Annotated in this window: 46 protein-coding genes, 2 tRNA genes and 1 rRNA gene (1 of these 49 running past the window's edge); 31 read left to right on the top strand and 18 right to left on the bottom strand. The window is 61.3% G+C overall.

The features are described 5' to 3' along the window. The 3 genes in view from H3T92_RS07850 to H3T92_RS07840 are tightly spaced (at most 36 nt apart) and all read left to right on the top strand, a layout consistent with a single transcriptional unit that may run on beyond the window. On the top strand, positions 1–1,239 hold the 3' end of the coding sequence (locus tag H3T92_RS07850; RefSeq protein ID WP_198189811.1) for a YhgE/Pip family protein. The gene continues 1,398 nt to the left of window position 1, outside the view; the window shows 1,239 of its 2,637 coding nt (coding positions 1,399–2,637); its start codon lies off the left edge, out of view; it ends in the stop codon at positions 1,237–1,239. Further along, positions 1,236–3,566, top strand: a complete 2,331-nt coding sequence (locus H3T92_RS07845; protein ID WP_198189809.1) for a YhgE/Pip domain-containing protein — start codon at positions 1,236–1,238, stop codon at positions 3,564–3,566. The genes H3T92_RS07850 and H3T92_RS07845 overlap by 4 nt, the downstream gene beginning before the upstream one ends. A gap of 36 nt (positions 3,567–3,602) precedes the next feature. Then, positions 3,603–4,694 (top strand): alpha/beta fold hydrolase, encoded by a 1,092-nt coding sequence (locus H3T92_RS07840; protein WP_198189807.1) that lies wholly within the window; start codon positions 3,603–3,605, stop codon positions 4,692–4,694. Here H3T92_RS07840 and H3T92_RS07835 read toward each other — a convergent pair whose 3' ends face one another. From H3T92_RS07835 to H3T92_RS07825, 3 genes are all read right to left on the bottom strand, one after another. Then, the gene (locus H3T92_RS07835; RefSeq protein ID WP_198189805.1) at positions 4,695–5,315 is read right to left on the bottom strand and encodes a hypothetical protein; all 621 of its coding nucleotides are present in this window, start codon (positions 5,313–5,315) and stop codon (positions 4,695–4,697) included. After that, positions 5,308–6,576 carry an AAA family ATPase gene (locus H3T92_RS07830; protein ID WP_198189803.1) on the bottom strand — a complete coding sequence of 423 codons (1,269 nt, stop codon included), beginning with the start codon at positions 6,574–6,576 and terminating at the stop codon, positions 5,308–5,310. Before H3T92_RS07830 ends, H3T92_RS07835 begins: the two co-directional genes overlap by 8 nt. Before the next feature lie 63 nt (positions 6,577–6,639). Further along, the gene (locus H3T92_RS07825; RefSeq protein WP_198189801.1) at positions 6,640–9,498 is read right to left on the bottom strand and encodes a heavy metal translocating P-type ATPase; all 2,859 of its coding nucleotides are present in this window, start codon (positions 9,496–9,498) and stop codon (positions 6,640–6,642) included. Between the two features lie 119 nt (positions 9,499–9,617). Between H3T92_RS07825 and H3T92_RS07820 the strand changes: the two genes are divergently transcribed. Next, the gene (locus H3T92_RS07820; RefSeq protein WP_024627554.1) at positions 9,618–9,899 is read left to right on the top strand and encodes a metal-sensitive transcriptional regulator; all 282 of its coding nucleotides are present in this window, start codon (positions 9,618–9,620) and stop codon (positions 9,897–9,899) included. Positions 9,900–10,048: 149 nt separating this feature from the next. On the opposite strand, the gene H3T92_RS07815 is transcribed toward H3T92_RS07820, so the two are convergent. Together H3T92_RS07815 and tgt are read right to left on the bottom strand one after the other, a co-directional pair. Then, positions 10,049–10,131 (bottom strand) — tRNA-Leu (locus tag H3T92_RS07815). Between the two features lie 56 nt (positions 10,132–10,187). Further along, entirely contained in the window at positions 10,188–11,486 is a 1,299-nt protein-coding gene (gene tgt / locus H3T92_RS07810; protein WP_198189799.1) for a tRNA guanosine(34) transglycosylase Tgt, read from the bottom strand. A 232-nt stretch (positions 11,487–11,718) separates the two neighbouring features. On the opposite strand from tgt, the gene H3T92_RS07805 reads away from it, so the two are divergent. From H3T92_RS07805 to htpX, 6 genes are all read left to right on the top strand, one after another. Beyond that, positions 11,719–13,578: a trypsin-like peptidase domain-containing protein gene (locus H3T92_RS07805; protein ID WP_198189797.1), complete on the top strand. Its 1,860-nt coding sequence runs from the start codon at positions 11,719–11,721 to the stop codon at positions 13,576–13,578. Positions 13,579–13,751: 173 nt separating this feature from the next. Next, complete coding sequence (locus tag H3T92_RS07800; RefSeq protein ID WP_198189795.1) at positions 13,752–15,719, top strand: heavy metal translocating P-type ATPase; 1,968 nt, start codon at positions 13,752–13,754, stop codon at positions 15,717–15,719. 118 nt (positions 15,720–15,837) lie between these two features. Next, the gene (locus H3T92_RS07795) at positions 15,838–17,304 is read left to right on the top strand and encodes an FAD-dependent oxidoreductase (protein WP_198189845.1); all 1,467 of its coding nucleotides are present in this window, start codon (positions 15,838–15,840) and stop codon (positions 17,302–17,304) included. 171 nt (positions 17,305–17,475) lie between these two features. Continuing rightward, positions 17,476–18,657 (top strand): ImmA/IrrE family metallo-endopeptidase, encoded by a 1,182-nt coding sequence (locus H3T92_RS07790; protein WP_198189793.1) that lies wholly within the window; start codon positions 17,476–17,478, stop codon positions 18,655–18,657. Continuing rightward, positions 18,654–19,247, top strand: a complete 594-nt coding sequence (locus tag H3T92_RS07785; protein ID WP_198189791.1) for a DUF4411 family protein — start codon at positions 18,654–18,656, stop codon at positions 19,245–19,247. Before H3T92_RS07790 ends, H3T92_RS07785 begins: the two co-directional genes overlap by 4 nt. An 81-nt stretch (positions 19,248–19,328) precedes the next feature. Beyond that, on the top strand, positions 19,329–20,267 hold the full coding sequence (htpX, locus tag H3T92_RS07780) for a zinc metalloprotease HtpX (RefSeq protein WP_198189789.1): 939 nt from the start codon (positions 19,329–19,331) through the stop codon (positions 20,265–20,267). A 198-nt stretch (positions 20,268–20,465) separates the two neighbouring features. Here the strand turns inward: htpX and nagA are convergent, their stop codons facing one another. Genes nagA through H3T92_RS07760 form a run of 4 tightly spaced genes read right to left on the bottom strand, consistent with a single transcriptional unit; the run spans position 20,466 to position 24,990 of the window. Next, positions 20,466–21,773 carry an N-acetylglucosamine-6-phosphate deacetylase gene (gene nagA, locus H3T92_RS07775; protein WP_198189787.1) on the bottom strand — a complete coding sequence of 436 codons (1,308 nt, stop codon included), beginning with the start codon at positions 21,771–21,773 and terminating at the stop codon, positions 20,466–20,468. Between the two features lie 14 nt (positions 21,774–21,787). Further along, the gene (nagB, locus tag H3T92_RS07770) at positions 21,788–22,576 is read right to left on the bottom strand and encodes a glucosamine-6-phosphate deaminase (RefSeq protein ID WP_198189785.1); all 789 of its coding nucleotides are present in this window, start codon (positions 22,574–22,576) and stop codon (positions 21,788–21,790) included. Beyond that, positions 22,573–23,679: an ROK family protein gene (locus H3T92_RS07765; protein WP_198189783.1), complete on the bottom strand. Its 1,107-nt coding sequence runs from the start codon at positions 23,677–23,679 to the stop codon at positions 22,573–22,575. Before H3T92_RS07765 ends, nagB begins: the two co-directional genes overlap by 4 nt. A gap of 6 nt (positions 23,680–23,685) precedes the next feature. Next, entirely contained in the window at positions 23,686–24,990 is a 1,305-nt protein-coding gene (locus H3T92_RS07760; RefSeq protein WP_198189781.1) for an AGE family epimerase/isomerase, read from the bottom strand. A 298-nt stretch (positions 24,991–25,288) separates the two neighbouring features. On the opposite strand from H3T92_RS07760, the gene H3T92_RS07755 reads away from it, so the two are divergent. The 6 genes from H3T92_RS07755 (at position 25,289) to H3T92_RS07730 (ending at position 29,863) form a co-directional block, all read left to right on the top strand. Beyond that, positions 25,289–26,407 carry an ROK family transcriptional regulator gene (locus H3T92_RS07755; RefSeq protein WP_198189779.1) on the top strand — a complete coding sequence of 373 codons (1,119 nt, stop codon included), beginning with the start codon at positions 25,289–25,291 and terminating at the stop codon, positions 26,405–26,407. Positions 26,408–26,530: 123 nt separating this feature from the next. Then, a tRNA-Gly gene (locus H3T92_RS07750) sits at positions 26,531–26,601 on the top strand. A gap of 95 nt (positions 26,602–26,696) precedes the next feature. Then, positions 26,697–27,170 carry a hypothetical protein gene (locus H3T92_RS07745; RefSeq protein WP_198189776.1) on the top strand — a complete coding sequence of 158 codons (474 nt, stop codon included), beginning with the start codon at positions 26,697–26,699 and terminating at the stop codon, positions 27,168–27,170. Between the two features lie 655 nt (positions 27,171–27,825). After that, a complete protein-coding gene (locus H3T92_RS07740) occupies positions 27,826–28,059 on the top strand; it encodes a DUF2188 domain-containing protein (RefSeq protein WP_144085876.1) in 234 nt (77 codons plus the stop codon). A 207-nt stretch (positions 28,060–28,266) separates the two neighbouring features. Further along, a complete protein-coding gene (locus H3T92_RS07735; RefSeq protein WP_144085877.1) occupies positions 28,267–29,076 on the top strand; it encodes a hypothetical protein in 810 nt (269 codons plus the stop codon). 31 nt (positions 29,077–29,107) lie between these two features. Then, the gene (locus H3T92_RS07730) at positions 29,108–29,863 is read left to right on the top strand and encodes an alpha/beta hydrolase (protein ID WP_180335332.1); all 756 of its coding nucleotides are present in this window, start codon (positions 29,108–29,110) and stop codon (positions 29,861–29,863) included. A 6-nt stretch (positions 29,864–29,869) separates the two neighbouring features. On the opposite strand, the gene H3T92_RS07725 is transcribed toward H3T92_RS07730, so the two are convergent. Next, complete coding sequence (locus H3T92_RS07725; RefSeq protein WP_198189774.1) at positions 29,870–32,089, bottom strand: cation:proton antiporter domain-containing protein; 2,220 nt, start codon at positions 32,087–32,089, stop codon at positions 29,870–29,872. A gap of 521 nt (positions 32,090–32,610) precedes the next feature. Between H3T92_RS07725 and H3T92_RS07720 the strand changes: the two genes are divergently transcribed. Then, positions 32,611–35,397 carry a cation-translocating P-type ATPase gene (locus H3T92_RS07720; RefSeq protein ID WP_232342028.1) on the top strand — a complete coding sequence of 929 codons (2,787 nt, stop codon included), beginning with the start codon at positions 32,611–32,613 and terminating at the stop codon, positions 35,395–35,397. Between the two features lie 59 nt (positions 35,398–35,456). Further along, positions 35,457–35,885: a nucleoside deaminase gene (locus tag H3T92_RS07715; protein ID WP_198189770.1), complete on the top strand. Its 429-nt coding sequence runs from the start codon at positions 35,457–35,459 to the stop codon at positions 35,883–35,885. A 9-nt stretch (positions 35,886–35,894) separates the two neighbouring features. Here the strand turns inward: H3T92_RS07715 and H3T92_RS07710 are convergent, their stop codons facing one another. Continuing rightward, complete coding sequence (locus H3T92_RS07710) at positions 35,895–36,722, bottom strand: sulfite exporter TauE/SafE family protein (RefSeq protein ID WP_198189768.1); 828 nt, start codon at positions 36,720–36,722, stop codon at positions 35,895–35,897. Between the two features lie 200 nt (positions 36,723–36,922). Between H3T92_RS07710 and H3T92_RS07705 the strand changes: the two genes are divergently transcribed. Then, a complete protein-coding gene (locus H3T92_RS07705) occupies positions 36,923–37,897 on the top strand; it encodes a ketopantoate reductase family protein (RefSeq protein ID WP_198189766.1) in 975 nt (324 codons plus the stop codon). A gap of 176 nt (positions 37,898–38,073) precedes the next feature. Then, positions 38,074–40,299: an alpha-galactosidase gene (locus H3T92_RS07700; RefSeq protein WP_198189843.1), complete on the top strand. Its 2,226-nt coding sequence runs from the start codon at positions 38,074–38,076 to the stop codon at positions 40,297–40,299. 22 nt (positions 40,300–40,321) lie between these two features. Here H3T92_RS07700 and H3T92_RS08265 read toward each other — a convergent pair whose 3' ends face one another. Further along, positions 40,322–41,602 (bottom strand): ROK family transcriptional regulator, encoded by a 1,281-nt coding sequence (locus H3T92_RS08265; RefSeq protein WP_198189764.1) that lies wholly within the window; start codon positions 41,600–41,602, stop codon positions 40,322–40,324. 266 nt (positions 41,603–41,868) lie between these two features. On the opposite strand from H3T92_RS08265, the gene H3T92_RS07690 reads away from it, so the two are divergent. The 6 genes from H3T92_RS07690 to ilvA all read left to right on the top strand — a co-directional run bounded on the left by H3T92_RS07690 (position 41,869) and on the right by ilvA (position 51,080). After that, positions 41,869–43,065, top strand: a complete 1,197-nt coding sequence (locus tag H3T92_RS07690; RefSeq protein WP_415873710.1) for an ABC transporter substrate-binding protein — start codon at positions 41,869–41,871, stop codon at positions 43,063–43,065. A gap of 20 nt (positions 43,066–43,085) precedes the next feature. Continuing rightward, the gene (locus H3T92_RS07685; protein WP_198189762.1) at positions 43,086–44,024 is read left to right on the top strand and encodes a carbohydrate ABC transporter permease; all 939 of its coding nucleotides are present in this window, start codon (positions 43,086–43,088) and stop codon (positions 44,022–44,024) included. Between the two features lies 1 nt (position 44,025). Next, a complete protein-coding gene (locus H3T92_RS07680) occupies positions 44,026–44,925 on the top strand; it encodes a carbohydrate ABC transporter permease (RefSeq protein WP_231578752.1) in 900 nt (299 codons plus the stop codon). An 87-nt stretch (positions 44,926–45,012) separates the two neighbouring features. Then, positions 45,013–46,923 (top strand): glycoside hydrolase family 13 protein, encoded by a 1,911-nt coding sequence (locus H3T92_RS07675; RefSeq protein WP_198189761.1) that lies wholly within the window; start codon positions 45,013–45,015, stop codon positions 46,921–46,923. Between the two features lie 161 nt (positions 46,924–47,084). Next, entirely contained in the window at positions 47,085–49,550 is a 2,466-nt protein-coding gene (locus H3T92_RS07670) for a bifunctional alpha,alpha-trehalose-phosphate synthase (UDP-forming)/trehalose-phosphatase (protein ID WP_198189760.1), read from the top strand. A 264-nt stretch (positions 49,551–49,814) separates the two neighbouring features. After that, on the top strand, positions 49,815–51,080 hold the full coding sequence (gene ilvA, locus H3T92_RS07665) for a threonine ammonia-lyase (protein ID WP_198189759.1): 1,266 nt from the start codon (positions 49,815–49,817) through the stop codon (positions 51,078–51,080). Positions 51,081–51,281: 201 nt separating this feature from the next. Here ilvA and H3T92_RS07660 read toward each other — a convergent pair whose 3' ends face one another. From H3T92_RS07660 to H3T92_RS07645, 4 genes are all read right to left on the bottom strand, one after another. Beyond that, positions 51,282–51,557: a hypothetical protein gene (locus H3T92_RS07660; RefSeq protein ID WP_198189758.1), complete on the bottom strand. Its 276-nt coding sequence runs from the start codon at positions 51,555–51,557 to the stop codon at positions 51,282–51,284. A gap of 152 nt (positions 51,558–51,709) precedes the next feature. Continuing rightward, entirely contained in the window at positions 51,710–52,006 is a 297-nt protein-coding gene (locus H3T92_RS07655; RefSeq protein ID WP_198189757.1) for a hypothetical protein, read from the bottom strand. A 470-nt stretch (positions 52,007–52,476) separates the two neighbouring features. Further along, positions 52,477–52,692, bottom strand: coding sequence for a hypothetical protein (locus H3T92_RS07650; protein WP_198189755.1), 216 nt, complete (start codon positions 52,690–52,692; stop codon positions 52,477–52,479). Positions 52,693–52,735: 43 nt separating this feature from the next. After that, entirely contained in the window at positions 52,736–52,951 is a 216-nt protein-coding gene (locus H3T92_RS07645) for a hypothetical protein (protein ID WP_198189753.1), read from the bottom strand. Between the two features lie 121 nt (positions 52,952–53,072). On the opposite strand from H3T92_RS07645, the gene H3T92_RS08260 reads away from it, so the two are divergent. Then, positions 53,073–53,294, top strand: coding sequence for a hypothetical protein (locus H3T92_RS08260; RefSeq protein ID WP_198192014.1), 222 nt, complete (start codon positions 53,073–53,075; stop codon positions 53,292–53,294). Between the two features lie 248 nt (positions 53,295–53,542). On the opposite strand, the gene H3T92_RS07640 is transcribed toward H3T92_RS08260, so the two are convergent. Then, positions 53,543–53,863 carry a hypothetical protein gene (locus H3T92_RS07640; RefSeq protein ID WP_144085891.1) on the bottom strand — a complete coding sequence of 107 codons (321 nt, stop codon included), beginning with the start codon at positions 53,861–53,863 and terminating at the stop codon, positions 53,543–53,545. A 140-nt stretch (positions 53,864–54,003) separates the two neighbouring features. Between H3T92_RS07640 and H3T92_RS07635 the strand changes: the two genes are divergently transcribed. Genes H3T92_RS07635 through H3T92_RS07625 form a run of 3 tightly spaced genes read left to right on the top strand, consistent with a single transcriptional unit; the run spans position 54,004 to position 55,333 of the window. After that, entirely contained in the window at positions 54,004–54,585 is a 582-nt protein-coding gene (locus tag H3T92_RS07635; protein ID WP_198189751.1) for a hypothetical protein, read from the top strand. A 20-nt stretch (positions 54,586–54,605) separates the two neighbouring features. Then, a complete protein-coding gene (locus tag H3T92_RS07630) occupies positions 54,606–54,956 on the top strand; it encodes a hypothetical protein (RefSeq protein ID WP_198189749.1) in 351 nt (116 codons plus the stop codon). Further along, positions 54,953–55,333: a toxin-antitoxin system protein gene (locus tag H3T92_RS07625; protein ID WP_198189747.1), complete on the top strand. Its 381-nt coding sequence runs from the start codon at positions 54,953–54,955 to the stop codon at positions 55,331–55,333. Before H3T92_RS07630 ends, H3T92_RS07625 begins: the two co-directional genes overlap by 4 nt. Positions 55,334–56,201: 868 nt before the next feature. On the opposite strand, the gene H3T92_RS07620 is transcribed toward H3T92_RS07625, so the two are convergent. After that, complete coding sequence (locus tag H3T92_RS07620) at positions 56,202–56,957, bottom strand: Sir2 family NAD-dependent protein deacetylase (protein WP_198189745.1); 756 nt, start codon at positions 56,955–56,957, stop codon at positions 56,202–56,204. A 643-nt stretch (positions 56,958–57,600) separates the two neighbouring features. On the opposite strand from H3T92_RS07620, the gene H3T92_RS07615 reads away from it, so the two are divergent. After that, positions 57,601–57,671, top strand: a 16S ribosomal RNA gene (locus H3T92_RS07615); the annotation flags it as partial.

The raw sequence follows: 57,671 nt of genomic DNA, 5'->3' as shown, positions 1-57,671 counted from the left end.
TCCCTGGCCTCGGTCAGGTCCGACCTGGAGGGGGTTCGCACCGATCTGGCGGCCCTGGGGTCCTCGGCCGCCTGGAACCGGATGTCCCAGACCCTGGGGTTGAGCCCCGAATCCTTCGGAAAGGCCATGGCCTCGCCGGTCAAGCTGGATTCCCACACGGTCTACCCGGTCAGCAACTACGGGTCGTCCGTGGCGCCCTTCTACACCAATCTGGCCCTCTGGGTGGGCGGGTTCATCCTGATCGCCATCTACAAGCTGGAGGTCGACAAGGAGGGCATCCGCAAGTGCACCGCCACCCAGGCCTACCTGGGCCGCTGGCTTCTGCTGGTCTTCGTCGGCTTCTTCCAGGCGCTGATCGCTACAGTGGGCGACCTGATGCTGGGCATCCAGTGCCAGCAGCCGGCCCTGTTCGTCCTGGCCGGGGTCTTTGCCTCCTTCGTCTACATCAACATCATCTATGCCCTGGCCGCCTCCTTCAGGCATATCGGCAAGGCCCTGGCCGTGGTCCTGGTCATTCTGCAGATACCGGGCTCCTCGGGCATGTACCCCATCGAGATGATGCCCGACTTCTTCCGCAATCTGAACCCCTGGCTGCCCTTCACCTACGGGATCAACGCCATGCGCGAGACCATCGGCGGCATGTACGGCAACCACTATTGGCAGGACATGCTCCACATCTTCTGGTACCTGCCGGCGGCACTCCTGATCGGACTGGTGGTGCGGCGGTACCTGCTCAACCTGAACGCCCTCTTCGACCGGCGGCTGGGCGCCACCGACCTGATGCTGACCGAGCAGAACCATTCGGCCGACCGTCGCCTGAGCCTGGGCAGCCTGGCCCGCTCCATCCTGGGCGAGGGCGACTACCGCGCCGTCGTAAGGCGGCGGGCGCATCGCTTCCTGGCCCTCTATCCAACGCTGATCCGGGCTGGTCTGGCCCTGGTCCTGCTGCCGGTCCTCTTCCTCATTCTGCTGTTCAGCACCGAGGCCAAGATCGTCATGCTGATCGCCTGCATCGCCTCCATCGTCCTGATCGACGCCTACCTGATCATCGTCGAGTACATCTGCGACGGCTATGTGCAGCAGCTGGGCCTGACCGAGCGTCCCGGCATGGACTTCCACACCCTGATTCACCCCCGTCGGCAGGGTCCCTCGGCCATGACCAGGCTGACCACGGCCGTGCGCGAATCAGTTTTGAACCGCGATGAGGAGGGCGCTCCCGAGGATGGTGATCGCCGATGAGGAACATATGGAGGATCCTGCGCAAGGACCTGGCCGACGCCACCAGCAACGTCATCGCCATCATCGTCCTGATGGGCCTGATCATCGTCCCGGCCCTCTACGCCTGGTTCAACATCGCCGCCAGCTGGGACCCCTACAAGAACACCAAGGCCATCAAGGTGGCCGTGGCCAACACCGACAAGGGGTACAAGTCCGACCTGATCCCGGTCAGGATCAACGTGGGGGAGACGGTCACCAGCACCCTGCGGGCCAACGACCAGCTGGACTGGAGGTTCGTCAACCGCGACCAGGCCCTGGAGGGGGTGCGCTCAGGCGAGTACTACGCCGCCATCGTCATTCCCAAGGATTTCAGCGCGGACATGATGACCCTCTTCTCGCAAGATGTGAAGCACGCCAACCTCGAGTACTACCTGAACGAGAAGAAGAACGCCATCGCCCCCCATGTCACCGAGCAGGGGGCCGACACCGTGGCCACCACCATCGACAAGACCTTCGTCAAGACCGTGGGCCAGGTGGGGATCGACCTGGCCAGCCAGGTCTTCACCTACTCTCAGAGCCCTGAAGTCCAGGATTATCTGACCAGGACGACCGGCCACATCGATCAGATGTCACAGCGGCTGACCACTGCATCCAGCCAGGTGAATGCCTATGCGGGCCTTCTGGACTCCTCCGGACAGATGATCGACTCCACCGGCAGGATTCTGGGCCGATCCGACTCCGCCATGGCCGATGCCAGAAAGGCCCTGAACCAAGGGACCAAGGGATCCAAGGATCTGGGCAAGTCCCTCTCCGGGTCGGCGCAGGCGGTCGACGTTGCCCTTGACCAGGCATCGGGCGCCTATGACACCATCGGCTCCAAGATCGACGACGCTTTTGACAAGGTAGGTCAGCAGAGCGATGCCGTCAGCAGCCAGCTGAACGATCTGAGCGAACGGATCAGAGACTCGGCGGCCGACTACGACCGGATGATCGCCAACCTGGAGGATCTGCGAGCCACGGTGGAATCCGACGCCAATCTGACAGCGGACCAGCGCCAGGCCCTGCTGACCGCCATCGATCAGGCCCAGGCCGGAATGCGCGCGGCACAGGCAACCCAGCGCGACCTGGCGGACCGGATCAGCCAGGCCTCCCAGACAGCCAAGGAGGGCAAGGACAAGCTGGGCGGTCAGCGGCAGGATCTGAAGAACAGGATCGCCCAGGCCCGCGCCTCGGTGGATCAGGTCCGCACCCAGTACCGCAATGACCTGAAGCCCCGCCTGGACGACCTGGCTTCCTCCATGGACACCGTGGTCACTTCGACCGACCGGCTGCTGACGGGCTTGGACGGAACCGTCAAAGGCGCCTCTGGGCTGACGGGCCCTATGACCAAGGACATCAGCCAGGCCAAGGACCAGCTGGGCGAGATCTCCCAGCGCCTGGACCAGGCCTCCAAGCGGCTGACCGACCTGGGGGGACACCTGACCCAGGCTTCGCAGGGCAAGGATGCGCAGGAGGTCAAATCCCTGCTGAGCGGGGATTCCGAAACCCTGGCCGCGCTGCTGTCCTCGCCGGTAGGCATCCATCGGCATGCGGTCTTCCCGGTCATGAACTACGGGTCGGCCATGACCCCCTTCTACACCATCCTTTCCATCTGGGTGGGTGCCACCATACTGGCGGCCATGATGAAGGTGGCCCTGTCCGACAAGAAGAAGGCCTTCGTCCTGCACCTGGACTCCCTGGAGGATGCTTGGAAGAGGGCCGATGACCTGGATGAGGATTCCGAGGACAGCCGCTCCTGGGGGGCTTTCCGCCCGGAGTCGCCAGGCAACGCCCGCCGCTTTGGCCTTCAGCTCTACCAGGAGTACTTCGGCAGATTCGCGGTCTTCGCCCTGATGGCCATCCTCCAAGGTTGCCTGATCGCCCTGGGCGACCTCTTCTACCTGAAGGTCCAATGCGTCCATCCGCTGATGTTCGTGCTGGTGGCGGTCTTCGCCTCCTTCGTCTTCATGAATCTGATCTACACCCTGGTCGTCTCCTTCGGGGACATCGGCAAGGCCATCGCCGTCATCCTCCTGGTCATGCAGGTGGCTGGCTCGGGCGGCACCTTCCCCATGGAAACCCTGCCAGGCTTCTTCCAGGGGGTCTATCCCTTCCTGCCCTTCGTCCACGCCATCGGGGCCATGCAGTCGGCCGTTGCCGGAGCCTACGGCATGGAGTTCTGGCGGGAGATGGCCACCCTGGCTCTCTTCCTGGTGCCTTCGTTGCTGCTGGGGCTGGTCCTGCGCAAGCCCGTCATCCGCTTCAATGACTGGATCGTCAGAAACCTTGAGAGCACCCGGCTCATGTAGGGCCGAGTCCAACAGCAGGTGGTATAGGGTGAGAGCATGAGCGTCCAACTGGTTGAGGAGCGCCACTACGACCAGATCATGAAGGATCGCGTCCTTCCTGATCTGGCCTCCTGTCGCAGTGACGGATGGATGATCTCCCATGACGGCGGCGAGGACGGGGGAACCTTGCTGGACAAGGCCCATCTCGGCGGCGTCGACCCCTCCCGGCTTCTGCATTACGTCTGTTATGACAGGACGCTGTTTCGCCAAGGTGCGGCGGAGTCCGGCTCGGCTCGTGTGCGCGGGGCCGTAATCATCTCCTTCGGTTTTTCGGAATTCGCCGACAAATATCAGGAGATGGCCTGGTACTTCCTGATGCAGGGGTACTCCGTCTGCATTCCCGAGCACTGGGGACACGGTTTCTCCGGTCGGGGAGTGAGTGATCCCAGTCTGGTATGGGTGGATCATTGGCAGCGGTATGTGGCGGATCTGGCCGCCTTTTGCTCCCAGGTGGGCCAGCAGTACGCCCAGGACAAGCCCATGGTGCTCTATGCCCATTCCATGGGCGGCGGTGTGGCTGCAAGGATGCTGGAAACTTTTCCTTCACTTATTGATAAGGCGGTCCTGTCATCGCCCATGATTGCGCCGCGGACCGGGTTCATGCCCTCGGTGGCCTGGACGGCAACAAACGCCGCCTGCATGATGGGCCGCTCGCGCAGCATGGCTCCAGGGTTCGGCCCATTCCGTCCCGAGCTGGACATGGGCAAGTACCCCAATGGCAGCCAGGCTCGGGTGGCTTGGACCCATAAGTTACGGGCCAAGGAACTGCACTACCAGACCAGCGCAGCCAGCTTCGGCTGGGTCAGGGAGAGCCTGGAGATGAGCCGGGCCATACTGCGTCCCGACCGGTGCAGCCGGGTGGAGACTCCTTTGCTGCTTTTCCAGGCGCAACCCGACCGCTTTGTGCTGCCGATGCCCCAGAACCGTTTTGTCGACCAGGTCCAGCAGGGCGGCTGCCAGGCCACGCTGGTGCGCATCCCAGGCAGCATGCACGAGCTCTACCAGATGCCTGACAAGGTTCTGGGGCCCTACTTGGAGCGCATCTTCGACTTTTTCGACCAGCCCTGGCAGCTTGCTGACGACCGCTGATCAGACGCCGAGCAGATCGGCCAACAGAAAGTCGCCACCCTGCTTTTTTGCCGAGGCTAGTTCCCTGTACAGTTCCAAAGCTCTGACAAGCGCATCCGCATCATCCCAGTATTGATTCAGAAAAGGATATTTCTTGATATTGCGGAATTTGCGGTCGTCCTGTCCGAGCTCCTCCTTGCAGAAGAGGCTTGGCTTCAGCTTGCTGTTTTTTGCGCCGCGATGGTGTGACTTCCAACTGTTGTACTCGTCCAGCTTGCCCTCGCGGTAGACGATCAACATCTCGATCTCGGGATGCGTGGTGACGTTGATGGTTTGAGCATGTTCGGCGTAAGGCTGGCGCAGCAAGGTGCGGTGGCCCAGCTGGTCCTGTATGCAGAGGATGGTCACGTTTCGTCCATAATCCTGGGTCAGAAAGTCACGAGCCAGGCTCTCACCGCTTCTGTCGCGGGTTGACCAGGCGTCGTCGTTGTAAGGATCGGTGATGATGCGATCCCGATTGATGAAGGTCAGGTGCTTGGTGACCAGTTTGTCGACGATGACCTGCTCGGCTACGCCTTCGCACGAGAAGAGAACTGCATCGTCCCCGATGGCCCTTGCAAGCTCCTCCCGCCTGCTATGCATGATGTTCTTGCCCTGCCACCTGGTCGGCTACGTATTGGCGCATGGCCTTGAGCTCGGCTGCCTTAGGGGCGGTACCTCCGATGTAGTTGGATAGGAAGACCTCGCTGTGCTTGAGCTCCCCGCGCCTGACTGCCTCTGAGTAGTTGATCGCCTGGATGCCCTTGTGCTCGTCTTCGCTACGTCTGAGGAAGTAAATATTGTCCTTGCGCTGGATCAGGTCGAGCAGTTCCGCGTAGTGGGTCGTGAACACCAGGGTGGCGCCGTGGGGGTTGCTGGTCGTTGACATGAAGAGGTTGATGATCATGCGCACCAGCTCCTTGTTGATGCTGTTCTCGATTTCGTCGATCAGCAGATAGCCGCCGGTGCGCAGGACCCGGATGGCTGCTTTGACGATTCGGGATCCGCGGACGGTGCCCAGGGAGAGCAGCCCGGCCGTGTCCATGTTGGACATGACCACTTCTTGAGAGGTGCCGGCAAATCGCAGATGGGCGCGGTGTTCCTGGTCAATATGGAAGTAGTCGATGCTGTCATCGAAGACGTGCAGCACAGGATCGGCGATGGTGTCGACAGGAACGATGGGAAAGTAGGTTTCTGGTCCGATGCGGGCAATGACCTGAGCGCTAGTCGTCCTGGTGTAGGGCAGAACAATGCTGGAGTGAGGGGAGAGGTAATCGAAGGCCTCCTTGGTCAGGTAGGTGTCGGTGGATGCATCACCTGAGGATTGGGCTGCCGGACGCCGGACCTTGATCAGCTTCGAGCGTTGTTGGAAAGCGTCTGTATTGCGAAGCACGGACTTGGGCAGGGGCTTGCTTGGATAGCGCCAAAGTTGTTCCTGAGAAAACCGATAGGTGCTGTCGGTCAGGAGATCCATGCTTTCGTCGGAAGTGTCGTCGTGGACCGCATCCAGCTGTGACTTGAGCAGGTAGAAGTGCTGCTTGGACTCGAAGATCAAAGAAATCTGCAGGCTGGGCCCGAAGGCGCTGAGGGATCTGACGGAAGACAGCATAGGGCTGGCATCCTTGCTCAGGACGCTGACGGCCAGGGCCAAGGTGTTGAGTGCCGTGGTTTTGCCGGATGCGTTGATTCCCGTAAGGCACAGCACGTTCTGCGCGTAAATGTGACTGCCCGGACTGTTCTCCAGATAAGTCAGTCCGTTGCCAGGGGTTCTCGAGCGGACCTGGTCACGGGCGTAAAGATCCAGGGCTAGGGTCTGGTTTTCAAAGGGTTGAAGTCCCTCGACGACCATTCTGAGCAGATGCATGATAACCACCAATATTCCTGTAGACAGAAAAAGTGTCTACAGGAATATGATACGCCTGCAATCCTACTTGTTGAGCACCTTCTCCGGGTCAGCATCGAAGGTATCGACGCAATTCTGCGAGCAGAAGTAGTAGGTCTTGCCCTGGTAGTCGCGCTTGGCTGCGGCCGTGCTGGGGTCGATGGACATCCCGCAGACCGGGTCGGTGACCTTGTCCGTCGCTGCCTGGTCCTGCTGCATGTCGTCATGATGATGGAAGAGTCCCATCTCGTTTCCTTTCTCTTGGTTGTGTTCTTGGTGGGTGGAAATACTGAGGTCCCTGGTCAGGGCATCCATGTCGATTGGCTTGGCCTCCTTGACCGGCCTGGCCTTCAGAGGCGTGTGGCGCAGCCGGTTGGCGTTGAGCACCACTGACAGGGAGGAGAAGGCCATGGCTGCACCGGCGATCATGGGGTTGAGCAGGAGGCCAATGAAGGGGTAGAGCACGCCGGCGGCGATGGGGATGCCCAGGCCGTTGTACCCGAAGGCGAACCAGAGGTTCTGATGGATGTTGCGCATGGTCGCTGCAGAGAGATCGATGGCCTTGACGGCCGCGTTCAGGTCGCCCGAGACCAGGGTCACGTCGGCGGATTCGATGGCCACGTCCGTGCCGGTGCCGATGGCCATGCCCAGGTCGGCCTGGGCCAGGGCCGGGGCGTCGTTGATGCCGTCCCCGATCATGGCCACCTTGTGACCCTGAGCCTGAAGGGCCTTGACGATGCTCGCCTTGTCCTCGGGATGGATCTGCGCCACTACCCGAGTGACCCCGACCTGGCTGCCGACCTGCTCAGCGGTGCCTTGGTTGTCGCCGGTCAGCATGATGGTCTGGATGTTACGCTCGTTCATGTCGTGGATGGCCTGCTTGGACCCGGACTTGACCTGGTCGGTCACGGCCAGGACCCCGGCAAGCCTGCCGTCGATGGCCACGAAGATGGTTGTGCGGCCCTGATCCTCCCAGCTGCGGGCAGTGTCGAAGAGGGATTGCGCGCCTGCACGGTTCGCTGTTTCGTTCTCCAGTCCGATCCCCTTGCCCTCGAGTAGTCTGCGGTTGCCGACAAGGACATGCGAAGTGCCCTTGCTTCCTTCAAAAGATCCAGAGGGGAAGGTTGCATCGATGCCGGCGCCGGTGACCGAGTCGAAGTCCTTGGCCGGTACCAGCTCCAGATTGCGGTCCTTGGCGGCCTGGACGATGGCCTGGGCCAAGGGGTGCTCGGAATTGCTCTCGGCGCTCGCGGCTGCCCTGATCAGCAGGTCCTCATCCAGACCCTGCACGCTCAGGGCATCAGCCAGTTCGGGTCGGCCCTGGGTGATGGTGCCAGTCTTGTCAAGGACGATGGTATCGACGTCATGCGCTCCCTGCAGGGCCTCCGCCGACCGGTAGAGCACGCCGGCACGGGCGCCGCGTCCAGTGCCGATCGTCACGGACAGGGGAGTGGCCAGGCCCAGGGCGCAGGGGCAGGCGATGACCAGGACGGAGACCGCCGCCACGATTCCGAATACGCCGCGAGGCATGGGGCCGAACGCCCACCAGGCCACGAAGGTCCAGAGCGCTACCAGGATGACCCCGGGGATGAAGATTGACGATATCCGGTCAGCCAGCTTCTGGATGGGTGCCTTTGAGGTCTGAGCCGTCTTGACCAGCCGAATGATCTGCGCCAGAACGGTGTCCTGCCCTACCTGGGTGGCCTTGTAGCGCAGGGAGCCTGTGCCGTTGACGGTGGCTCCGACCAGGGAATCGCCCTCCTGCTTGAGGACGGGCATGGGCTCGCCGGTCACCATGGATTCGTCCACTGAGGATGATCCGGAGATGACCTGGCCGTCCACCGGCAGCTTCTCGCCCGGATGGACCTGAATCACGTCTCCGACGGCCACATCGTCGACGGCGATCTCCTGGGTGGTCTCCCTGCCGTCCTGGCCGGTCCTCACCACGGTGGCGGTCTTGGGCCTGAGTCCGACAAGGGCGCGGATGGCATCGCCGGTGCCGCGCCGGGCCCGTGCCTCCAGGATCTGGCCGAGGATCATCAGGGTGATGATGGTGCCCACGGCCTCGTAGTATGGTTCGCGGCTTCCCTCAGGCAGGAGCTGCGGGGCCACGGTGACCACCAGTGAGTAGAGGAAGGCCGTGGCAGTGCCTAGGGCGACCAGGGAGTTCATCTCCGGAGCCCGGTGTGCCAGAGCCAGCCACCCGGTGCGGTGGATGGGCCAGCCCGAGTAGAACATGACCGGCAGGATCAGGACCAGCTGGACCCAGGGGTTCATCAGCATGTGGGGCATGGGCAGGAACATGCCGAACATGGCCGGGATGAAGACCGGGAGCGTGAAGACCAGGGCCACGATGAACCGCCTGGTCAGGTCGCGGATTTCTGCCGTGCGTTCCTGATCCGCCTCGTCCTGGTCGTTGCTGCCGTTGGTCTGGGCAGGCTTGGCGGGTTCGGTAGGTTCGGCTTGTGGGCGCTCGCTTTGTGACTGGTCGCCCTGCTCGTGTTCGGATTGAGTCCCGGCGCTGCCGGTCGTCGGTCCATCGGTGGCCCGGAGCATCCCGTGGAGCATGTTCATCCCGCAGGCGAAGGGATAGTCGCCGGCCTTGGGCGGGGTCAGCTGGACGGTCGAGGTCTGGAAGGCGGGCAGGGTCTTGTCGATGTTGAAGTCGTTGAAGACCACGTGCGAGGAGCACTCTCCGCTCTCCTGGCGGTCGAAGACCAGCTTGACCGGCCGCCCGGCCTGAACTTGGATCAGCTGAGGGCTGTATCCCCCTTTGACTGTGATGTGGACGGTCTGGATACCGCCCTCATCCTTGGCCTGGGTGGCCTTTTTGGGCGCGAAGAAGTACCAGATGATGCCTGCCGTGATGGCCAGGGCCGCGATAAGGACCAGGATGCTGCTCATGTGGCCCACTATACCCCCCAGGGGTATACTGATAGTGAATTTCGAGATGGGTTTCATGAATTCGAGTCAGTCTTGGCTGCGTCATGAAGGCCATGGGATGAATACGAATGGAGTGAATCGTGCCCGGATATGCCAACGATAAAAAGCGGACCATTACCAGACTCCGGCGTGTCGAGGGCCAGGTCAGGGCCATCGAGCAGATGGTCGAATCGGACACCTACTGCATCGACATCCTCACCCAGATCGCCGCCTCGACCAGCGCCCTGAAGTCGGTGGCCCTGACCCTGCTGGACGACCACATGAACCACTGCGTCCGCGAAGCCGCCGAAAAGGGGGGTGAAGAGGCCGACGAGAAGATGCAGGAGGCCTCCGAGGCCATCGCCCGGCTGGTCCGCTCCTAGCAGCCCTTGTCCGACAGGTCCAATCGGACTGGGGATTCTGGTGGGCGTGCGGGGAATATCGAATAGGCTGAACAGCCTCGGCTGCCATCGGACCAATAAAAAATGCCTTCGACCGACATCAGTCAGCCGAAGACATTTCCATTGCTTCGTGCGAACGGAGGGAGTTGAACCCTCACGAGCATCAGCTCACTGCCACCTGAAGACAGCGCGTCTACCATTCCGCCACGTTCGCAGACAACTGGAAAGGATAGCACGGTTGTCTGCGCGGCGCAATAATGGCGTGTTGGTTCAGCCCTTGGATCCGTGGGCGTAGAACCTGGCCAGCGTCTCCTTCTTGTATTCGTCGAAGTAGCCGCCATCGATGGACTGGCGGATCTCGTCCAGCAGCCTTACGAAGAAGCGCTCGTTGTGGATAGTGGCCAGCGTGTAGCCGTTGAGCTCATGGGCGCGGAGCAGATGGTCGATGTAGGCCCGGGAGTAGTGGGTGCAGGTATAGCAGTCGCAGTCCTCTTCGATGGGTCTGAAATCGGTCTTGAACTGGGCGCGCTTGATGTTCCAGCGGCCGTCACGGGTGAAGACGGCCCCGTTGCGTCCACAGCGGGCCGGGGATACGCAGTCGAAGGTGTCCCCGCCGTTCTCCACGCCTGCAAAGATGTCGTCCACAGCGGCGATGCCCAGGACGTGCCTGGGCCGGGATTCGGGCATTTCGTCGCAGATCCAGGCGCAGGTCTGCCCCAGCAGCCGCTTCTCTATGGCGCCCCCGATACCTACGCCGTCGAAGTCCAGGGAGGCGATCTGGCGGGCGGCGCGTCGGCGCAGATCCTCATAATTGGCCCCCTGCACCACGCCGAACAGGGCCTGGTAGGGCTTGCCGGTCCGCGCTTGGGTCAGCCTGTGGTGCTCGTCCACGCAGCGTTTGGCCCAACGGAAGGTGCGCTCCACTGACTGTTCCTGGTAGGTACGGGTGTTCATCAGGGTCGTCAGCTCGTCGAAGGAGAACATGATGTCGGCTCCGATGCGGTGCTGGATGCCCATGGAGATCTCGGCCGAGAAGCGGTGCCGGTCGCCGTTGAGCGGGGACTTGAAGGTGACCCCGTCCTCATCCACGAAGGCCAGGCGCTCCTTGCCTTCGGCGATCACCTGGTCCGACTTCATGCCGGTCACGTCCATGGCCAGGGTCTTCTTGAATCCCGCCCCCAGCGAGAGCACCTGGAAGCCGCCCGAGTCGGTGTAGGTGGGGCCGTCCCAGTTCATGAACCGGGCCAGGCCGCCTGCTTGGTCCAGAATGTCGGGGCCGGGGCGTTCGAACAGGTGGAAGGCGTTGGCCAGCAGGACCTGGGCGCCCAGCTGCCGCATCTGCTCGGGCAGGACGGCCTTCATGGCCGCCTGGGTGGCCACAGGGATGAATGCGGGGGTGTGGATGTCTCCGTGCGGAGTGTGGATGATGCCGGTGCGGCCGTAGCGGCGGCCATTGCGTCCCAGGCCTTCGGGGCTGTCAGGCAGACGGTTCAGGGTCTCGAATGAGAATGCGGTGCGGTCGCCGGGTCGGCCCGGCGTGGCTCCCAGCGGGTTGGTGATCAGGCTCATGGCTCCACTGTATCCAAGACATCCAACCGTCCCGCAGCTGCCCTGCGTACAGTCGATATGACTTTCATGCAATGTCCAGACAACATTCAGCATTTCGGCCCTAGACTTGGAAGCAATGCATGCGAGGACCCGCTTCGCCTGTCAGCCGGAAACAGCAAAAAGCGCGGGCGACGGGGTAGATTGACAAGCGTGACCGAATAGCAGGCAGCGGCATCGATCCGAAGGAGCAGAAATGGCTGAAGAGCACAAGGCCGACCCTTGGAGGGGCGGCGATGACGATCAGTCCTGGCAGCCAAGCCACATCGAGCGCGGGGCCGCCAATCAAGAGCAGGAGACGGGATCCTCCGCGGATCAGACCGACTCTGCTCAGGTTCCCGGGCCAGAAGCAGGGGACCAGCAGACTCAGGCCTGGGATCAGAGGCCCACGACCCCTATTGCCATGCCTGGTGGCGATGCACGGTCCACGACTGCGGAAACCGCGTCGAATGACGGCAGTGGCACCGGGGCTTCAACCTCCGCCTCCAACGGCTCGACTACAGGGCAGGATGCGCAGACGCAGCAGCAGTCTTACTATCGGCCTGCGCCCGAGTATGGTGCCTACGCTCCTGCAGGCTCGCGTCCGCCCGCCAGCGATCAGGGTCAGCAGCAGCCCAGCCAGGGGTATGGCTCCAGTCCTCAGCAGGGCTTCTTCGGACAGTACGGACAGCCAGGCCAGTTCGGGCAGAACGGCCAGCCTCGTCAGAATGCCGGCCAGACCCCCCAGGGGGGCCAGCCCTCCGGCCAGGGTCCCTATTCACCCTTCGGATCCGGCGGCCCCAACGGCCGGCCCGGTCCAGCCAACCACGCCGGCAGCAGCTTGAGCGGCACGGGCAAGTACGTCTTCACCGCCGTGGTGGCCGCACTAGTGGCCGCTGCCCTCATGCTGGGCTTGGGTTGGGCGGCACTGTCCAACGGATGGATCACCCTGCCCTCGTCCTCCTCGCTGAACGGGGTCTCCTCCAACTCCTCGGGCCAGGGCACAGCCAAGGTCCAGGGCGGGCAGGCTCCTGACTGGCAGGCCATCAGCAAGCAGGTCTCTGAGTCCGTGGTCTCCATCCAGGTGCAGACCAAGAGCGGGGTCGGCGCCGGATCGGGCGCGGTCTTCGACACCCAGGGCCATGTGGTCACCAACAACCACGTGGTCGATGGTGCCCAGGAGATTCACGTCACCCTCTCCAACGGGCAGATGTACACGGCCAAGGTGGTCGGCACCGACACCACGGCTGATCTGGCCATCCTCAGCCTGGATCAGGCGCCTTCCGACCTGAAGCCTGTGAAGTTCGCCGACTCCGAAAAGCTGGCTGTGGGCGAGAATGTCATGGCCATCGGCAATCCCTTGGGCTATGAGAACACGGCCACCACCGGCATCGTCTCGGCTCTGAACCGCCCGGTCTCGGTCATGGACGAGAGCAACAACAACCCGATCGTGACCAACGCGGTCCAGCTGGATGCGGCCATCAACCCCGGCAACTCGGGCGGCCCCACCTTCAACGCGGCCGGCGAGGTCATCGGGATCAACTCCTCCATCGCCTCCATGGCCTCCTCCAAGTCCGAGGCGGGATCCATCGGCATCGGGTTCGCCATCCCGTCCAACCTGGTCAAGCGGATCGCTGATGAGATCATCAAGGACGGCAAGGCCAAGCATGTCTCCCTGGGTGTCACCATCCAGAGCAGCACAGCCCAGGCCGATGGGGTCACCCGAGGCGGGGCCAAGGTCACCAAGGTGGTCTCCGGCTCCCCGGCCGACAAGGCGGGTATCAAGACGGGCGACACCATCGTGGCCTTCAACGGCCATGCGGTCAACAACAACTTCTCCCTGCTGGGCTTTGTCCGGGCTGCCGCCTTCGGTGACTCGGTCAAGATCACCGTGGTCAGGGACGGCAAGACCTCCGAAGTGAACGCCACTCTGGACCGCGAGGAACAGACCGTTCAGGGCAAGCCCAGGACCAACAGGAGGAACTCGGACGGCAGTGGCCAGGACGGCGACTCCGACCAGGGCGGTTCGGGCGACGACGATTCCATGGATCCCTTCCGCTTCTTCTTCGGGCAGTGATCCGGGACTGAACCCTGGGGGCCGCATCCGTCAGATGACGGGCGTGGCCCCTTGCCATATCCGCCGTCCATCGCTGGCCCCGGCGCGGTATAGGCTTGATATGTCAGGTGCAGAAGAGAGCCGTGATCCGGCTGCGGCTGTCAGGTAGACAAGTCCGGAGCGGGGAAGTGGTCATGTCAAAAATCCTGGGTTTCGCCAAGAAGGTTCCCATGCTTTGGGTGGTTCTGGTCTGCGGACTGGTCATGGGCCTGCTCTGGCACCCCTATCGCCAGGCTGCCCAATGGCTGGTCGCCGTCCTGGTGGCCGTCTCGCTGGTGGACACTCTCAAGGGGATGATCGATGACGTGCGACATGGCCACGTGGGCGTGGATATCCTGGCTGTGGTCGCCATTCTCTCCACCCTGGCTGTCAAGCAGTATTGGGCCAGCTGGGCCGTGGTCCTCATGCTCTACTCCGGCGATGCCATCGAGCAGTATGCAGGGAACAGGGCACAGAACAACCTGACCGTATTGGTTCAGGCCGCCCCTCAGGTGGCCCATGTGGTTCAGTCAGAGCTGCCGGAGGGGGAGCATGCCCTTCCCAAGGAGAGCGACTGGAGCACAGTGGCGGTCGATAAGGTCCGTTTGAATGACCTCCTGGTGGTCAAGCCCGGCGAGACCGTGCCCGTCGATGGCGAGCTGATCAGCCGCACCGCCACCCTGGATATGTCCACCATCAACGGTGAGCCCATGCCCCGCAGGCTCTACCAGGATGCCCAGGTCATGTCCGGGGCGGTCAATGGCTCGGGCACCTTCCTGATGCGGGCCCGGCAGCTAGCCCGTGATTCCCAGTATCAGCGCATCCTCAACCTGGTGCGTTCCGCCCAGAACTCGCGGGCTGCAGTCGTCAGAACAGCTGACCTGATGGCAGTCCCCTTCACCGTGGTGGCCTTCATCATCGCCTGCGTAGCCTGGATCATCTCCGGCGTGCCGACCCGGTTCGCCCAGGTTCTGGTCCTGGCAACCCCCTGCCCTCTGCTGATCGCTGCCCCTGTGGCCTACATGGCCGGGACCGGGAGGCTGGCCAAGGCGGGGCTGCTGATCAAGACCCAGGACGTGATTGAGAATCTGGGCCGGGTCTCGCACATCTTCTTCGACAAAACCGGCACGCTGACCGTCAAACGTCCGCAAGTAGCCAAGATCGACCTGCCCGAGGGCAGGGAGCAGAAGGTTGATACAGACCGGATTCTGGCCATAGCGGGCGCTGTGGAGGCCTACTCGGTCCACATTCTGGCCAACGGAATAGCTGAAGCGGGGGCCGCTGCCCAGGAGCGACTGCGGGCACAGAGCAGTGACGAGATTCATCTGCATGCGCGGGAGGTTCGGGAGGACTCCGGCAACGGGATCCAGGGTATGGTCGACGGCCATCAGGTCAAGGTGGGCAGGGCCCAGTTCGTGGCCGACGGGCATTCAAGTGATTCCTTTGGCCCCCTGGCGCCTGACGAGATGGCCTCCTATATTTCTATCGATGGGGTCCTGGCCGCCAGAATCGTCATGAAGGACGTGCCCAGGTCGGATGCCGCCCAGACCATCGCCCAGCTGCGGGAGCTGGGGATCACCCGTCTCTCCATGGTTACTGGTGACAAGGAGGCCTCGGCCCGGATCATCGCCGACCAGGTGGGCATCACCGACGTGCATGCCGGCCTATTCCCTGAGGACAAGGCCGATCTGATCGCCAAGGCCTCCAAGGAGGAGCCCAACCGACAGCCCCTCTGGGACATCTGGCTGTCCAAATTCCTGGGGGAGTCAGTGACCAAATCCATCACCGTGATGGTGGGGGACGGGGTCAACGATGCTCCGGTCCTGGCTGCCGCCGACGTGGGTATGGCCATCACTGACGGCACTACCACGGCCGCCTCCGAGTCCGCCCAGGCCGTGATCATGAACGACGACATCGCCTGCCTGCCCAGGTCAATCACCATAGCCCGCAGGACCAAGCGGGTCATGCTCCAGGCGGTCATGCTGGGACTGACCCTGGCCACCGTGGGCATGCTCTGCGCCGCCTTCGACCTGATCCCGGTGGTTGTCGGTGCCTTTACCCAGGAGGCCATCGACGTGGTTTCCATCCTCTGGGCCCTGACTGCGCTGATAGACCGGGACTGAGGCCATTTCGCGACGCTTGGTGAAAGTCCCGGGGATGGAGCCCGCCTGGCTCTGTTCCCGACCCTTGCTTTGCGTTAGGCTGACAAGCATGAGCGATAATACTGTCTACGATTCCACCATGCCCGCACCGGCCCGTGGCGAGGAAGCCGGCTCCCCCCTGCGCGTGGCCGTCATAGGTGCGGGGCCTGCAGGGGTCTACGCCTCTGACATCCTGCTGCGGCAGCTTCGGGAAAAGGGAGTAGACCTGGGCCTGGGCGACCGGGCCCGGATCGACCTGTTCGAGAAGCTGCCCGTTCCCTTCGGTCTGGTCCGTTACGGCGTGGCCCCGGATCATCCCAGCATCAAGTACATCGCCGGCGCCTTGGAGAAGACGCTGGACAACCCCGAGATCCATCTCTATGCGGATGTGGAGTTCGGCAAGGACGTCAACCTGGATGATCTGCTTGAACGCTACGATGTGGTGCTCTTCGCCACCGGCGCTGTGGACGACCGCCCCTTGGAGATTGCCGGGCATGAGCTTGATGGCGTTCACGGGGCCGCCCACTTTGTCGAATGGTATGACGGCTATCCCGACGCTGACCAGGACTGGCCCCTGGATGCCAGGCAGGTGGCCGTCATCGGAGGCGGGAACGTGGCCATGGATGTCTCCAGAATCCTGATGCGGCGGGCCGACGACCTGCTGGGCACCGACATCCCCGATAACGTCTACCAGGGGATTCAGGGCAACCAGGCTCGCGAACTGCACATGTTCATCCGTCGCGGACCAGCCCAGGCCAAGTTCTCGGTCCAGGAGCTGCGCGAGCTGGAGAAGCTGCCCGGAGTGCAAATCGTCATCGACGAGGAGGACTTCGACCTGGATCAGGAGACCATTGACCGGGCCGGTGCCGACAAGCTGACCAGGCAGATGCTGGAGGAGCTCTTCACCATCAGGGAGATGGCCGAGGACATGGCTGAGGACGGCGGCGTCGACTTCGAGGGCAACCCCGCCGACCGCCGTTTCTATATGCACTTCTACCGGATGCCAGCCGCTATCATCGGCCAGGACGGCAAGGTGACCGGCATTCGGGTGGAGAAGACCAAGGTCACGCCCGAGGGCACCATGGAGGAGACCAGCCAGTACGAGGAGTACCCAGTTCAGGCCGTCTACCATGCCATCGGCTACAAGCCGGCTGAAGTTCCCGGCATTCCCTACGATTTCGCCGGCTATACCCTCTCCAACGTCCACGGTCGTGTGACCACTGCTCCCGAGGGGCAGGACGGCCGACCCATCGACCGTCTCTACGCCACGGGTTGGGCCAAGAGGGGACCTGTGGGTCTGATCGGATCCACCAAATCCGATGCCCTGGAGACCATTGGCAACATGCTGGATGACCTGGCTGCCAGCCCGACTCGTGGCCGCTTCGCCAAGGACCGTGACGACGATTCGATTGATCGCTTCCTGGCGGACAAGGGCATCCAGCCCATCGACTTCGCCGGCTGGAAGCGGGTCGATGCCTATGAGCGGGCCGAGGGCGCCAAGGTCGGACGCGAGCACATCAAGGTCATCGACCCAGACCAGCTCCGCCAGCTCGCCCACGGCGAGTAGACGATCGCTCTTAGGTCGTCGGTGGCAGTGGCAGGGCCTGGATGAGGTGCATGAATCCTCACCCAGGCCCTGTTTTCTTGGTATGCCCTACTGGGTGCTTACGGCAGACGGATAGGCCTGGTGCAGCTATCATTGTCATTAGAGCCCCTCACGGAATCGAAGGAGCGTGACATGGCTAATCTGACTCTCTATCCGGCCACCCTCCAGTGGGCCGTTGAGGAGAGCGATGCCGATCCAGTGGCCCTGTCTCAGCGCCGGGGACTTGGCCAGTTGCCGGATTGGCTGGAATCCAAGGAACCCGTATCCGTATCCTTCAACAAGGTTGAGCAGCTCAGCAGGGCCCTGCATGTGCCCTTCGGTGCCCTGGTCAGGTCGGTTGTGCCCCAGCGTCGCCTTGAGCCTCTGGTTCGTTACCGGACCGTAGGCAACACGTCTGTGCAGCCCAGCAAAAACCTGCAGGACACCATCGACCAGATGCGATTCAGGCAGGAGTGGGCCAGGGATGAATTGCTTGAGTCCGGCTTGGATGCCAACCCGCTAGTCGGTTCGGTGCGCGATGCCGAGCAGGACGATTCCCTGGCTGATGCGCTTCGCTCCACCCTTGGGCTGGATGGGCGCTCTGCCTGGGAGGGCGGCAATTCCAGCGACCGTTTCCGTCAGCTCAAGGAACGCGCCTCCCATGCGGGCATCATGATCATGCTCAACTCCCAGGTGGGTTCCGTGAGTTCTCGAAAGCTGGATCTTCAGGAGTTCAGGGGATTCGTGCTGATCGACGATATGGCTCCGCTGGTGTTCATCAACAGAAATGATTCCTTTGACGGCATGATCTTCACCTTGATTCACGAGGTGGGGCACGTACTGCTGGGCACTCAGGAGCTCTTCGACGGCATTGACGGCCAAGGGGACCGCAAGGCCATGGAGCGCGCGATAAACCGCGCAGTGGTAAAGGCCGTGATTGACGATGAGCGCTTCCGGCGGCTCTGGCAGGAGAAGCTGGACGAGGGCCAAGAGCCGGCGGACGCCGCGGAGTCCATAGCTGACGACTTCCATCTGAGCCCTCTTGCCATGGGGATACAAGCCCATCAGCTCGGCTTGACTGGCGAGGATACGCTTGAGGAGCTGCAGGCACGAATGAATCGGCATCTTCATGACAGGGCCGTCCACCGTCAGGAGCGGGAATCCCGCGGTAATGGCAACAGAACCAATGCCTCCAGGGTCGATACCGGTTTCGTCCGCCTGGTCAATGCCGCTATGGACGGGGGAAGACTGGCTCCGACTGAGGGCTTCGACCTGGTGGGGGTGCGTTCCCCGCAGTCTTATCAGGGGTTGATTCGTGAAAAGAAGCTGATATGACCGCTACCCTCTACCTGCCTGATTCCAACGTCTTCATCGCCTCCTACCGGCTCAACCATCCTTTCGACTACAAGGAGTTCCATCCCTTCTGGCGATGGATGGAAAAGCTGGCTGAGGACAGGGCGATCGCTTTGGTGGATGTTGTCTACGACGAGCTGGTCAACGAGCAAGCAGCTGATCCCGATATGCTGAATCTTTGGGTGCGTGCAGTGTTCAAAGGCCGCCAAATAAGTCATAAGGATGACAGGTATGGGCAGGTTTATGCGCAAATCCAGGATTATCTGGTCACCTGCGGGCAGTATACGGAAGAGTCGCGCCAATACTGGGAGTCAGAGAGCAAGGCGGATCCCTGGCTGATCGCCGTGGCCAAGGTCGAGGGAGCAGTCATCGTGACGGATGAGGCCCGGGTTCCGCTGCAGCAGGGGCAGCACATGAAGAAAGAGCCCAAGATCCCTAACATCGCAGACCAGTTTGGGGTAAAGACCATGAATCTCCGTCGGTTCTTCGATGAAAACGGGAGATTGAAGAAAGCCCGGTATGTTCCTAAGCCTCATGACAAGAAGAGCGGAGATCCAATCGTATTGTTCTGAAATGGAGAGGGGACATCGCCAGCCTCATCTTTTCAGCGGTCGTTCAGCAAAAATTCAGCGGTATTGTCTACCATAGAATTCATGAATGGCAAGCTGAAGGTTCACGGACATTTCAACGGCCTGAAAACGACGCTTTTGTTCGCCCTCATGTGGGCCGTTATTATGCTCATCTGGTGGCTGACCGGCGGTCGCCAGGGGACGCTGGGCATCTATATCCTCATAGGCCTGGCCACCACTTTCGGATCCTACTGGTTCTCCGACAAGGTGGCGATCGCCTCCATGCATGCCCGGCCGGTCAGTGAGCAGGAGGCTCCCGACCTTTATCGGATTGTCCGAGAGCTGTCGGGGAGGGCCGGCAAGCCCATGCCCCGCATCTACATCGCCCCCACCGACTCGCCCAACGCTTTCGCCACAGGCCGTAACGAGCGCCATGCCGCCGTCTGCTGCACCCAGGGGATCCTGCGCATCCTCAACGAGCGTGAGATCCGCGGAGTGCTGGGCCACGAGCTCATGCACGTCTACAACCATGACATTCTGACCTCTGCTGTGGCTTCGGCCATGGCCACGGTCATCACCTACCTGGGATACTCCCTCATGTATTTCGGTGGCGATAGCCGGGACAGGGATAACGATTCCGGCGTCTTCGGCCTCCTGGGCGTGCTGATCAGCTCGATTCTGGCCCCCCTGGGCGCCTCCCTGATCCAAATGGCGATTTCGCGCACCCGTGAGTATGACGCCGACGAGGACGGCAGTCGGCTGACCGGAGACCCGGCGGCTCTGGCATCGGCGCTGAACAAAATATCCTACGGGTCTCAGGCCACACCTATGCCTCAGACCGCCGGCACCCAGAGTGCCGCTGCCATGATGATAGAAAATCCCTTCTCGGTCAGGGGATTCAGCAGGCTTTTCTCCACCCATCCGCCCACCGATGAGCGCATAGCCCGCCTGATGCAGATGAGCCAGGAGATGGGACAGCAGACCCAGGTGAATTCCGGGCGTGGAACCCAGGTGGGGTACTGAGAGATCAACGGACTCATGCGCCTGCTGATAGCGGTGGTCCCTTCCCGCTGTCCTGGTCGATAATTTCGGAAACCGTCAAAAGGGTCAGACATTAGGCCGCGCCCTTCTGACGGTTTCCGCCTTAGTGCCCCAAGTTGCGAAGAATCCTGCTCGTCATAGAGGCAACGAGGAACCCGAGGCTTTTAGGTTATCCGTGCTTTAGATCTGAATTCTGCGCCCGTTGCAGACCACGGTTTTGACGGACCAGTCGGCCGGATTCAGGAGGAGGAGGTCGGCCGCATAGCCGGGTGCCAGCAGACCCAGCGGGGCATCGGTGATGGGGTTGGGACGGTCCAGCCCCAGGGCCCGGGCAGGTGTCAGAGTGGCGGCTTCCACTGCCTGTGGGGCTGGGACGCCAATGTATCGGACGGCTCTGCCGACCGCTACATCCAGGGTTAGCGTTGAACCAGCGATTGCTCCGTTGGAGGTCAGGCGGGCGTGGCCTCCCTTCACGGTTACATCCAGGGAACCCAGCTTGTAGGCGCCGTCCTCGCAGCCGGTGGCCTCCATGGCGTCGGTGACCAGGGCTATCCGATGGGGGAAGAGCCTGAAGGCCAGATCGACGCAGGGGTCCTGTACATGGAAACCGTCGTTGATCAGCTCGGCCGTGACCCGGGGGTCCTCCACAGTGGCCGGAATGGGTCCTGGCTGACGGTGGTGGATGCCGTTCATGGCGTTGAAGACGTGAGTGAGTATGCGGGCGCCGGCATCGAAGGCGCGGCGGGTCTGGTCGTAGTCGGCATCGCAATGGCCGACCGCAGGCACTACACCGGATCCGGCCAGTCGAGATATGGCCTCGTAGCCATGGTCGCGCTCGGGGGCCAGCGTCACTTGGCGTATGCAACCGTCGGCGGCCTCCAGGAGACTGTCGAGAACAGCGGGTTCAGGGTCGCGCAGGCACTTGGGATCGTGCGCCCCTTTACGGGAGAGGGCAATAAAGGGCCCTTCCAAGTGGGCGCCCAGCACGTCGGGTCTGGAGTCCATGACCCGCCTGACCGAGCGCAGATTGGTGCACATCGTGTCGACCGGGTTGGTGATCAGGCTGAGCACCTGCCTGGTGGTTCCATGGACCATATGGCAGGCCCTGGCTGTGCGAATGGCCTCGTCCCCGTCATCGAAGGAGTGAACCCAGCCGCCGTGGGAGTGGATGTCGATGAACCCGGGGGTGAGGATGAAGCCGGTCGCATCGATGAACTCTACACCGTCCGCATTCACGTCATGGTTATCGGATCCAGGCTGGAAGGAGGGGGGCAGGCTGGCCAGGCCAGCGGCCCTGAGGGCGGATTCCAGGCTCTCCCGGCCTTGTCCGACCTGCTTAATCCTGCCCTCTAGGGCCAAAATCCAGCTATCTTCCCTGATTCCTCGAGCGTCTATCAGTCTTGCGCCGGTCAGGACAAGGGGATAGGCCGGTCCATTCAGGGATGACTCGACCGCGAGCCCAGCCGACTCGTATGCCTCCTTGGACATGTTTGGTCCGCCTTCTAGATGGACTGCCAGTCAGGCTTGTTGGCATAGGCCCACTTGTAGTAGTCGCGGTTGCGCAGGCGGGAGGCGGCGGCCTCGTCCACGATCACGGTGGCGTGGGGGTGCATCTGGAGGGCGGAGGCTGGGCAGAAGGATGATATGCCACCTTCCACGCTCTCGGCCACGGCTTCCGCCTTGCCGGCCCCGAAGGCCAGGAGGACCAGCTGGCGTGCCTTGAGGATGGTTCCGATTCCCTGGGTGATGCAGTGGGTGGGCACCTGGTCCATGTCATTGTCGAAGAATCGGGCGTTGTCGATGCGGGTCTGTTCGGTCAGGGTCTTGATGCGGGTGCCTGAAGCCAGAGATGATCCGGGCTCGTTGAAGCCGATGTGCCCGTCGGTGCCGATGCCCAGGATCTGCAGGTCGACGCCGCCGGCATCCTCGATGGCCTGGTCGTACACGCGGCCAGCGTCCTTGATGGTGTCCAGGTTTCCATTGGGCACCTTCACTTTGGCAGGGTCCAGGCCCAGAGGCTCGACCACGGTCCGGTCGATGGTGGACCGGTAGGACTGGGGATGGGCCGGATCCAGCCCCGCATACTCGTCCAGGGCGAAACCGCGCACCTGGGAGACGTCGATCCCCTCCTTGTGGACCAGTTCGGCCAGCGCCTGGTATGCCGCCAGGGGGCTGGATCCCGTGGCCAGACCCAGCACGCAGTCAGGCTTGCGCCGGATCAGGTCGGCCGTGCAGCGGGCATAGATTTGGCCGGCTTCCTCCTGGGACTTGACGATGATGATTTCGGTCATGATGCGATTTCCTTTCCAATAAGCTCAGATGGGCGGCTGTCGGCAGCTATGCGCCCTGCCAGGGCGGCGCCGATGGCTGCGATGGGCAGGTCGGCCGGAGCCAGCCGCAGCCGGTCGGGCAGACTCAGCGAGGCGATGAAGTGGCTGCAGGCCGCGCTCCTGTTCAGATGCTCGGTGACCAGATTCAGCAGGGGCTGGCCGGTTCTGCTCATGCCGCCGCCCAGGATGATGACTGCAGGATCGACGGTCAGGGCCACGATCTGTACGGCCGAGGCAATGCCATGGCCGATGATGTCTTCGACTTTCTGGGCACGCTGATTCCCCTGGCTTGCCTGGGCGATCAGGTCGGGCAGGGGGTGGGCGATTCCCGGCCAGAGGGCTTCCACGGCCGAGCCTGAGGCTACCGTTTCCAGGCAGCCGCACTGGCCGCACTTGCAGGGGAACTGGTGGGCATCCACCGAGATGTGGCCAATTTCGCCGATTGCCCCGCTGGCTCCATGCTCGATTCGGCCCTCGCGGATGATGCCTGCTGCCAGACCTGTGCCTAGGTTGATGAAGGCCACTACGTGGTCATCCTGGTCAGGCAGGGCCCTGGGTTCGTCACGTCCGGGCTCTGATGCGGAACGCCGGGCCTGGTCCCGGGCAGCCTGGGAGCGGGGTGTGGCTCCAGGTGCTATCAGGGTGTTGCCAGCCTGCGAGGCGGCTCCCAGAGCAGCGATGTTGACATCGTTCTCGACGCGGACGGGCAGTCCGGTCGTCTTGGCAACGGCTGGACCCAGAGCCATGTGGCGGATGCCCAGGTTGACCGCGTCATCCACCATCCCTCGATTGGCATTCACGCGTCCCGGGATGCCCAGGCCTACGGTGACCATACCTTTGTTCGGGTTCACCTGATCCAGCAGGTGGCGGATAAGTGTCACTGTGTCGTCATGAACCGCTTGGTTGCCCTCGTGCGTGGGGACTCGATGGCAGGCCAGCAGGTGTTCGTCACCATCGATGGCCACGCCCTCGATCTTGGTGCCGCCGATGTCGATTCCCAGGCTGATCGGGCCGGTCTGGACGCTATCTGTGTCTGCCTTGGGATGCGGGGTCGATGTTGCCATGGGGTTTCAGCGGGCCTGGTTCTGGTTCGTCCGTTCCTGTCCGCAGGCCTGCTTGATGGCCGTAGCGATGGAGACCGCCGGGTCGTTGTAGGGGATCAGGGTGGACTGGAAGGCGTGGTAGAGGTCGGACTTGCCGGGCCAGACCGTGCCGATCACGTGGTTGCCGGCATCCAGCTGATGCCACCAGGATCCGCCCTGGTGGTCGATCAGATAGTGGTCTACGTAGCTGCAGAAGGTGGCGTACCAGTCGGCGTAGGTGGCCTTGCCGGTGGCTGCGTAGAGGGTGGATGAGGTGTTGAGGGCCTCGGCCAGGGTCCAGTGCATGCGGTCGTGGACCACCGGGCGGCCCTGCCAGTCCGTGGTGTAGACCAGGCCCTCGGCTCCATCGGCAGCCCAGCCATCCTGAACAGCCCTGGCGAACAGGTGCTCGGCTGCTTCGATGTAGCGGCGGCGGTCGGCCTCCTGATCGAACCTGCTTAATGCGTACTGGGTGATCAGCCTGGCCCATTCGATCCCGTGGCCCGGTGTGGCTCCGTAAGGCTTGAACTGGTCGGCCTTGTTGTCCTGGTTGTAGTCCAGGTCGGCCTGCCAGTCGCTGTTGAAATGCTCGGGAATGCGCCACTGGTTGTTCTCGGCCCAGCTGATGACCTGGTCGATGATGCGCCCGGCGCGCTCGCGGTAGACCTCCTTGCCAGTGGCGTCGGCCACGGCCAGGAAGGCCTCGGTGCTGTGCATGTTGGCGTTAAGCCCCCGGTAGGGGTCCAGCCGGGTGAAGCTGCTGTCCCAGGTGTCCACGGCCAGGCCCTTGTCGTCATCCCAGAAGTAGCGGTTGAAAATCTCCAGCGCCTGATCCAGCAGGTCTTGTCCATCAGGATCGCCGGCCAGCATGGCTGAGGAGGCAGCCAGAACCACGAAGGCGTGGGTGTAACAGGACTTGCCGCTCTCGGGCTGCCCCTGCCAGGAGACCGAAGGGTACCAGCCGCCGTGTTCGTCGTCGTGCAGGTTGCCTTGAAGGGCTTGAACGCCGCGGTGGACCAGCTCTGATGCCCCCGGGTAGCCCAGGAGGCTGCCGATGGCGTAGACGTGGGTCATCCGGCAGGTGATCCAGGTTTGGATTCCCTGCTCGGGGTCGATGGTGCCGTCGTCATTGAGCCAGCCGGCGCCGCCCTGCTCGGTGGGGAACCCACGCCCGAAGTCCAGGAAACCGTAGGTCTGCGAGGCCATGAAGATGCGGTTGGCCTCGTTGCCCAGCAGGTATCGGGGATTGGTAGCGGCCGGTGAGGCTCCCGAATGGTTCGGTGTCATGGTCATGGCGATCGCTCCTTTGCTCAGTGAGGGGATGCAGCTGTTTCTGGTATCTGTTCACAGCCTAACACGCAATTGTTAGGAAACTGAACTTTTTACTTGCTGCCCCCGTGGTCTTGTCTGCGATGCTATTGCGCGGCCTTGAAAACGAAAGGCTTTGATGCTGCCATGGCGAGATCTGGAGCTGCCCGGACAAGGAAGTTTACAATATAAGAAGCAAGCATGGATGGGCATGGTCACGGGGTTCAAGGCCCAATCCCCATGGCGGGTCCCCGTTCCCGCATTATCTATCGTCAGGCGAATTATGACCAGCAATACCGGCAACCTGTCCAAGGCGCTGCCCAAGTCGGTGCGGCATCACAACCGAGCCATCCTGCTCAGGCTGCTTTATCCCGATGTCAGTATGACCAGGGCTGATCTGGCTCGTGCATCAGGGCTGACCAGGGTCGCCATATCGGACATCGTGGCCGAGCTGCTGGGCGAGCATCTGCTCATGGAGGTGGGTTATAGCAAATCCACCGGGCCGGGCAAGCGGGGACGGCTGCTGCGCATCAATCCTGACGGGCGCAGCATCCTGGCCCTGGATCTTTCCACGCCCTACGTCTTCAGAGGGGCGGTGCTTAACCTGACCGGGCAGGTGGTCGCGCGTGAGGAGATCCCGCTGACTGCTGACGGCAAGGTTCCCCTGGACTTGGTGGGGGAGCTGACCGATTCGTTGATGCAGCGGGCAGCTCATCCCATTATGGGCATCGGCGTATCCAGTCCCGGCATCGTCAGTGCTGAAGGCGTGGTGGATGATGCCACCAACCTTGGCTGGGTTCAGACCGACCTGCGCGGCTATCTGCATGAGAAGACAGGCCTGGATGTGACAGTCAACAACGATGCCAACAACGAGGTTCTGGCCGAGCAGCAGTTCGGCTCAGGACAGTCCGACCTATTGCTGGTCCATCTGGGCGACGGAGTTGGGGCAGGATTGCTGGTTTCCGGCGAGCTGGTGACCGGTTGCAACCGCGCGGCCGGCGAGATTGGCCATGTGGTGGTGGACCCCACCGGTCCTCAGTGCCGCTGCGGCAAGCGCGGCTGCTTGGAATCGCTGATCAGCGTTCCTAAGCTGACTGCTGCAATGGACAGGGATCCTGACAATCTGGCCAGCATTCTGCGCCGAGCCGGTGAACTGCTGGGCCGTGCCCTGACCATGCCTGCCGGCCTTATGGACATTCCTCGTGTGGCGGTCCTTGGCGACTCCAGAGTGGTCAACCGCATCTTCCTGAGCGCCATGGAGAAGACCATGAACGATGCCTTGGCCGCTGATTTCCGGCGGCCCCTTGTGGTCGATCGCTCGGCCCTAGGTGAGGATGCCGCCTTGCTCGGGGCCTGCAGCACAGTGGTGGCCGATCTGATTGACCCTGACGGCACCGTCTGAAAGTGGATCGAAGACCTGTCGCGCAACCGTGCCCGGAGTTGGTGATTCGCGCACTTCGCCGAGACCTGCTACCATGGTGACTCGCATGCGGTTGGCCGAGGTCAGACCCCGGTAGCCGGATTTGCGGGCGTAGTTCATTGGTAGAATGGAAGCTTCCCAAGCTTCAGAGGCGGGTCCGATTCCCGTCGCCCGCTCTCGCAAGAAACATTGGAATGCCGAAGAAGGCGATGGTTTCTATTTTCCTATTCATAAATAAAATAAACACAAGTGTTCTAACTATGATTCAGTCATGAGAGGATCAAAATTGACTGCTTTAGAGACCGCTGCAGTATCTCTCACACAACTAGTCGCAAAGTCTGTTGGCGATGGGGTTCTTTCAAAGGTGAAAGCGATTAAACTGCAAAAAGATCAGAATGCAATGGCTAATGCATATGATGCAATTATCAACGATTTAGTGCAGGATCGGGCTGAAGCTATAAGGATAGCCCAAGCGTACAAGACAGAGGTGGATAGGATTGAAATCAGCGATGATGACATCAACCATTTGCATAATACTATAGAAAAACTGATTAGAATTTTCGGTAAATATGATGCTGAATTTACGGAGACCGCAGATCAAATAAATGCACTTATCTCGGTGGATACGCTCAAAGCCATACAGCTTCTGGGCTTTAACTATAAAGAAGCAATTGGAGAGCCGCTAACAAGAATATGTGCAGATGCAATTCAAAAGAGCTTATCTAGGAAAATTACAGTTGGTTAGCAACTAGTTTTTATCGACACCTTTAAGGAGCAGGAGTCTGATCAACGCGTTTTCCCAGAAGGATTCGCAGTTCATGGCATGTATAAGTACACATGTGGATCTGTTGAGGGTCTGCAAGTTCGCCTGCACTACGCCTTGACACTTTGTGACTTGTGCAATAGTTTCCGCAGTGCGGGCCATCTTGTGGTTTCAAGCGCATTAGTGGGCACGATTGTTTCTTGTTAACTACATATAACTGTTCGTCACTATCCGGGGTGAAGTGACTTTCAGCATCTACAAATGTCTAGGTTAGATTTCGGCTGGTCAGAATTTGACGCAATAGAGATGGTCTGGACGATTTAAGAATATTAGAGGCCCATCTAAAGATATAGTTTCGATTTTACAGACTGATCTATAACTTTTTCGGTTTGTAGTTGCGCTCACTAGCATAGGCATTTTGCCATTTATATTTGCCCTCTCTCTTCTAAAGTTGTTTTAGCGCAAATGCTGTTTCTTCAGACTCTTTATAGTTCGTGATACTAGGAGAAAAAGGATTTCTTTTGCAAAATCAGTATCTGACAATATTCCTGAAAATTCTGGAGTGTCGAAGCACGGTGCCTCAGGTCCGGCAGTGGAAGATGAGGGGGTACAGGGAAGTACGGAAAGGACGGCCATCATGGCTGATTATCACGTGCAATACGACGAGGATCGCGATCTCTGGACAGTCAAGCGGGCCGGGGCCTCACGAGTCTCCCGCACCTTCGCCACCAAGGCGGAGGCCACCAAGCAGGCCAAGGTCTTTGCAGACCGGTCCGGCGGTGGTGAGGTCAACATCCATAACAAGGGCGGCAACAAAATCCGCGACAAGCGCACCATAGGCAAGAAGGATCCCCGAGACATCAAGGGCTGAACTCCTCCAGTTGACTCCTGGGATTTTTCGTCGTCATCGGACATGTACTGGTGCCGAACATCGCGGCGATAAGTACCTATGCCTATAGAACTATGCCCATCCATCGGCCCAGCAGGATGTTGGGATGGTGAAGCATTGGCTGCCCTCGCCTGTCTGCATGCGTCGGCCCCCATAGACTGAAACCAACCGTGAAAGGTGGCGAGGTCGATGGCCGATGGATTCAACCAGCTGGATCAGCGGCTGGCGGACAGCGGGTATGACGAGGGTCTGCCGGCCTCCTATCCTCCTCGCCCTGATATTGATGAGCGCCCTATTCAGATAGCCCATGCCAACATCTGGAGTCGGTTTGCGGCAGTCACGGGGCTGGTCTCGGCTCTGGCGGGCGCGGCCTTGCTGGCCCATGCCATAGCCCCCTCCAGGCTGGGGGTCATAGGCCAGGTGGGCATCTCAGCCTGGGTGGGCGTCTCTGTGGCCTTTGCCCTCTTGACCGTAATCCTGGTCGTCATAGCCCGTCACTCCGGAACAGTCCCGAACCGGCCGTCGGTAGGCTCGGCGGGCATTATTCTTCTGATCTGCGGAATGCTCTTGACCGTGGCAGGCCTGCTCATCGCCAACTCTTTTCCCAAGGGCATCATCAAGGTTCCTGCGCGTGACGAAGCGCCCATCAGCTCGGCTCAGGCTATGACCGACGGTATCGACAAGGCTGTCGGTCAGTGCGCTTCGGGTTGGCATGACATCGGCCTGGACGGGTATGTGGGCATCTCCCAAGCCCGGTATTGCACCGATACGACCATGGCCTACGTGGTTTTCGACAACGATTCAGCAGCTTCCTTGGCCAAGGGGCCTATCCGCGCCCGCGTGCCTGACCTGCTCTCCCGTTACGGAGGCGGGTTGCAGCCCCAGGATCTATGGCTGCTGACCGGCAAGCGCTGGATGGTCGTGGGCAGCAAGACCCAGGTGACCGGACTGCAGGGCCAGTGGGGTGGCCGGGCCGAGCCGCTCATGAGCCAGCAGTGAATGACCGGACCAGTCGACTATCGTGGCAGGTATGGATCAAGCACAAAAGGATGACGGCGGATTGGTGGGTCGGCCCTCCACGGTGGTGCCCGGACGTTTTGGGCAGGAGCTCAAGGTCGAGCAGGTCCAGTGGTCACGCAAGCAGGGCACTGGCAACCCCTCGCGGCCTATTTTTGTACTCATGCACGGCTGGGGCTCCAACGAGGAGGACATGGCTGACCTGATGCGCTACGTGGCCCCCTACAACGACTACGCCTCCCTGCGGGCGCCCATGGTGGTGCCAGGCAGCGAGCGCGGCATGTTCGGCCCGGGCTACACCTGGTTTCACGATATGCGCCCCGAGCAGGAGGATCTGGATCGGGATGGCTATGCAGCAGCTCGGGCTATAGACAATTGGGTAGCCGCCAACATCCCCGAGGAGAGACCTGTGGTGGCCATGGGCTTCTCCCAGGGAGCCATGCTGGCTGTTCATCTGCTTCGGATCAACCCTGAGCGCTACCGGGCCTCCATATGCCTGTCCGGGTTCCTGGCCCCAGGCCTGGTGTCCGGCACTGCTCCGGCGGATGAGCGTCTGGCTGGCTTGAACAAGCCGGTCTTTCTGGGTTTCGGCTCGGATGACACCACGGTGCCCAAGTACGAATTCCGGGCCCTGGCCGCCTGGCTGGACGAGCACGTCTGGCTGCACACCACCGAGTACGATCACTTGGATCATGCCGTCGACATGCGCGAGATGAACGACCTTCGCCAGTGGCTGGGCGAGATCGACGTGACCTCGGGCCTCATGTAGATCGGCTCACAGGGCCGAGTCGGCGTCTACCTGCATGACGTAGACGTTGCGGCGCATCTTCCTGGCTGTCGTGCGCGAGATTTCCCCGGATTCAACCATGTCCTGGATCTGGCTCAACTCAATGGCGTAGCCCTCGCGCTTGGCTTCCTCCACCTGATCCCTGATAGCGGGCATGCCCGCGTATTCGGTCTTGCCCTCCGCCGAGGATTCGATCATCTGATGGTTGATGATGGTGTTGAGCAGGTCCTCGGTCTTGAATCGGCCCTTGCCCAGTTCGGAGTAGAGCTTTTCGATCAGGAAGTGGTTCATCTCCGCCTGCAGGTGGCGTCCGGCCACGAAGACACGGTCCTTGTCGATCGGCTGGGTCAGGTGCTTCAGGCGGTGGAACTGGCTGTGCAGCAGGCCCCTGATACGCCGACGAGCCGTGTAGGCCCTCCAGCGGATCTCTCCGCCCCTGTCCAAGTGGAAAAGGGACCCGGATATGGTGGACAGGATCCTGCGGGCGGCTTGTTCCTGGCTGCGCAGATTCAGCAGCTCCTCCTGGTCATCGCCACGTTCGCTGCGTCGGTTGATCAGCTGGGCGTCGGCATCCCTGTCGGCCACAGTCTCGGCCTCGGTGCTGGGTTCGGCTTCGGCCGCAGGCTGTGTTGATGCAGGTGCCTGCTCAATACTTGCGTTCTCGCTCTTGAGCTTTTCCTCCAGCTGATCCTGGGCCTCTTCGATCCGGCTCAGCCGCTCCTCCATGTAGTCCTGTTCCCACTCCATGGTCTGCACTTGCAGGTCCTGGAAGTCCTTGGGGGAATACTGCCCGATTCGCGACTTGAGTTTGGCAATGCGGTGGTTGTACTGCTTGATCACCTGCTGGATGGCCAGCCGGTTCTCGTCAGTGATCCTGCTGGAAAGTTCCCGGACCGTACCCCTGAGCACCTTGATGGATTTTTCGACCTGCTGGGCCGGCACCTCGCTGCTCTGTGAGGGAGCCAGCAGCGGCAGGGCGAAGTTGGCCAGCACCAGGGTGACGATGATAACCCCGGCGGCCACGAAGATCAGCTCGCTGCGCATGGGGAAGGCCGACCCGTCGTCGGTCATATAGGGAATGGTCAGGGCCAAGGATAAAGTAATGGTCCCCTTGGGGCCGCCGAAGGTCATGACGGCCGCCGACCTCAGGAGCTTGGATGTTATCCGTCGTCTGCTGCCGGTTTCATGGTCCTTGGTGAAGATCAGGACGCTGGCGGTCCAAATGAAGCGCAGCACGATCACGGTCAGGCAGACCAGGGTGATGGTGGCCACCAGCATCCAGTTGCTGACCCGCCGGTCTCGCCAGCTGGTGCCCATGGCCGCCGGCAGCAGCATGCCCAGAAGGACGAAGACCGCGCCGTTGAGGCTGAAGGAGAGCACCTTCCAGACGCTGGATGAGACGATGTTGGCCTTGGACGTATTGGGGCCTACTCCGGTGTGGTCGAAACGGACCAGCAGCCCGGTGGAGACCACGGCCAGGACCCCGGACACATGCAGGATGTTCTGCCCGACCATGTAAATCAGGAAAGGCAGGAAGAGCTCCAGCAGGATCCTGGTGGTGGTGGTCTCCCAGCCCAGGCGGCGAGCGGACTCAAAAAGCCAGTTGACCACGAAGCCCATGATCAGGCCGAAGCCGATGCCGCCCATGAACTCGAGGAAGAACTCGCCCAGGGCCTGGGGCAGGGAGAAGGATCCGGTCACGGTGGCCAGGATGGCGAACTGGAAGCCGATGACGCCGGTGGCGTCGTTGAAGAGCGATTCGCCGGCAAGAATGGAATGTTCGTCCGGTGTGAGGTCGGCGCTCTCACCTAGGGAGGAAACGGCCACGGCATCGGTGGGCCCCAGGGCGGCGCCTAGGGCCATGGCTGCAGCCAGGGGAAACATGGGCCAGGCGGCATGCAGGATGACGCCCACCATGATCATCGTCAGGGCAGCCAGGCCAATGGCCAGGGAAAGGGATGATCGCAAGCCCTTGAGCAACTCCACCTTGTTGATGGTGTGGGCCTCGTAGTAGAGCAGGGGCGCGATGAAGAGGACCATGAACAGCTCAGGATCCAGCCGCATCCGCGGGAAAATGGGCAGCAGGGCCATGACCGCGCCCAGGGCGATCTGAACCAGTGGAGTGGAGATCCGGGGAATGAATCTGGAAATGAAGGAAGAGACGAGGACGGCAGCAAGTATGCACAGAATGAGGATGAATGTTTCCACGGGCTTCCTTTCCGCCACGCAATCCCGGGCGGGCTGCCGCAGGCCCGACAAGTAGGGTTCGTTCAACCAATGAAGGAATCTTCGAGTGCAGGGTCGGATGAGGATCGACGTCGCATAGTCCATTATACGGAATGGCGATATCCAGGAACAGTATTGATGGACAATGTGCGCTAAGTTGACACCTCAAGTCAAAATGGTGGACAAACTGCGCTCGCGATAGGCGAACATTTGTGAAAATCCGACCCGGGGGATCCCCGCAAGCGCATGAAAGGCCGGCTTAATCGGTATACTCGTGAAGACCGGGAAGGCTCCGAACCTCCCAGCGGGCACTGCTTGCGACGGCTGACCATGGAGCCCCATCTCCTGACCCCGGGGATTTGCGCGCACGCTATTGTTTCCCCGACGCTTTTGGACATCCCCCGGTCCAGAAGGAAGATTGCAAGAACGACTGCAGAGGGTCGCATGCGGGGACAAATGACCGATCCGGTTTGGAAAGGCCAGGTTGACCGATGACATCATCCATGACATCTACAAATATCAAGAATCAGAACGCAGCGGCGGCAGGGGCTGACATGCGTTTCGACGACACCGACTGGCACAGCCTGGAGACCTCGGCTGTGCTGGAGACCCTGCACGCCGGGGACCAGGGTTTGGATACGCAGGAGAGCGCACGCCGACTGGAGATCTTCGGGCCCAACAGCCTGGCCGAGGCCCAGGCCAAACCCCGTTGGAAGCTCTTCCTGGAGCAGTTCGCCGGCCCCCTGATCGCCGTTCTGATGGTCTGCGGCATCATCACCATTTTTCTGCAGCACTATGTGGACGCTGCGGCCATATTCCTGGTCCTTTTCCTCAACGCCATCATCGGCTATGTGCAGGAGTCCAAGGCCGACAAGGCCGTGGAGGCCCTGACCACCCTGTCCACCCCCACCACACGGGTGGTGCGCCAGGGCCGGATGGAGCAGATTGACGCCGACCAGCTGGTCCCGGGTGACCTGGTCCTCCTGGAGAGCGGCGACCGCATCCCCGCCGACCTGCGGCTGATCGAGGCCCTCCACCTGCGCATCGACGAGGCCATGCTGACGGGTGAGAGCGAGGACGCCAAGAAGAATACGGATCCCGTGGACCGTGACGCAGCCTTGGGCGACAGGCGATGCATGGCCTTCTCAGGCACCATGGTCACCAGCGGCCGTGGCCGAGGGCTGGTGGTGGCCACCGGTTCCGACACCGAGCTGGGCGAGATCAACGATCTGGTCCATGTGGCCAAGGGCCGCACACCTTTGCAGCGGATCATCCACCGCACTGAGTTGGGCATCGCCGTCGCCGTCATCCTGGTGGCCATCTTCGTCTTCATCGGCGGAGCCATCCTCAACGGCGATGCCACGGGAGCCTTCCTGTCCGCAGTTTCCCTGGTGGTGGCCTCCATGCCCGAGGCCCTGCCCATCGTGCTGACCGTGGCCATGGCCTTGGGCGTTTCGAGGATGGCTGAATACCATGCCATCGTCCGCTCTCTGCCGGCGGTGGAGACTCTGGGCTCCATCACCGTCATCGGCTCGGACAAGACCGGCACGCTGACCCAGAACCGCATGACTGTGGAACAGTTCACCCTGGGCGGCGGCCAGCCGGTCCCCGTAGAGGGCCTGGACCTGGGCGCAGCGGCCGTATCCGACGACGACCGTATGCGCGGCCTGGCCGCCCTGGCTCGGGCCGGGGCTCTGACCAATGAGGCCCACCGGCAGCCGAATGAACAGGGCGAGATCGAATACAGCGGCGATGCGGTCGACATGGCCATGGCCCGCCTGGCCGACCAGACCGGGGCCGTGACGACTGAAGACCTGGATGCTCCTATCGTCATGGAGACCCCCTACGAGCCGGAGCTGCTGCACTCCATGACCATCCGTCGCAGCCCGGACGGCACCCTGACCCAATACGTCAAGGGCGCCCCGGACGCCGTCATGGCCATGAGCCGAACCATGCTGGATCCGGATGGTCAGGTCGTTCCCCTGGACACCCAGGCCGTCCACAAGTCCTACGAAGCCATGGGCTCCCAGGGGCTGCGCGTCATAGGCGTGGCCAGCAGGGTCCTCTCCTCTGACCAGGACCCCGCCTCCCGTCGTCGACCTGACGACCTGACCTTCCTGGGGCTTGAGGGTATGCTCGACCCGCCTCGACCCGGCGTGCGCGAGGCCATCGCCGAATGCGCAGGGGCCGGCATCCGCGTGGTCATGATCACCGGCGACCACCCGGTGACCGCGGCCGCCATAGGCCGCCGCCTGGGTCTGGAGCACACCGACCAGGCGCTGACCGGCAGCGAAATGCTGGAGATGAGCGACGAGGTCCTCCGGGCCCGTCTGCGTGAGACCTCCATCGCCGCCCGCGTCTCCCCCCAGGACAAGCTGCGCATTGTGGAGGCCCTGCAGGACGAGGGCCACGTGGTGGCTGTGACCGGCGACGGCGTCAATGACGCCCCGGCACTGAAGGCAGCTTCAGTGGGTATCGCCATGGGTCGTTCCGGCACTGACGTGGCCCGGGAGGCCAGCGATGTGGTCCTGACCGACGACAACTTCGTCACCATCACCCAGGCCGTGCGCCAGGGGAGGGTCATCTTCAAGGCCATCCGCGGGTCCGCCTACTTCCTCCTGTCCACGGCTGCAGCCGCCATGATCGCCGTCGGGGTCAATGTGATCTCCGAGGAGCCCCTGCTCTTCCTGCCCCTGCAGATGCTCTGGATCAACTTCGTGACCAACGGTGTCCAGGATATTGCCCTGGGATTCGAACCAGGCAACGGGGATGAACTGGAGTCGCCCCCACGTTCGTCTGGAGAGGGCCTGCTCTCGCGGGTGCTCTGGGCGCGACTGGCCGTCTGCGGGCTCTGGATGGCCACCTGCATCCTGGTCCTCTTCCGCCTCAACATCAACGCGGGAATGGATCTGGCCCACGCCCGGACCATCGCCCTGACCCTGCTGGTCCTCTTCAACTTCTTCGTCGCCATGTCGGCCAGGTCCGAGAACAGGCTGATCTTCCAACTCAATCCCTTGGACAACACCTTCCTTCTGGTGGCCTCGTTCGTGGCCCTGGGCATCCATGCGGGGGCCATGTATCTGGCTCCGGTTGCGGGCGTTCTGGGCATGGCTCCCTTGAGCGCAAGCCAGTGGCTTATCTGCCTGGTGATTGGGCTGACGGTCCTGATCTTCAGCGAGGGCGACAAGATGGTTCGTGCCTTCCTGGCCAAGCGTGGCATCGGCACGTCCGGGCGGCCCAAGGGCCATCTGCACCATGTGCGCCGCCGCATCGCAGGCATGATCAACTGAACCGACCTGTCGGGCTGGACTGTCAGACTGAACCCGTGCAAGAACGGTGGAAGGCGCCCATGGAGGAGGCCCTGCGGCTGGCCGGCATAGCCGGAGACCGGGGGGATGTGCCCGTGGGCGCTTTGGTCTTGGATGCCTCGGACCGGGTCATCGGTCGGGGCTTCAACCAGCGGCAGGCCCTGGGCCGTCCCCTGGCCCACGCCGAGATGGAGGCCATCGGGGAATCCGACGCGGGCTGGGATCTGGCAGGGTGCACCATGGTCGTCACCCTGGAGCCCTGCCCCATGTGTGCCGGAGCCCTGATGGCCTGCCACTTCAGTAGGGTGGTCTTCGGCGCCTGGGACCCCAAGATGGGGGCCTGCGGGTCGGTCTGGGATCTGCCCCGTGACCCGCACACCGGGTCAAAGGTCGAGGTGCTGGGCGGCGTGTGCGAACAGGCATGCGCCGGGATCCTTGCCGACTTCTTCGCCCGGCACCGCCGGGACTGAGTTCTGTTTTCAGCGGCGGTTGTGATTGGCCCTGTACCGCTGGAAGGCCGGGGTGACCTGGAGGGCCGCCCAGATGCAGCGCAGGACGATCAGGCAGAGGTAGGCGGCGAACAGATTGGCGCCCACTCGCGCGCTGACCCCTGAGGCTGCCCAGGTGCCCACCGGCGTGGTCAGAGCAGCCACGATGCCCAGAAGCAGCCCCTGACCGGCGTGCACCAGATGATGCCGCAGGTTGGTGAATGTCCCTGACAGTGAACTGGGCAGGATGGCCAGCAGGGAGGTCCCCCTGGCGATCAGGTCGCTGGCGCCCAGCAGAGCCAGGGCAGGGACCGCTATGGCTCCGCCGCCAACGCCCAGCAACCCTGACAGGGTTCCGATCAGGATGCCGACCAGCAGAATGATCAGGGCCACCGCCGGGCTCAGCTGGATGCTGCTCTCCCTGGAGGGCGTGGACAGCAGCTGCTGGGCAATGACTGCCATCAGGAAGCCCACATAGAGCCACCTGAGTATCACCTCTGGAAGCCGGTCCAGCAGCCAGGTGCCGATCTGCGCCCCGATGACCGTGCCCACGGCCAGCAGCAGGGCGGCCAGCCAGTCCACATGCCCTCCCAGGGCGTAGGAGGCCACGCCGGCCAGCGACATGGGGATCATGGAGGCTAGCGAGGTAGCCGAGGCCTGCCGTTGCTGCAGTCCGGTCCATACCAGGGCAGGCACGATGATCGATCCGCCGCCGATGCCGAACATCCCCGACAGGAATCCGCTGATCACGCCCACCAGGACAAGGATGGCCAGGGTCCGCCGGTCCATCCTTCCGGATCCGCTCTGCTCTTTCTGCATGGGTTCCAGCCTAGGTCGACGTTTTCGTTGTGATGGCAGGATGTCCGCGTGTGCGGCCATGTCTTCCAACCAGCTCTTATGTCCACCATGCGACCGTTGCCTCGGTTCCCTTCTGCCGTCTCGGCATACTGCTTGGTATCCCCCGGGCCGGTCCCCGGAGGTGCGTTGTCTAATCAAGAAAATGAAGAGGGTGTGTTTCGATGCGATATACGGTCATCGGTGCCGGAGCCATGGGCTATCGTCTGGGTGTGCTGCTGCAGGAGCAGGCCGGCCTGCAGGTGGATTTCGTGGATACCTGGATGCCCAATATTGACAAGGTTCATGACCAGGGAGGCGTCTATGTCTCCCGCGATCACGAAAATCGTCATTTGGTGCCCGTCAACATTTACACCCCCGAGGACTACAAGGGCGACCCCGATGTCTGGATCGTCATGCTCAAGCAGATGCAGCTGGAGGCTGTCCTGGAGCGTTGCGCACCGCTCTTCCGCGACCATCAGGTGGTCTTCTCGGCCATGAATGGCTGGGGGCACTTCGACAAGCTGCTCAAGTACTTCCCCAAGGAGCGCATCTACGGCGGCACGGCCATGATCGGCACAGTCCTCAACGGGCCGGGCGACGTGGATTTCATCGGCAAGTCCGGGGCAGGCTCCATGCACCTGTGCGCCATGACCGAGCAGACCACCGACGTGGAGCGCCGGATGGCCGAGGACTTCAAGGCCGCCAACCTCAACCCCATCCTGACCGAGAACTTCGAGGGCACCTGCCTGGCCAAGATCATCTTCAACTCGGTGGTCAACACTATCTGCACCATGTACCAGATCACCATGGGCCAGTTCATCTCCTACCCGGGGGCCAAGGACATGTCCCGCCAGCTGATCGACGAGGCCTATGACGCCTGCGAGCGGGCCGGCAAGCAGCTGATCCAGACCCGTCAGGAGACCCTGGACGAGGTGGATTACGTCAGCCGCGTGGGCAATCCCCTCCACTACCCCTCCATGTATCAGGACATGTCCAAGGGCCGCCCGACCGAGGTGGATTACATCAACGGCTATCTGGCACGTCTGGGACGCGAGCATGACTACGTCTGCCGGACCCAGGAGTTCCTGACCCATGGCGTCCATCTGGCCGAGCTGGCTTTCCGCGTCCATCATGAGGAGCAGGCCGACCAGGGGTGATGTGAACGGCCGCTGAGTGGATTTCCATGAATTACTTTCCCAAGTAAGGAAAACACGCCCTTCCAGACAAGTTAGCCGCGGGTCCCTAGCATGGAGCCTGATTCATCAGTGTCGGCGACCGGCATCGCCGGGCTTATGGCGGAGGTGTCATGGAGGATCATCGCGGCGGCCCAAGGATGGGGTCCTATCAGAGCAAATCAAATCCGGGGGTTTCCCTCAGGTTGGTTTACATGGAGCAGTCCGGGCTGTCCCTTGCTGTCCTCTTCCCAGGGAAAGGTCTGCCGAGGATTGTTCACTGGGGCGATCCGGTGGCCGATCCGCAGGCCCTTCTGGGAACCTACGATGCCCTGGCCCCGCAGCGGGTCTCGGGAGGCCTGGATCTGACGGCCTGGCCCAGCATCCTTCCGACCCAGTCTGAGGCTTGGACCGGACAGCGCCGGCTGCGTATCAGCCGCGGCGGTGTTGAGGTCTTTTGCTGCTTCCGGGTGGAATCAGTCGATCTGGGTACAGCTCCGGTCCTGTCCGAGGACTTGACTGCACCGACTTTGACGGTCCGGGCTTGCGACCGGGATCAGGGCGTGGGGCTGACCTGGCGTTGCCAGGTGCTTCCGTCCGGCCTCGTCAGGCAGCGTGCGGACCTGTTCAACCTGGACACGGTCAGAGATCTGGATGTCAACGGCTTGGAGCTGGCTTTTCCTTTGCCGGCTGAGGCGACCGAGATTCTGACCACCACCGGTCACCACCTGCGCGAGCGCAGTCCGCAACGCCAGCCCTTGACCGTAGGCCGTCTGGAGCGTCCAAGCCTGGTGGGTCGGCCGGATTTTGATTCCTCCCTGCTCATGTGTGCTGGTCGACCCGGGTTCGGATTCGAGCATGATGAGGTATACACGGTGCACTTGGGCTGGAGCGGCAATGGTCTGCTCAGCGCCGAGCGGATTCCTTCGGCTCCCGCCTTGCTGGGCGGCGGCGAGATTCTGATGGCCGGGGAGACCACGCTTCCTCCTGCTGGCGGTCATTCCGACCAGCCGGCGTATTCCACGCCCTGGCTCTATGGTTCCCGGGGCAAGGGGCTGGACCAGTCGGCCAATAGGTATCATGCTTTCCTTCGGTCCCTGCATCCTGGGTTGGCCTCACGTCCCAGGCCCGTCACCCTGAACACCTGGGAGGCGGTCTACTTCGACCAGTCCTATGACAAGCTGGCCGCCCTGGCCGAGCAGGCGGCCCGTATAGGCGTGGAGCGCTTTGTCGTTGATGACGGATGGTTCCAGGGCAGGCGTTCGGATGAGGCCGGGCTGGGGGACTGGTCCATCGATCGGCAGGTATGGCCCGAGGGGCCTAAGAGCCTGGAAGCTCTGGCCGCCAGGGTGCATCAGCTGGGAATGGAATTCGGCCTCTGGTTCGAGCCCGAGATGATCAGTCCGGACTCAAACGTCTTCCGTGATCATCCTGACTGGGCCCTGTCCCCGGGGCCTTCCCGGCTGCCTGTCGAAGGCCGCAACCAGCAGGTCATGGATCTGACCAATCCCGATGCCTATGCCCATGTGTTCGATGCCATGGACTCGCTCATTGCGCTTATGGGCATCGACTACATCAAATGGGACCATAATCGTTATGTGACCGAGGCCTGCTCTCCCCGGTCAGGACGTCCTGCCGTGCATGCGCAGACCGAGGCGGTCTATGGAATCATGCGTGACCTGAAAACCAGGCATCCCGGCTTGGAGATTGAGTCCTGCGCTTCAGGGGGCGCCCGCATCGATCTGGGCGTATTGCAATATGCCGACAGGGTCTGGGTCTCGGACTGCGTTGATCCGGTCGAGCGGGCCGGCATCCAGAGGTACACATCCCTGCTGGTGCCGCCGGAGATGATGGGTGAGCATGTGGGTGATTCCCCGGCCCATTCCACCGGCCGCGTAACCTCGCTCGGTCTGCGTGCTGCCATGGCTTTCTTCGGTCATATGGGCGTGGAATGGAACCTGCTTGCTGTGCCCCGGGATCAGCTGGACGAGCTGGGGCGCTGGATCGATTTTTACAAGCAGTGGAGGCATATGCTGCACACCGGTCATGTAGTACACGGTGATGCTCCAGACCCGGCTGTCCGCTTGGATGGGGTGGTCTCTGCTGACGGCTCTCAGGCGCTCTACCGCTTCACCCAGTTGACCTCTTCGGTCAATTACCCTCCGCAGCCCCTGGCACTACCCGGCCTGGATCCCGGTGCTGATTACCGGGTCAGGCCCTTGGATGTCTGCTGTGACCTGGATCGGATCGGCAACGGGCAAAGCCCTCTGACCTGGTGGCGTCCCCAAGGCGTGGTCCTCCCGGGTGCGGCCTTGGGCGCTCAGGGAATCCGGCCGCCGGTCATCCACCCGGCGGAGGCAGTGATCTTTGAAGCGAGCTGTAGCTGAATCCGTCCAGTCGTTTTCCGATTCATTCGGGCTTATCGGCCTCTTCGGGACCCTGCAGGTACCGGGCGATTGCTCTGGCAGCGGGTGCTTGGGCCCAGCGGAGCCAGTCGCCGTCAATGATTTTCACGGGGACCTCGACCATCTGGCTGTGGCGGAATGAGGCTGTGCCCTTGCGTACGGATTCGATGCACCTCTTCATCAAATATGAAGTCTCCCCGCCCACCAGAACCTTGTCGGGCAGGGCCACGTTGGCCACTAGGGCGATCAGCACCCCTAGCCGATAACCGGTCAGATTGAGCAGGGTCTCCGCCTGCGGCATGTCCTCCTCCAGGTCTTTGACCAACTTGTCAAGGCTGGCGGCCCGTCCGATGGCATGCGAGTACTGTTCAGCCAGGGAACCTGTAGTCAGGCACTGGGCGCAGCCGCGATGGCCCAAATAGCAGACCGGCCCATCCGGATCCACCAGCTGATGGCCAATCAGCCCAAAACCCTCATCCGGCGAGGAGACGGGCACGCCGTGCTCACTTAAGGCATAGCCAATGCCGGATCCCATGGTGATCAGAGCGAACCGGTCCAGCCCGATGCCCTCGCCAAACCATCCTTCGTACAGGGCCAGGGCATCGAGGTCATTGAAGACCAGACAAGGCAGATTACATGTTTTCTCCATCTCACCCGCAAGGTCGACGGGTTCGCTCCAATGCAGGAAGGGGGCGTAGGTGACGACCCTGTCTCGCTCCGCCCGTCCGCCCAGGGAGATGGCCAGGCCGGAGGGGCTGGGCAGCCCGGCCTGGCTGATCTCGCGCACGCAATCCTGAGTAAGGTCTGACAGCATCCTTACGACCTGGCCCGGGCTCCGTTGCCGAATGTGATGACTGTGGGACCGGCCGACGGGTCGGCAGGCCAGGTCCGTCGCCGTGGCCAGCGCGGTGCCACCGTGAAGGTTTATGCCGATGAAGGTCTTGGCTTCCCGGCGGATGACCAGGGCCTGCTGCGGTCTGCCTACGCTACTGGGACTATGCTTGCGACCATCCTGCCTTCCTGGTTCGTCCGCCTGCAGCAGTGTGCCTGCTTCCCTGATGACCCCGCGGTGTGTCAGATCGTTGGTGATGCGCGATACGGCACCTTGGGTCAGGTTGAATCGCCGTGCCAGAGCCACTCTGGAGATCGGGCCGTGCTGGAGGATCTCGACGGCGATGCGGTGGGTGTATCTGGAGGCCGTGAACCAGGATGGGAACGGCCGTGCCTCTCCTGAGCGGTCGGTGTTCTCGTGATGGTTTGATCCCCGGTTCTCTCTGTCGGCCACGGTGCCTCCTCACGGACAAACCCCTATACTGAACAGCCTATCCTAATTACTTTCTTAACGAAAGGAACTCGCCAGAGCTGGGAATGAAATATCCCGGTCCCCTATGCTGGTTCGCAGAATCATCTAGGTCGTTGTTGCCCGTGTGGATGGTAAAGGAGCCAAACATGAAGGATATTGGCAGTAAGGAAGGATCCGGGCTTGGTCGAATATCGGCCTGGATTCGCAACGGAGTCGCCTCACTCCTGGCTCTGTTGACCGTCGTGGCCATGGCGGGCTGCGGCTCAGCAGGTTCAGGCGTGGTCACCCTGGACTTCTTCCAGTTCAAGTTCGAGGCCGCCGACCAGTTCAAGGCCATGGTGGCACAGTTTGAGAAGCAGAACCCTGGCATCCGGGTGAACATCAACAATTCGGCCGACGCCCAGACGGATCTGCGCACTCGTCTGGTTAAAAACCGGGTGCCCGACGTCATCACCTTCAACGGCGACATCAGCTTCGGCATGTTCGCGGCATCCGGGGTCTTCCATGATTTCACCGACGATCCCCTGGTCAAGGAGCTCAACCCGGGCATGGTGTCGATAGCCAGGAATCTGGTCCAGACCAAGGATCCTTCGGCCAAGCGCCTGTATGGCCTGCCCTTTGCCGGCAACGCCAGCGGATACATATACAACAAGACGCTTTGGCGAAGGGCAGGGGTCGACCCTGACAATCCGCCGCGCACCTGGTCGGAGTTCACGGCCGTCATGGACAAGTTCAAGGACCAGGGCATCGAACCTGTGCAGGGCACCCTCTCCGATTCCTGGACCGCCCAGGCTCCCTTGGCATCTCTGGCGGGAACCCTGGTCCCCGAGAGCAAGTACAGGGATCTTCTGGCTGGGAAAACCGATTTCAAGACCCTGTGGACACAGCCGGCCCGGCGCGAGGTCGAGCTCTTCAGCCATTCCACCGGCGACAAGGGCGTTACCTACCAGCAGGGCACTCAAAACATGGCCAAGGGCAAGGTGGCGATTCTTCCTCTGGGAACATACGCCATACCGCAAATCAGGATGATCAATCCGGATGTGGACCTCGGATTCGCCCAGATGCCTGCGAATGATTCCCTCTCCCGGCAGATACTGACGGCTGGTGACGATGTCATGCTGACCATGGGTGCCACCACCAAGCATCCCAAGGAGGCCATGCGGCTGATCCGTTATCTGATGCAGCCCCGGCAGCTGCGCACGTATGCAAAAGCCCAGACGGCCTTCACGCCGACCAGAAAGGTGGAGGCAGGCGATCCGGCCCTGAACGGGGTTCTTCCCTTCTTCCAACAGAACCGCTTGGCCGACTTCTGCGACCATTACATCCCCTCTTCCATCAATGTCGGCGGCTATCTGCAGACCATGGTCACCAAGGGGGATGTGGATGGCTTCATCGGTTCCATGCAGAACGAATGGGACAAGGTCCAGGCAAGGAACTTCCAATGATGAAAGGTCAGGACTCAGACATGACACAATCCAAGGTCGTCGGCATCCGTACTGCTGACGCAGCAGTCAAGGCCGGAAAACGGCCTTCAAGGTTCTCCAACCGCAAGGTGGACCGCGCCTTCTACTGGATGGCTGTCCCTGCGGCACTGATCTTCACGCTCTGCCTCTATGTGCCCTTCCTCCAGGGTGTGGCCTACTCCTTCACGAATTCGCAGGGATACGGGCGCTATTCGTGGATCGGTTTCAGGAATTACGGCGCCCTCTTCCGTGACGGCCGCGTGGGCCACGCTTATCTGTTCACTCTGCTGATCGCCATCCTGATCACCCTGTTGGTCAACTTCATCGCCCTGTTCATCTCGGTGGCGCTGAATGGAAGGATCGCCTTCAAGAACGGGTTCCGAGTCATCTATTTCATCCCCTACACGCTCTCGGTTCTGGTCATCGGCTATGTCTTCAAGTACATCTTCATGACGCCCCTGCCGGCTCTGGGCAAGGCCCTGGGCATCGGTTGGCTCTCCCAGTCCCTGCTGACCAGCGAGCACTATGCATGGATCCCCATCGTCTTCCTCTCGGTCTGGCAGGCGGTGGCTTATTCAACACTGATATATCTGGCGGGTCTGCAGACCATCGACTCGGAGGTCTATGAAGCCGCATCCATCGATGGCGCCAACGAGTGGCAGAAATTCTGGAGGATCACCTTCCCCCTGATCGGCCCATTCTTCACCATCAATCTGGTGCTGACTCTGAAGAATGCCTTCAACACCTTCGATCAGGTGGTGGCCCTGACCGCCGGGGGACCGGATTCCAAGACCGAAACAGTCACCTACCTCATCTACAAGGGCGGCCTTACCGGAGGGGAGTACGCCTACCAGACAGCGAACGCGGTCATGTTCTTCATCGTCCTGGCCGTGATTGCGTTCATCCAGCTGGGCATTTCCAGAAGAGGGGAGAAGATCTGAGATGGCACAGACAGCGCTTATGCAGCCGCAGACACCGGCACGATCAGCAGGAAGAGGGGGAAGGCGGCATGGGGGATTCCCGGGGTCGCGCCTCAAAAGGGTCAACTGGTGGCTGACGGCCACCGTGGCTGTCCTCTCCCTGACGATTCTTGTGCCGCTCTACTTCACCGTGGTCACGGCTCTGAAGACCCCTGCGGAGGCCGGAACCTTCAGCCTGCCCTCTTCCTGGCAGTGGCACAATTTCGCTGATGCCTGGAACAAGGTCAACTATCCCAAGGCTGCGCTGAATTCGGCCATCGTCACGGTCTGCGCAGTGGCACTCACCCTGCTGACCAACACTTTCGTGGCCTATGCCGTGGCCAGGAATATGGACAAGCGCTTCTTCCGCTTCCTCTACTACTTCTTCATCGCGGCCATGTTCGTCCCCTTCCCCGTGGTCATGCTTCCCATCGCCAAGCAGTTCGGCAGCTGGCACCTGGACAACGTACCCGGTCTGATCCTGCTCTACGTGGTGTTGGGCCTGGGTACTAACCTCTTCATCGCCACGGGGTTCATCCGATCCATCCCCACTGCTCTTGAGGAGGCCGCCCGCCTGGACGGCGCAGGTACCTGGAGGATATTCTGGACCATCATCTTCCCCCTGATGGGTCCGATCAATGCGACCATCGCCATCACCACGGCCCTCTGGGCCTGGAACGATTTCCTCATGCCGTTGATCGTCTTGACGGATCAGACCAGCCAGACCATCCCTCTGGCGCAGTATGTCTTCAGCTCCCAGTTCGCCACCAACTACCCGATGGCCTTCTCCAGCTACCTGATGGCCCTGGCACCCATCCTGATCGTCTACCTGTTCGCACAGAAGTGGGTCATCAGCGGCGTCATGAGAGGAGCTGTCAAGTAGCTCCGCCATGACAGGCAGTCAGGTCAGCCTATAGTGGAGGTCACAGAACAAGGAAGTCCCAGGAACCCAATCTTCGTGAGGAGGACCATGACCCAGGAAGAACGCATGCAGCTGCCCGACCGGGTGCGGACCAACGGAGCCACCCCCAATCCCTGGTGGGCCAACGCAGTGGTCTACCAGATCTATCCACGGTCCTTCCAGGACACGAACGGCGACGGTTACGGCGACCTGCCGGGCATTACCCAGCGTCTGGACTACCTGGCCGATCTGGGCGTGGACGTGATTTGGCTGAGCCCTGTCTACCGATCTCCCCAGGATGACAACGGGTACGACATCTCCGACTATCAGGACATCGACCCCATCTTCGGCACCATGGACGATATGGACGAGCTTTTGGACCAGGCCCACCGTCGGGGCATCAAGGTGGTCATGGATCTGGTGGTCAACCACACCTCGGACGAGCACGCCTGGTTCCAGGCCTCCCGCAACAAGGATGACCCGCACGCCGACTGGTACTGGTGGCGTCCCGCCAAGGCCGGCCACGAACCCGGCACCCCGGGCGCAGAGCCCAACCAATGGGGGTCCTACTTTGGGGGCTCCGCCTGGCAGTACGATCCACAACGAGGCGAATACTACCTGCACCTGTTCTCCAAGAAGCAGCCTGACCTCAACTGGGAGAACCCCCAGGTCCGGCAGGCCGTCTTCGACATGATGAATTGGTGGATGGACCGGGGCATCGATGGGTTCCGCATGGATGTGATCGTGATGATCTCCAAGACCGTCGACCCCGAGGGTCGTCTGCCCGGCGAGGACGGATCGGCCATCGCTGACGGTCCCTTGGGGCCTGAGGGGTACTCGTCCTCGGTGCCCTTTTGCGTGGATGGCCCCAGGCTGGATGAGTTCCTCCAAGAGATGCGCAGCCAGGTCTTCCAGGGTCGGCAGGGTTACCTGACCGTGGGGGAGGCTCCCAGTCTGGCGCCTGCCCGCAGCGGGCAGATCACCGATCCGGCCAACCATGAGCTGGACATGCTCTTCCTGTTCAGCCAGACCGAGGTCGACACCGGGGACAGCAAGTGGGACATCCGCCCCTTCCAGGTCTCCCGGCTCAAGGCGGTCATGGACGAGCAGCAGCAGGCCGTGGCCAAGACCGGATGGGCCAGCCTCTACTTCGACAACCACGACCAGCCCAGGATCGTCTCCCGTTGGGGCGACACCTCCAGCGAGGAGCTGCGCTCGCGTTCGGCCAAGGCCCTGGGGCTCCTCCTGCACATGCACCGGGGGACTCCCTACATCTATCAGGGCGAGGAGCTGGGCATGACCAACGCCGGCTTCACCAGCCTTGACCAGTACCAGGATCTGGAATCCATCAACCTCTACCATCAGCGGGTCGACCAGGCGCACGAGCAGGATCCGGAGTCCATGATGGCAGCCCTGGCCTATATGAGCCGCGACAATGCCCGCACCCCCATGCAGTGGGATTCCACCAAGTTCGCTGGCTTCACGGCTTCTTATGCTCCCAAGGAGCCCTGGCTGGCCGTCAATCCCAATAGGGACAAAGTCAACGCCAAGACTGAGCAGCGCGATCCGGATTCGGTCTTGGCCTTCTATCGCGAGCTGATCCGCCTGCGTCACACCAATCCGGTCGTGGCGGCCGGCGACTTCACCCTTCTGGATCCGGATGCGGACCAGATTTACTCATTCACCCGTTGCCTGGACCAGGCGCCGGAGCCCAAGTCGGGCCCCGAGGCTGCCAGTGTTCTGGATGCCCTGCCCTGCCAGCGCCTGCTGGTTGTGGTCAATCTGAGCAGTCGCCCGGCCTCACTGCCTCCTGAAACCGCAGCGCTTCTGGGCTTGGACCAGACCGGATTCACCTCTATGGCTCTTGGGGCTGTGGACCCCGACCGGATGCTCATATCCACCTACCGGCCCGAGCAAACTGCCAGCTCACTGCTGACCGGTCGTCTCTCCCCATGGGAGGGTTTCGTCTACCGACTCTGAGGAAACCCCGTCGCCCGCACAACTTCCAGGCTAGAGTGGAAGTCAGCGATGCCCCGATGGGCCTGTGGGACCGGATGGGTCCCCCGGGTCCAGGGGCGATGGGTCCGCGCCGTGGTCAATCCCGACGATTCCGGCACGGACGGGAATAGAAAGCGGGTTGCATGTCTCGTCTGATCATTGTCTCCAATCGTTTGCCCATGTCACTGCAGGCGCAGGAAGACGGCTCCTACACCTTGCACCAGAACGTGGGGGGACTGGCCACGGCCATCGGCCCCTACCACCGTTCCCATAAGGACTGCCTCTGGATCGGCTGGAGCGGCATCGATCCTCAGAAGTACTCGGAAAAGGAGCTGGACCGCATCCGTCAGGCCTACCGGGAGAGCCGGTGCATTCCTATCTTCCTGAGCAAGGAGGAGCTGAACGGATACTACGCCGGGTTCTCCAACAACACCCTGTGGCCGCTCTTCCATGACTTCTCGCACGAGGCCGTCTTCCGCCAGGAGGACTGGGAGATGTACCGCAAGGTCAACATGCGTTTTGCACAGGTGGTGGAGCCGCTTATCCGCAAGGGCGACACCATCTGGGTCCAGGACTACCACCTGATGCTCCTGCCCAAGATGTTGCGCGAACGTTACCCTGACGCCTCCATCGGCTGGTTCCTGCACGTGCCCTTCCCAAGCGCCGAGATCTTCCGCTCCCTGCCCTGGAGCCGCGAGATCCTGGAGGGCGTCCTGGGCGCCAACCTGATCGGCTTCCACACGGTGGACTTCTCCGCCAGCTTCCTGGCTTCCCTGCACAGGCTGCTGCCCGAACTGCCCGTCAACCGGGACGGCGTGGTCGAGATGCCTGACGGCCACCGAGCAGCCATCGACGCCTTCCCCATTGGCATCGACTACAACCTCTACCGGCGTACCGCCCACTCCGGCCTGGCCCGGGCCATGCGTCGAGGAATCGACGAGGCCTGCGGCAAGTCCCCCCGTCATCGCTACCGCACCTCGGTGACTGCCGAGGGCGTGGCGGCCAACGAAGCCGCCACATCGGACGCCAACTGGTGGAGCCACTACATGGAGAAGGACATCCCCGAGTCCACGCTGGCCAAGCAGGCGGCTTCCTCGGTGGGCAGCCGCTCCAACAAGGTCATCGTTTCGGTGGACCGGCTGGACTACACCAAGGGTCTGCCCGAGCGGCTTCAGGCCTTCGGCCGCATGCTGGACAAGTACCCTGAGTGGGTGGGCCATGTCACCTACTACCTGCTGGCCACCCCCTCGCGTGAGGTCGTCGAGTCCTATCAGCGGCTCAAGGCCCAGGTGGACCAGCTGGTGGGCGAGATCAACGGCCGCTACTCCCTGCTGGCCTGGACCCCCATCCACTACATCACCCGCTCCCTGTCCATCAAGCCTGTCTGCGGCATCTACACGGCTGGAGACGTAGCCCTGGTCACCCCCCTGCGCGATGGGATGAACCTGGTGGCCAAGGAGTACCTGGCCTGCCATGACGGGCGCGACGGCACCCTGGTCCTGTCGGACATGTGCGGGGCTGCCGACGAGCTGACCGATGCCTTCATCGTCAATCCCTACGATATCGACATGGTCTGCGAGGCGCTGCACAACGCTCTGGAGATCACCCCCGAGGAGTCCAAGCGGCGCAACATCCGCATGCAGGCCCGGCTCAAGGTGCGCACCGCAGCCAACTGGTGCACCTCGTTCCTCGACTCCCTGCGGCAGGTGTCCACTCCGGGCATGACAGACAGGAGGCTGCGTATGGATCACCACAACGCCATCGTTCGCCAGTGGGACGGCGCCCATCGTCGTCTGGTCCTGTGCGACTATGACGGGACGCTGACCCCGCTGGTTCGCCGTCCTGAGCGGGCCAAGCCCACCCAGGCCCTCCGCCGCCTGCTGACCCAGGTGGGGAGCAATCCCGATGTGGACTTCCTGCTGGTCTCCGGCCGCAGCCATCAGATCATGCAGGACTGGTTCGGTGACCTGCCGGTGGGGCTGATTGCCGAGCATGGCGCCTGGAACCGCAACCTGCCCGGCAGCGACTCGAACGAGTGGCAGCGGGCGCAAGGCCTGCCCGACTCCGATACCTGGCAGAAGGTGATCCGGCCCATCATGGATGAGTCGGCCACCAGGGTCCCCAACTCCTTTGTGGAGAGCAAATCCGATGCGGTGGCCTGGCACTACCGGATGAGCGATGACCAGGTGGCGGAACAGGAGCGTCAGGATCTGCTCCATCGTCTGCGCGGAGTAGTGGTCGGCCTGGGGTTGATGATCATGGAGAACTCCAAGGTCGTCGAGGTCACCCCTGTGGCCACCAGCAAGGGTCAGGCCATCCTGCCCTTCGTCAACAGCGATGATTACGACTTCATGATGGCCCTGGGCGACGATGAAACGGACGAGACCATGTTCGCCGTTATGCCCGATAAGGGATGGACCATCAAGGTCGGGCCCGGCCAGACCAAGGCCCGGCTGCGGGTCAACGATCCGACCGCAGTCACTCTGCTGCTGGCCGACCTGGGTGCCGGTGTGGCCCGTGACTCCAATGAGCCCGTGGCCTCCCACGACTTCCGCGACGACCATACCGTGGTCGACGAGGCACATGCCCAGCTCACAGACGACAAGTAAAGCAGGCGACCGCCAGTCGCCACCGGTGACCACCAGCCACTACCAGTGACTGCTCGTGAAATCCGTCAAGTTCACTGGTGGTTGGTGGTCCGCTTGACTATTGGTCAGGTTGTTTTCGGTTGTATAAGGTCTGCTCCCATACCTGTCTGGTCTTCGAGTGCCCAAACGTTCGATTGCTCACATGTTCTGGTTTCGGTATGTTTTGTTGTCCACCATGTTGACGGCTGACCCCATTGGTCGGGCCCGGCCGACCATACTTGGAGCATGGATACTTCAACAATCACTGCCTGTCTTGAGTCCGATCATGCCGCTGATCTGCGCAAAGCCGCCCAACGTCTGGAAGGTGTGGCCCGTCATACCCTTATCGAGGAATCCGATGATCTGGGTGCTCGGATAGGCCATCGCGTTCTGCTCAAGCCGGAGAATCTGCAGCTGACCGGATCCTTCAAGATTCGCGGAGCTTACAACAAGGTGGCCTCGTTGGATCAGGACGAGCTGGATCGCGGCATCGTCACCGCTTCCGCCGGCAATCATGCCCAGGGGGTGGCTTTTGCCGCACGCAGCCGTGGCGCGAAGGCCACGATTGTCATGCCCCGGATCACGCCGCCCCTCAAGGTCGATGCCACTCGGGCCTATGGCGCCGAGGTTGTCCTGCAGGGCGAGGTCTTCGACGAAAGTTCCGATTACGCCTTGGGTCTGGCACGTGATCGCCGCATGACCTTCGTCCCGCCTTTTGACGACTACGAGGTCGTCTGCGGTCAGGGAACCATCGCCATGGAGATTCTTCAGGACGTGCCCGATGTCACCGATATCGTGGTTCCCCTGGGTGGGGGCGGGCTGGGCGCCGGCGTGGCGCTCGCCGTAAAGACCTTCAAGCCAGACGTCAGGGTCATCGGAGCCACCCCGGTCGGATCTCCGGCCTGGCGTGAATCTCTGACAGCTGGTCATGTGATCGCAGCGGATCAGATGCGTACGGCTGCCGAGGGCGTAGCCGTCAGACGTCCCGGCGATCTGAACTACGCTCTGCTCAGCCGATATATGGATGATCTGGTCCAGGTGACCGAAAGCGACATCTCCGAGATGATCCTATTCATGCTGGAAAAGCACAAACTGGTGGTCGAGGCAGCCGGAGCGGTCTCCTTGGCAGCCTTGGGCCAGTTGGATCTGCAGTCCGATGTCTTCCGGTCGGCCCCGGGTCCGCATGTGATCGTCCCCATCATCTCGGGAGGCAATATCGACACGGTCACCATGGGCGCGGTCATCCAGCGGGGGATGATCTCCCGCGGACGCATCATGCAGTTCGGCGTGGAGCTGCCCGACGTTCCCGGCCAGCTGGTCAATGTGGCCACGGTCTTGGCCGATCTGCGAGCCAATGTGATCGAGCTCAACCACGACCAGTTCAAATCCTCCGGCCACTATGACAACGGCGTGCTCTTGGAAGTGACTGTGGAGACCAACGGCCCCGATCACATCACCCAGATCCTGGATACCTTGCGCAGCCGGGGCTTCCAGGTTCATCAGAACTACTGAGCCTAGTTTCCCGATCGGAACCGGGGTCCAATGCCCAGCTTCCAAGGTTCCAAGATAAGGATCACGACCGGGCGAAGAGACAAAATGGCCGTTGCTGAGTTTGGCTGATAGCCTGCAGGTTCTTGCATGGACTATCTATGGCAATCCTTGCGCCGTCTTTCTTGATGCTCTAATGTGGCCTGCTCTCTGCGCCGGCATCGGTCAGGGCCGCGTTCCAGAGAGGGCCTCATGGTTCTGCGATTGTTTGAATCTGGTGACGAAGTTTCGTGTTTCTGCATAGTTCGAGCCCATCTGGTTCCGGAGCGATTTCCAGGTGATGAGTGGGGTCTGGTAGGCGTAGGTTCGGCTGCCGTTGATGCGCACCCATTCGGCTGCACCCGGCCCGGGGTTGCGGATAGGCAGAAATATGCGGCAGAAGTCGGGCATCAGGTAGACCCAGCGCTGCCTGTTGAGCTGCTTCCATTGCGGCCCGCCCATGGGCCGTGGAATCTGACTGGCGAATTCTATCGTAAGGAGGCAATACCCTCTATTACTTCTCCTTGTTCCCCGTTCTGTTTCCGGCAAGAGGAGATTTTCATACTAAATTCAGTATATCTACGCAATGACGGTTCTTGTTAAAGGGGAGGGGCTCAAGGTTTCCGCTCGGCGTTCGCTGTTTGTTTTCCGTGCTGGCGGGTCATCTTTGACTTGTCGGCGAACCGGTTTGGGGCGTCCTTGTCCTCGTTGCAGTGGTAGTTGTTCATGCACTGTGGTGAGTAGAATCGCTGGATCTTCCTCTTGCTTTTGGCTGCATGTACGGCTTGCTGCATCAACAGGTAACGGTCCACATAAAGACCGTTGATCTCGCTTGTTTCTTGCATTGGTTCCCGCGCAGATTTTTGACTTTGCACATGTCCTTGCAACCGAATTTTGTCGGATTCGCGCATCGTGCGCAGAATTTGGCGTCATTTCAACGATAACACCGGATTTTCCACATTTTAATGCAAGAAGTCCATTTCTTGAATTTGGTCTGATTGTGGCTTGTCTGGACGTGATTGCTGTCTGTGCTGGTTGACGCACTTGGGGTGTATTGATTGATGGTGATTTCGTGATTGCCGGTGTTCTATGGATGTGATGAGCTGGTTTCGGGTCCTTTTTGGGATAACGGTGGAATGCTTGCTTCAGACTGTGGCAGTTCTTCCGGTGCGCACGCCCGACTCTGCTCTTTCCTGCCGGCTCCGGCAGGCTTGTACCGCATGCATGGAGATGGAGAATCTGTCCACCAGGATGACCCAGGACCGGCTGGCCGTTCTGGGTATGCCTTGCGGATGATGGCCGACTTGGGGGTGCCCTCCTTCTTGGCCGCCCGGCTGGCTTTGTCGCCCAGGTCCTTGGGCGCCCTGACCCTCCAGGCGCATCACGCGGTCCGTTCTTCGGCCCCTTGCTTCTCCAGCTTCTCCAACTTCGCCATGCTCTGGGCAATGAGCGATGCGGCCTGCTCGTCGGTCAGCAGCGGGGCGCCGGGGTCCCGCCGGATGGCGGCCTCCGTGTGGTGGATCAGCTCTCCCCGATCGGCTGCATGGATCATCGCATCGATGTCCTTCTGGTTCTCGGGTGTGACTTGCTTGGCCATTTTGCGCTCCTTTCCCTTCCTGTGCGCCTGTCTCTCTTCGCCCTCACCGGGTGGCCTCGGCCCGGCGCAGGCGCATCTGTTCGAATTCCGTATGGAGATCCCTGAAGAACTGGTCCTCGTCCACCTCGCGGTTCGGGTCCATGAACCGTTCGGTGCCGGGGACGGCATCCAGGCGCTCGCCGCGTTCGGCCTTGGTGTTCATCTCCTCCATCTGCCGGCGCTCTTTTTCTGTCTTAGGCTCGTACTCGTATTCCTTCATGGCTTCGATTCCTTTATCCATAGACATGGCTTTTTGATCGTTGGTTGGTTTGTCTGTCCGTCTATCGGTCGCGCTTGTGCTACTCAATCAGATAGCGCCACACGTCGTTGACGGTCAAGGTGTGGAAGGCGACGAATTCCCCGGGCTCGTCTTCCTTGACTATGGCCTCGATACAATTCTTTTCAAGCGCTCCAGGATGCCTGGGCCCGACGAACACCACGGCATCCAGCCCATTCCGAGCCTAGACCTCCTCTTTGCCTGCATAATGCAGGACGGCATAGCCGATTTCCTGGTATTCGTTACACCATGCCTGCCGGCGCTTCTGGTCATCTTGAGCGTTTGATCTCCTCTCTCCCGCCTTCTATCTATATGGCACCACACTGACGACCTGCAGTCAAAGACCGCACTTTTTTCTTCTGAGTATTCCTTGGATCTACCAGCCGCGTCCTGCTGTGGAGGGCATCCTCCTCGATGATTCATTTCGGCTTCGGGTCGTTTTATGGGCTCCTGTAATCAGGAAAAGACCGCGGCTTTTTCCGGATCGCAGCCATTGCTTTTTGCTTAAGACAACGACAATCAGAAGCCAGGCAGTCAAAAGGCTTTACATGCTTTTTTCGCCCGATTCCGGATGAAGTCGGCCAGGACGGAGTGAACCAGCGCCGAAGAGTTATGCAGGTTCTCCTCCCGGGCGATGCGCTTCAGGGGGTCCTTCATAGTCGGCGTGACCTTCACACGTAGTTCCACGTTGACGGGACGTCGCTCCTCTTCGCGAGGTCGGCCGGCGAAGATGCCCATCAACTCTTTGTCCTTCAGGGCCGGAGCACCAGGGTCCCTGTACACCGCAGTTCCGGGCGCGGGCTTCAGCTCACCCCGGTCAGCCATTGCATCAAGCTCCTCGCTTGTATAGCTCACCTGCGTTTTCCTTTCTATTTATCGGGAGACCGCCATCCCCAGGCCAAACGGTCTGGGATAGCGGGTCCTTCAGCAAACCGCCGTCATTTGCAATGCATTAGATGCATCCACCTGTCGGTGATGGGCATGGCGTGGAATGCATGCAGGAGGCCATCCTCACGGCTAGCCGCAATCACCTCGATGACGTTATGGGGCGAGCCTCCTTCATGCCTGGGGCCGACGAACGCGACCGTCGCCTCTCCGGGATTGCCCAGGGTTTTTTGAAAGCCGAAAGGGTGGCGGACGGCGTATCTGATCTCCCCATTCTTCAGACCATCTTTGCGTGCAGATTCGTCGACCTTACCAATGTGCAAGATCGCATTCTCTCTCCTTATATCATTTTCACTTCGCGCCATTTCCGCCTCCTTTCCAGTGCATTTCAGTCATACAAAGTTGTATTACTCCATCAAATTACCCCGCTGATTTACTTCGCTAGCGAATACATCCGCTGCTCTTTGCTTGTCGAATCTTGGTTGAGCCACTATGGTGAAGCACACCGCCTTGCCGCCGCAGGAACAGCCGGCAGACGGGGTTGTCCGCGTCTGCCGGCCGGCACCCCGATCTCCTCTTTGATGCTTGCAGAGCGCCTCCTCATCCTCTGGCCGATCATGTCATCGCATCAGCATGCCGAATCCTCTGCAGTGTGCCCATCAACAGGGAGGAGCCTCTTCCCAATGCTGTAAAAGTGCATTACAATAGTGGTATGGCGATTAGGTTCACGGATTCGGCGCACCGGCATTTCGGCGAGGACCGCCTCGACGAGGCCATGGTGCTCAGGGCTATAGGCGAACCGGTATGGACCGCGATCGTTGACCCGGACGACCCGTCCGTGCCACCGCCGGCGCCCGGGGATCCGCCGACAGCGCTCATCGTGTGCAAAAGGCACCCAGGCACATTGGACGACTACCTGCTCGAAGTGCTCATCCACCCCGATGGGCCCGACATGCGGGTATTCCACGTCATGCACCTGGGCGGACTGTGGCGCGACTACTGGCACCGCTGGTCCGACGGCCGGGACGGGAACGGGACGACGACGGAAAGGAAACGGCAATGAGCGACGAGAACACACGGCGCACGACCGTGAAGGCAAGCGAATACGAGAACCGCATGGACCGGCTCGACCGGGCCCCCTCGAAGCCGCCAGTCTCCGCATGGGGCGGCGAGGAAGCCAGGAGGATTAGCCAGGCCATGCTCGACCCCGACACGGACGCCACGAAGCTGTTCGCCACCCTGATGGGGCGCCCATCGCTCGAGCAGCGCGAACAGGGCAGGAAACCGAGCGTGCAGCACAGTGTGCGCTTGAGCGAACCCATGGACGAATACGTATCCGCCGCCATCAAGCGCGAGGGGTTGAAGAACCGCAGCGAATACTTCCGCATGCTCGTCCAGCGGGACGCTGAAAACCACCACACCGAACTCGTCGGTGCATGACACGGGACTGAAGCCGAACCTGCCGGATCGCGGCGACCTTGCATGATCATTCCGGGATATTCGGCACTTCTCCGCTTGATCATCTGCTGTCAAGGGAAGCCACAGCCCGCCATGTGTGCCATGATGGCCCAGCGGGTTCGCCGGATGCGGCCACTATTAAGTGGTCGTTTCTTCCGCTGGCGAGAGGTGCCGATGCTTTCCCCGATGAATTTGGACTCGTGATCATGTCTTTCGAGCGAGTTTGAGCTCGGCTATTACACATTTAATCTACTTGGTGACCATCTGAGAGAGCTGGATTCCATATCGGAAGCGTCGGAGCTCTGTTGGGACAAGGCGTTTCAGGCTTATGGCTCTACTAAAAGTATGCTATCGGTCATGAAAAGGCCCCCGATGGGATGTATGGCCTGAAGCCAGGGGTGTCCGCTGATCATTGTGGCGTGGCTATGGGTGTTTTGGAGCAAAGAATCGACTCTGTCGGTGCCGCGGATAGGTGGAGAGATAGGACGGGCGCGTTGGATGCAGAGGGGCGGGGGAGCGCGGTTGTTCCTGTTCGATTTCATGGACCCTATTGGTATCTGGTCCCAGTCCTCGTCGTTGCTGATAAGGGCATGCCCAGGGCATCATAGGTTTGCTCGGGCGGGAAGACTTCGGCTTCCGGAGTCGATTCGCCGTCCTTCTTCTAGGGCAGGGTTACGTTTCCTGATGCAGAGTATCCGCGTGATAGGGACCGGTACAGGCGGAGTCTGTCTGTAGTGAGAGGAAGACGGCTCAAGGATTGCCGTAGTGGGCCCTGCAGGTTTTCGCAGGGCCCATCAGAAATCTGCAGATCACAGACCTGTTCCAATAATTGCGTGGAAAGGTTGGGGAATCAACTCTGGCCGGCGATGGTCTTGTCAACGAGCTTGGGCAGCGCTTCTTCGATGGGTTCGTGGATGAGTCGGGTTGCCAAAGAATCATACTGTGTCGAACCCATGTTCATGATGGTGATTGGCACGCCCGCCTGGGCTGCCACTGGCACCAGCGAGGCCGCAGGATACACCTCCAAGGTGGACCCGATCACCCAGAATTGATCGGCCTGGCTGGCCAGCCTCATGCTCTTCTCCATGGCGCCCTCAGGTAGGGCTTGACCGAAGTAGACCACATCAGTCTTGATGATGCCGTCGCAAGGCATGTTGCCTTGGTAGGGCATGGGCTTATGGCAGTGTGGGTCGGGCTCCTGATCAAGCTTGGCCATGATGTCGGCTGTCCGGTATGCCTGGCCGCATTTCATGCAGTGGGAGGTGCCGATGGTCCCGTGAAGGTTGACGATGACGTCCTCGGAGTTGCCGGCTTTCTCGTGGAGGGCATCGAAGTTCTGCGTAGCCAGCAGGTTCAGCATGCCTGCCTGCTCCAGCTTGGCCAGTGCCTTGTGGGCTACTCCGGGCTGGGCCTTCCAGACAGGCGACTCCTTCTGCCACCGCCATGAATACTCCCGCTGCTTCTTGTCGCTCATGAACAGGTCCAGGTCATAGACATTCATCTGATCGGGATGCTTGGTCCAAACCCCGTCAGGCCCGCGGAAATCCGGTATGCCGGCTGAAGTCGAGATGCCCGCCCCGGTCAGTACTGCAATTGTTGTGCTCATACACCCGTCTTACCATCCGTTAATAGACTCAATGAGTCGAAGGCCAACTTGGTGCGCGAATATACACCTATATCAACATTCGCATTCGTAGGGTGTGGATGACTGGCGATCGCGGACGAAAGGCAAACTCCGTATTGGATGTAACCGGTCCTGACCAGAATTCAGAAGGATCATGCTGACACGCCGACCCAGCAGTGGCTCAAGCAATACTTTGTGAATAAAATGTGTGCATGACGCAGAAACGGTAGGCTGAGGTCCCAACTTCGCGAGGTTCTAAAGTAAAAAGGGACATATGACGACACGCCGTCTGAGGGCTTGGTATTGCTGGTTTTAAGGGTGCTCCCAGAATGGCCGAGTTGCGTTTTGGCCGGCTCGTGGTAAGTTTATCTCTTGCTGCTCAACACGGCGGTTCTTCTTCCGGGAGGAAGTTGGATGGCTTGTTGGTGTGGTGGTGGTTTGAGAACTCAAGAGCGTGTTTGTGCTACTTATAGCTTTTTGATTGCCAGTCCGATGCCCGCCCGGCTGTTGTCGGGTACGTGGGAGCGTTGTGAGGGGTGTCGGGGTTTTTCGTGGGTTGGTTTCCTCCTTATGGAAGCTGGCCCGTCAATTTATTATGAGAGTCGTTTCGGCTTCTTCATGGTTTTTTGTGGAGGGTTTGATTCTGGCTCAGGATGAACGCTGGCGGCGTGCTTAACACATGCAAGTCGAACGGGA

This window comes from Bifidobacterium sp. W8112, from assembly GCF_016101425.1.
Lineage (GTDB): Bacteria > Actinomycetota > Actinomycetes > Actinomycetales > Bifidobacteriaceae > Bombiscardovia > Bombiscardovia apousia.
The sequence above is the reverse complement of the archived record's forward strand: the minus strand, read 5'-3'. Positions and strand labels throughout refer to the sequence as shown.

Excerpts from the sequence above, each read along its gene's own strand:
- H3T92_RS07845 (WP_198189809.1), top strand. The coding sequence starts at position 1,236 with ATGAGGAACATATGGAGGATCCTGCGCAAGGACCTGGCCGACGCCACC.
- H3T92_RS07840 (WP_198189807.1), top strand. The coding sequence starts at position 3,603 with ATGAGCGTCCAACTGGTTGAGGAGCGCCACTACGACCAGATCATGAAG.
- H3T92_RS07835 (WP_198189805.1), bottom strand. The coding sequence starts at position 5,315 with ATGCATAGCAGGCGGGAGGAGCTTGCAAGGGCCATCGGGGACGATGCA.
- H3T92_RS07830 (WP_198189803.1), bottom strand. The coding sequence starts at position 6,576 with ATGCATCTGCTCAGAATGGTCGTCGAGGGACTTCAACCCTTTGAAAAC.
- H3T92_RS07825 (WP_198189801.1), bottom strand. The coding sequence starts at position 9,498 with ATGAGCAGCATCCTGGTCCTTATCGCGGCCCTGGCCATCACGGCAGGC.
- tgt (WP_198189799.1), bottom strand. The coding sequence starts at position 11,486 with ATGAGCCTGATCACCAACCCGCTGGGAGCCACGCCGGGCCGACCCGGC.
- H3T92_RS07805 (WP_198189797.1), top strand. The coding sequence starts at position 11,719 with ATGGCTGAAGAGCACAAGGCCGACCCTTGGAGGGGCGGCGATGACGAT.
- H3T92_RS07800 (WP_198189795.1), top strand. The coding sequence starts at position 13,752 with ATGTCAAAAATCCTGGGTTTCGCCAAGAAGGTTCCCATGCTTTGGGTG.
- H3T92_RS07795 (WP_198189845.1), top strand. The coding sequence starts at position 15,838 with ATGCCCGCACCGGCCCGTGGCGAGGAAGCCGGCTCCCCCCTGCGCGTG.
- H3T92_RS07790 (WP_198189793.1), top strand. The coding sequence starts at position 17,476 with ATGGCTAATCTGACTCTCTATCCGGCCACCCTCCAGTGGGCCGTTGAG.
- H3T92_RS07785 (WP_198189791.1), top strand. The coding sequence starts at position 18,654 with ATGACCGCTACCCTCTACCTGCCTGATTCCAACGTCTTCATCGCCTCC.
- htpX (WP_198189789.1), top strand. The coding sequence starts at position 19,329 with ATGAATGGCAAGCTGAAGGTTCACGGACATTTCAACGGCCTGAAAACG.
- nagA (WP_198189787.1), bottom strand. The coding sequence starts at position 21,773 with ATGTCCAAGGAGGCATACGAGTCGGCTGGGCTCGCGGTCGAGTCATCC.
- nagB (WP_198189785.1), bottom strand. The coding sequence starts at position 22,576 with ATGACCGAAATCATCATCGTCAAGTCCCAGGAGGAAGCCGGCCAAATC.
- H3T92_RS07765 (WP_198189783.1), bottom strand. The coding sequence starts at position 23,679 with ATGGCAACATCGACCCCGCATCCCAAGGCAGACACAGATAGCGTCCAG.
- H3T92_RS07760 (WP_198189781.1), bottom strand. The coding sequence starts at position 24,990 with ATGACCATGACACCGAACCATTCGGGAGCCTCACCGGCCGCTACCAAT.
- H3T92_RS07755 (WP_198189779.1), top strand. The coding sequence starts at position 25,289 with ATGACCAGCAATACCGGCAACCTGTCCAAGGCGCTGCCCAAGTCGGTG.
- H3T92_RS07745 (WP_198189776.1), top strand. The coding sequence starts at position 26,697 with ATGAGAGGATCAAAATTGACTGCTTTAGAGACCGCTGCAGTATCTCTC.
- H3T92_RS07740 (WP_144085876.1), top strand. The coding sequence starts at position 27,826 with ATGGCTGATTATCACGTGCAATACGACGAGGATCGCGATCTCTGGACA.
- H3T92_RS07735 (WP_144085877.1), top strand. The coding sequence starts at position 28,267 with ATGGCCGATGGATTCAACCAGCTGGATCAGCGGCTGGCGGACAGCGGG.
- H3T92_RS07730 (WP_180335332.1), top strand. The coding sequence starts at position 29,108 with ATGGATCAAGCACAAAAGGATGACGGCGGATTGGTGGGTCGGCCCTCC.
- H3T92_RS07720 (WP_232342028.1), top strand. The coding sequence starts at position 32,611 with ATGACATCTACAAATATCAAGAATCAGAACGCAGCGGCGGCAGGGGCT.
- H3T92_RS07715 (WP_198189770.1), top strand. The coding sequence starts at position 35,457 with ATGGAGGAGGCCCTGCGGCTGGCCGGCATAGCCGGAGACCGGGGGGAT.
- H3T92_RS07710 (WP_198189768.1), bottom strand. The coding sequence starts at position 36,722 with ATGCAGAAAGAGCAGAGCGGATCCGGAAGGATGGACCGGCGGACCCTG.
- H3T92_RS07705 (WP_198189766.1), top strand. The coding sequence starts at position 36,923 with ATGCGATATACGGTCATCGGTGCCGGAGCCATGGGCTATCGTCTGGGT.
- H3T92_RS07700 (WP_198189843.1), top strand. The coding sequence starts at position 38,074 with ATGGGGTCCTATCAGAGCAAATCAAATCCGGGGGTTTCCCTCAGGTTG.
- H3T92_RS07690 (WP_415873710.1), top strand. The coding sequence starts at position 41,869 with ATGGCGGGCTGCGGCTCAGCAGGTTCAGGCGTGGTCACCCTGGACTTC.
- H3T92_RS07685 (WP_198189762.1), top strand. The coding sequence starts at position 43,086 with ATGACACAATCCAAGGTCGTCGGCATCCGTACTGCTGACGCAGCAGTC.
- H3T92_RS07680 (WP_231578752.1), top strand. The coding sequence starts at position 44,026 with ATGGCACAGACAGCGCTTATGCAGCCGCAGACACCGGCACGATCAGCA.
- H3T92_RS07675 (WP_198189761.1), top strand. The coding sequence starts at position 45,013 with ATGACCCAGGAAGAACGCATGCAGCTGCCCGACCGGGTGCGGACCAAC.
- H3T92_RS07670 (WP_198189760.1), top strand. The coding sequence starts at position 47,085 with ATGTCTCGTCTGATCATTGTCTCCAATCGTTTGCCCATGTCACTGCAG.
- ilvA (WP_198189759.1), top strand. The coding sequence starts at position 49,815 with ATGGATACTTCAACAATCACTGCCTGTCTTGAGTCCGATCATGCCGCT.
- H3T92_RS07660 (WP_198189758.1), bottom strand. The coding sequence starts at position 51,557 with ATGGGCGGGCCGCAATGGAAGCAGCTCAACAGGCAGCGCTGGGTCTAC.
- H3T92_RS07655 (WP_198189757.1), bottom strand. The coding sequence starts at position 52,006 with ATGCGCGAATCCGACAAAATTCGGTTGCAAGGACATGTGCAAAGTCAA.
- H3T92_RS07650 (WP_198189755.1), bottom strand. The coding sequence starts at position 52,692 with ATGGCCAAGCAAGTCACACCCGAGAACCAGAAGGACATCGATGCGATG.
- H3T92_RS07645 (WP_198189753.1), bottom strand. The coding sequence starts at position 52,951 with ATGAAGGAATACGAGTACGAGCCTAAGACAGAAAAAGAGCGCCGGCAG.
- H3T92_RS07635 (WP_198189751.1), top strand. The coding sequence starts at position 54,004 with ATGCAGGAGGCCATCCTCACGGCTAGCCGCAATCACCTCGATGACGTT.
- H3T92_RS07630 (WP_198189749.1), top strand. The coding sequence starts at position 54,606 with ATGGCGATTAGGTTCACGGATTCGGCGCACCGGCATTTCGGCGAGGAC.
- H3T92_RS07625 (WP_198189747.1), top strand. The coding sequence starts at position 54,953 with ATGAGCGACGAGAACACACGGCGCACGACCGTGAAGGCAAGCGAATAC.
- H3T92_RS07620 (WP_198189745.1), bottom strand. The coding sequence starts at position 56,957 with ATGAGCACAACAATTGCAGTACTGACCGGGGCGGGCATCTCGACTTCA.